Source organism: Citrobacter sp. ANG330 (assembly GCF_047467925.1).
Lineage (GTDB): Bacteria > Pseudomonadota > Gammaproteobacteria > Enterobacterales > Enterobacteriaceae > Citrobacter_A > Citrobacter_A amalonaticus_G.
Window position 1 is genome coordinate 56,155 of record NZ_JASJUI010000003.1, and the last position, 57,671, is coordinate 113,825.

The following is a 57,671-nucleotide window of genomic DNA, read 5'->3' on the forward strand; positions in this document are numbered from 1 at the left end:
GATGCTCGCTGGCGGCTTTCACAAAGCCAGCAAACAGCGGATGTCCATCACGTGGCGTGGAAGTAAATTCCGGATGGAACTGACAGGCCACGAACCACGGATGATTCGGTACCTCAATGATCTCGACTAACTGATCATCACCGGAACGGCCTGCAACGCGCAGACCCGCAGCTTCAATCTGTTTCAACAGCATGTTGTTGACTTCGTAACGATGGCGATGACGTTCGACAATGGTCGGCGTACCGTACAACTGACGAACCAGACTATCGTCGCCAAGTTGACACTGCTGCGCGCCAAGACGCATGGTGCCCCCCAGATCGCTCTTCTCGGTACGGACTTCAACGTTACCGTCTTCGTCACGCCATTCGGTAATCAGCGCCACAACCGGGTACTTACAGTCTGGCACAAATTCCGTCGAGTTGGCGTTGTCCATGCCGGCGACATTACGCGCAAACTCAATCAACGCAACCTGCATACCCAGGCAAATGCCCAGATAAGGAATATTGTTTTCGCGCGCATAGCGCGCAGTGGCGATCTTCCCTTCCACACCACGGTAGCCGAAGCCGCCGGGGATCAGGATAGCGTCCAAATCTTTCAGGATTTCGACACCACGTGTTTCAACATCCTGCGAATCGATCAGCTTGATGTTGACGGTCACGCGATTTTTCAGACCACCATGTTTCAGCGCTTCAATCACAGATTTATAGGCGTCCGGCAGTTCAATGTACTTACCGACCATCCCAATCGTGACTTCGCCTGCCGGGTTCGCTTCTTCATAAATCACCTGTTCCCATTCGGCCAGGTTAGCTTCCGGACACTCTAAGCTGAATCGTTTACAAATATAATCGTCCAGGCCCTGGGATTTCAACATGCCTGGAATTTTATAGATGGAATCGACATCTTTCAGAGAAATCACCGCTTTTTCCGGAACGTTACAGAACAATGCAATTTTTGCACGTTCGTTGGCCGGTACTGCGCGATCTGAGCGGCAGATCAGGATATCAGGCTGGATACCGATAGAGAGCAACTCTTTTACAGAGTGCTGCGTCGGTTTTGTTTTGACTTCACCCGCCGCCGCCATGTATGGAACCAGCGTCAGATGCATAAACAGAGTGTGTTCACGGCCAATTTCAACGGCCATCTGCCGAATCGCTTCAAGGAACGGCAGAGATTCAATATCACCGACAGTGCCGCCGATCTCGACCAGCACAACGTCATGGCCTTCACCGCCTTCCAGCACGCGTTCTTTGATGGCATTGGTGATGTGCGGGATAACCTGTACGGTTGCGCCCAGATAGTCGCCACGGCGCTCTTTGCGCAGAACGTCAGAGTAGATACGACCCGTGGTGAAGTTGTTGCGGCGACTCATTTTGGTGCGAATGAAACGCTCGTAGTGACCCAGGTCCAGGTCGGTTTCAGCGCCGTCTTCAGTAACGAACACTTCCCCGTGTTGGATTGGGCTCATGGTGCCAGGATCGACGTTGATATACGGATCCAGTTTCATGATGGTCACATTGAGGCCACGGGCTTCAAGAATGGCTGCGAGGGAGGCTGCGGCAATGCCTTTACCCAGAGAGGATACGACCCCGCCGGTCACAAAAATATAGTTCGTTGTCATGCTGAACCTGAGAAGTTAGGGTGAAACGATGGAATAACCAGGACGGGAAAGTAGTATACCCGAACATGACGTACGCCACAAACTTTCATTATCCCCTCTCCTTCGTTCTTCAAGCCGCACCGGTGTTGGCTTCCTTCACTTACCCCAGTCACATAGCATTTCTGTGTTCCTGGGAATTCTTTCAGTCGCCGCCTTGTTGCGACTCGAATAACTCGAAGAGGCAGTATACACGGTGTTTCATCAACATAACGGGAAGAGAAAATAGCCTCTTTGAGGTAAATGTTTTTGACGCAAATCAAGCGCTTGTTATTTAAAAAATCACACAAAACGCCCTTGACCGCTCAATTTCCTTAAAGATCAATTTCCTGCCGTTTTACCTGCTGCCAGACTTCTTCCATCGTTTCCAGATCAACACCAGTCATTTCCAGGCCCCGCGCCGCCACTATCCGCTCGACCTCACGAAAGCGCCGCTCGAACTTTTCGTTAGCTTTTTGCAAGGCGGTTTCCGCTTTAGTCCCCAAATGACGGGCCATGTTGACAGTGGCAAACAGCAAGTCGCCCATTTCCTCTTCCAGTTTAGCCTGGTCAACAACGACCTGTCGGGCCTCATGCATGACCTCGTCGATCTCTTCGTAAACCTTGTCCACCACAGGGCCCAGCGTCGTCCAGTCAAAACCGACATTCGAACAGCGCTTCTGGATTTTCTGCGCCCGCATTAACGCCGGTAAACTGCGCGGAATATCATCAAGGGCAGAATGCTGCGCCTTTTGCGCTCGTTCGCCGGTTTTGATTTGCTCCCAGCGGGCCAGCACTTCGCTGCTGTTGTGGGCCTGGGCATCAGCGAAAACGTGCGGATGGCGGCGCTCCAGTTTGTCGCTGATGGCGGCACAAATATCATTGAAATCAAAGCGCCCTTCTTCCTGCGCTATCTGCGCGTAAAACACCACCTGGAACAGCAGGTCGCCCAGTTCGCCGCGCAGATCGTCAAAATCTTCACGGGAAATCGCATCGAGCACTTCGTAGGTTTCTTCAAGGGTGTAGGGAGCAAGCGTGGCGAAAGTCTGTTCGTTATCCCACGGACAGCCGGTTTTCGGGTCGCGCAGGCGTTGCATGATGCCAAGCAGGCGGTCAATTTGAGTCATTGGAACATCCTGAAAAATACAGGCCCGATGAGCAAAGCGCCATCGGGCCTGGAAAGTTAAATTAATTGCCGTGCAAACGACGGGCGTCAATCACATCGGGTACCTGATTCAGCTTGCTGAGTACGCGTCCCAATACCTGCAGGTTATAGATTTCAATCGTCATATCGATGGTGGCAAGCTGCTGTTTGGTATCACTACGGCTGGCGACACCAAGCACATTAACCTTCTCGTTCGCCAGAATCGTCGTGATGTCACGCAATAAACCGCTGCGATCGTTAGCCTGTACACGCACCACCAGCGAGTATCCCGCCGAATAGCTTTCGCCCCAGACGGCGTCCACAAGGCGTTCCGGGGCATGCGCACGCAGTTCGACCAGTTGCTCACAGTCCGCCCGATGGACGGAAATCCCGCGGCCCTGGGTAATGAACCCAACAATCTCATCGCCCGGAATCGGCTGGCAGCAGCGGGCAATGTGGTGCATCAAATTACCTACGCCTTCCACAACGACACGCCCATCATCTTTACGCCGGTTCTGCGGCGCATGCGTTTTCTGCTGAAGCTGTTTTAGCGCGGCGGCGTCTTCTTCGGCAGCACTCGGTTTGTTGAACTGAGACTGCAGGAAGTTCACCATCTGGTTCAGACGGATATCGCCCCCGCCAATCGCCGCCAGCAGTTCCTCCAGCTCGTTGAAGTTGTAGCGCGGCAGTAGATGCTTTTCCGCTTCTTTCAGGCTGATCCCTAAATGTGACAGCTCGTCATCCAGAATCTGCCGTCCGGCAAGGATGTTCTTATCGCGGTCCTGTTTGCGGAACCAGGCGTGGATTTTCGAGCGCCCACGGCTGGTCGTCACATAGCCGAGGTTCGGATTCAGCCAGTCACGGCTCGGGTTCGGCTGTTTCTGGGTGATGATTTCGATCTGATCGCCCATCTGCAACTGGTAGGTAAACGGCACGATGCGCCCGCCGATTTTCGCCCCAATGCAACGGTGCCCCACATCACTGTGAATGTGGTACGCAAAGTCGAGCGGCGTAGAGCCAGCGGGCAGATCCACCACATCGCCTTTCGGCGTAAAGACGTAGACCCGATCGTCAAAGACCTGACTGCGCACTTCGTCGAGCATTTCGCCGGAATCCGCCATCTCTTCCTGCCAGGCGATTAGCTTACGCAGCCAGGCAATGCGGTCCTCATGTCCTGAACGCGCTCCACCTGCAATCGCGCCTTCTTTGTACTTCCAGTGTGCGGCAACGCCCAGCTCGGCGTCTTCATGCATCTGTTTGGTGCGAATCTGGATCTCGACCGTTTTACCGCCCGGCCCCAATACCACGGTGTGAATCGACTGATAGCCATTCGGTTTCGGGTTGGCGACATAGTCGTCAAACTCATCCGGCAGATGGCGATAGTGCGTGTGCACAATCCCCAGTGCAGCGTAGCAGTCCTGCAAGCGCTCGGCGACAATACGAACGGCGCGCACGTCAAACAACTCATCAAATGCCAGATGCTTTTTCTGCATTTTTCGCCAGATGCTGTAGATGTGTTTCGGGCGACCGTACACTTCCGCCTTCACGCCTTCCGTTTTCATCTCTGAGCGCAGATGCCCCACAAATTCTTCAATGTAGTGCTCACGATCGATACGCCGTTCGTGCAGCAGTTTGGCAATGCGTTTGTACTCGGCAGGATGCAGATAGCGGAAGCAATAATCTTCCAGCTCCCACTTCAACTGACCGATACCTAATCGGTTCGCCAGCGGCGCGTAGATGTTGGTGCACTCTTTCGCCGCCAGAACACGCTCATCTTCCGGCGCGTCTTTCACTTCGCGCAGATGGGCGATTCGTTCAGCAAGTTTAATCACCACACAGCGGAAATCGTCGACCATCGCCAGCAGCATGCGCCGGACGTTATCGACCTGCTCTGAGGAGACGGAATCGGTATGGGTCGCTTTCAACTGGCGAATGGCCGCCATGTCGCGCACGCCATGGATAAGCGTGACGATGGATTTGCCCACGCTCTCTTCCAGGATATCTTCGCTGACGACATTGGCATCTGCCAGAGGGAACAGCAGCGCAGCCCGCAGCGTGTCGATATCCATACTCAGCGTCGAGAGGATTTCCACCATCTCCACGCCACGCCACAGCAGCAGTTCCGCATCCGGATGCCCCTGTGTCTGTTGCAGGCAATACGCCCAGGTTTCGGCTAAGCGTTCACACGACTGCTGGCTGGCGATCCCAAGACTTTCGATCCATTTTTTCGGGTCAAATTCCCCAGCTTTGTTTAGATGTGCACTTCTTACCGCAACCATTGTCCTCTCCTTAAGGGACGTGACCTGTCGAAGTCGACAAGTCGTGATTTATTTTGAATGCTCAAACAATACCATCGATTCCAGGTGTCCCGTGTGGGGGAACATGTCGAGCATCGCCAGCCGTTGTATCTGGTATCCTGCGCGTAATAACGCCTCACTATCACGCGCCAGCGTGGCGGGGTTACAGGATACATAAACAATGCGGCCAGGCTGCAATTTTATAATATGTTGCATCACGCCCGCAGCCCCTGCACGTGCGGGGTCGAGCAAGACTTTATCAAAACCGTTTTTGGCCCACGGCTGTCGGGTGACATCCTCTTCAAGATTCTCATGAAAGAATGTCACATTGTGTAATCCATTCTGTTGTGCGTTCTCGCGCCCTTTTTCCACCAGCGCAGGCACGCCTTCCACGCCGACAACGCTTGCCGCCCGGGTCGCTAACGGGAGCGTGAAATTGCCCATCCCGCAGAAGAGATCCAGCACGCGATCGCCAGGCTGTACGTCCAGCCACGCCAGGGCACTGGCCACCATTTTCTGGTTTACGCCTTCATTGACCTGAATAAAATCACGCGGGCTAAAGTTTAAGCGTAGACCGTTTGACTCATACCAGGGCGTCTGACCAGAAACCGTTTCCAGTATCTCGCTATGCGGAGCCAGATACAGAGACAGTCCCTTAGAATGCGAAAAGCGTTCCAGTTTTTCGTTATCCGCGCGACTTAACGGCGCGGTATGGCGCAGAATCATCAGCGTGCCGCTGCCTGCCTGCACCAGTTCAACGTGCCCGAGATGGCGAATTCCCTGCAGGTTGCCAAGACATGCCCTGAGATCTGGCAGCAATGCGTCAAGTTGGGGCACCCAAATGGGGCACTGTTTAATATCGACAATCTCACTGGATGCCGTCTTGCGAAACCCCATCTGGAACTGTTGGGTTTTCGGTTGATAATTGAGGCTCAGACGTGCGCGACGGCGATAGCCCCACGGCGCATCGGCGATCACCTCAGTGACGATGTTGTTCATCAGGCGTGACAGTGCGGCGCTTTTGCTACGCTGCTGGAGTTCAATACTGGCGTGCTGTTGCTGGCAACCGCCGCAAACGCCAAAGTGCGGACAGCGCGGTGTGACGCGTTCGGCGCTATCATTCAAACGGCGCTTAACCTGGGCTTTCGCGTACTGTTTTTTATCTTTTGTGATCGCCACTTCCGCACTTTCTTGCGGCAGTAATCCGGGGATAAACAGCGTCTTTCCGTTGTGTCGCGCAACCCCCTGACCAAAAGAGTCGAGGTCACTGGCAGTAACGGTTATGATCTGGCGCGTCGTCACGCGCCGTTTTGCAGAGTAGAATTGCGCCATCGGCGAGGTTATTCTCAATTTAACAGTGTGACCCTAATTGTCCCATAACGGAACTCCATGACCAACTACAGCCTGCGCGCTCGCATGATGATTCTGATCCTGGCCCCGACCGTGCTTATCGGTTTATTGCTCAGTATCTTTTTCGTTGTGCATCGCTACCACGACTTGCAGCGTCAACTGGAAGATGCCGGTGCCAGTATCATTGAGCCTCTGGCGGTCTCTACCGAATACGGTATGAACCTGCAAAACCGAGAATCCATAGGCCAGCTCATCAGCGTTTTACATCGCCGCCACTCAGATATTGTGCGGGCGATTTCGGTCTACGACGAGGATAATCGCCTCTTTGTCACCTCGAATTTCAATCTCAATCCGTCGGAAATGCAACTGCCTCCGGGCTCACCGATCCCGCGCCGACTGAGCGTTGAGCGTCATGGTGATATTTTAATCCTGCGCACGCCGATCATTTCAGAGAGCTATTCGCTTGACGAATCCCCGGCCACTGACGCGAAAAACGCAGGGAATATGCTGGGATATGTGGCGCTTGAGCTCGATCTCAAGTCGGTCCGCTTACAACAGTATAAAGAAATCTTCATTTCTTCCGTCATGATGCTGTTTTGTATCGGCATTGCGTTGATCTTTGGCTGGCGTCTGATGCGCGATGTGACAGGGCCCATTCGCAACATGGTCAATACGGTTGACCGTATTCGCCGGGGGCAACTCGACAGCCGCGTTGAGGGCTTTATGCTTGGCGAGTTGGATATGTTGAAAAACGGCATTAACTCGATGGCGATGTCGCTCGCCGCCTATCATGAAGAGATGCAACACAATATCGATCAGGCGACCTCAGATTTGCGTGAAACGCTTGAGCAGATGGAAATCCAGAACGTTGAGCTGGACCTGGCGAAAAAACGCGCGCAGGAAGCCGCACGCATCAAATCTGAGTTTCTGGCCAATATGTCCCACGAGCTGCGCACGCCCCTGAACGGCGTGATCGGCTTTACGCGCCTGACGCTGAAAACGGAACTGAATACCACCCAGCGTGACCACCTGAATACTATCGAGCGGTCGGCAAATAACCTGCTGGCCATCATTAACGACGTCCTGGATTTCTCTAAGCTGGAAGCGGGTAAACTCATTCTCGAAAGCATTCCTTTCGCGCTGCGTAATACACTCGATGAAGTGGTGACGCTGTTGGCGCATTCATCGCACGATAAGGGACTGGAGCTGACGCTCAATATTAAGAATGACGTGCCGGATAATGTGATTGGCGATCCGCTGCGTTTACAGCAGGTCATCACCAATCTGGTCGGCAACGCGATTAAATTTACCGAGAGCGGCAACATCGACATTCTGGTGGAGAAACGCTCGCTGAGTAACACCAAAGTCCAAATAGAAGTGCAGATCCGCGATACAGGCATCGGTATTCCTGAACGCGATCAATCACGCCTGTTCCAGGCTTTCCGTCAGGCCGACGCCAGTATTTCCCGTCGCCACGGCGGCACCGGACTGGGGCTGGTGATCACCCAGAAACTGGTCAATGAGATGGGTGGCGATATCTCCTTCCACAGCCAACCGCACCGCGGATCAACCTTCTGGTTCCATATCAATCTCGATCTGAATCCGAATGTGATCAACGACGGTCCGGCCACTGCCTGTCTGGCCGGTAAACGCATTGCCTACATTGAGCCGAATGCCGCCGCCGCGCAATGTACGCTGGATATTCTCAGCGAAACGCCGCTGGAAGTGGTCTACAGCCCTACGTTTTCCGCGCTGGCCGTTGAGCATTACGACTTTATGCTGCTCGGCGTTGCCGTCACCTTCAAAGAACCACTGACGATGCAGCATGAGCGGCTGATTCAGGCGACCCAAATGGCCGAGTTCCTGATGCTGGCGCTACCGTGCCACGCTCAGGTGAACGCTGAAAAACTCAAGCAGGACGGCGTGGCCAGTTGTCTGCTAAAACCCCTGACCTCCACGCGTCTACTGCCGGCACTGGTGGATTTGTGCCACCAGAACCATCCCGAGAACCGTCTGGAATCAGACGAGAACAAAATTGCGATGACCGTCATGGCGGTCGATGATAACCCGGCGAACCTGAAGCTGATTGGCGCACTGCTGGACGATCAGGTACAGCACGTTGAGCTGTGTGATAGCGGCCAGCAGGCGGTCGATCGCGCAAAGCAAATGCAGTTTGATCTGATCCTGATGGATATTCAGATGCCGGATATGGATGGCATCCGGGCTTGCGAATTGATCCATCAGCTTCCCCATCAGCAACAAACACCGGTCATTGCCGTCACCGCACACGCGATGGCGGGTCAGAAAGAGAAATTGCTGAGCGCCGGAATGAATGACTATCTGGCAAAACCGATCGAAGAAGAGAAGCTGTGCAGCCTGCTGCAACGCTATAAACCCGGCGCGACCGTCCCGACACGCCAGAACAGCGTAGAACCTGTCGAACCCATCTTCAATCCGAATGCCACACTGGACTGGCAACTGGCGCTGCGCCAGGCCGCCGGGAAACCGGATCTGGCACGCGATATGCTGCAAATGCTGATCAATTTCCTGCCGGAAGTGCGTAATAAAATCGAAGAGCAACTGGTAGGCGAGAATCCAGAGGGCTTAATTGATCTGATTCATAAATTACATGGCAGTTGCGGTTATAGCGGCGTACCTCGCATGAAGAATTTATGTCAGTTGCTGGAAAATCAGTTACGCGAAGGGACGCCGGAAGAGGATCTGGAACCCGAGTTTCTGGAGCTGCTTGATGAGATGGATAACGTGGCGCGAGAAGCCCGCAAAGGGTTGTTATAGGCCGGGCAGGCATCCGGCCAGTGAATCATCTCAGCGTAGCGTCTGACCCATTTTGAGGGTCGCTGCGACGTTGCGCGCGGTCATGCGCACGTTTTCTGCGGCATTCTTTAACGCCTCGTCCAGTGTACAGATGGTGTAAATCACACTAAAGACGGCATCCAGTCCATGTTCATGGACGATGCCGACATCAGCCGTCAGGCTACCGGCAATACCGATCACCGGTTTGTTGTAGCGCTTCGCCACCTTCGCCACGCCTACCGGCACTTTGCCGTGGATCGTCTGGCTATCAATACGCCCTTCTCCGGTGATCACCAGATCGGCATCGGCAACGGATTCATCCAGTTGCAGCGCATCGGTAACAATCTCAATCCCACGCCGCAATTGCGCACCGCAAAACGCATACAGCGCCGCGCCCATACCGCCGGCTGCGCCGCCGCCAGCCAGTTCAAGAACATCCACACCCAGGTCGCGGGCGATAATCCGTGCATAATGCGCCAGTGCCGTATCCAGACGATCGATCGTCTCTGCCGTCGCCCCTTTCTGAGGGCCAAAAACCGCCGATGCCCCCTCTTTACCGGTCAGCGGATTCGTCACATCACACGCCACTTCGATACGGCATGCGGCAAGACGAGGATCCAACTGGCTGATATCAATCTGCGCAAGCGTATCGAGCGCCGCACCGCCCTTACCAATTTCATTGTGCCGCGCATCGAGCAATTTTGCCCCCAACGCCTGCACCATGCCCGCACCGCCGTCGTTGGTCGCACTGCCGCCGAGCCCAATAATAATATGATCAACGCCAGCATCCAGCGCATGACGAATCAACTCCCCGGTTCCCCAGGAGGTTGTCTTTAATGGATCGCGTAATGCGACAGGCACCTGCTCCAGGCCGCTGGCTGCCGCCATCTCAATGAAGGCCGTGCGCTCGTCGCCGGATAAGCCATAAAATGCAGTGACGGGTTCCCCAAGAGGGCCCGTGACGTCGACGTCAACAATGCGTCCCGTCGTCGCCGCGACCATGGCTTCGACCGTTCCTTCTCCTCCATCAGCAACCGGAAGTTTTACATACTCCGCATTGGGCCAGATTTCGCGAAAACCTTGCTCAATGGCGCTCGCCACCTCGAGGGCACTCAAACTTTCCTTATACGAGTCCGGTGCGATCACTATTTTCATAAGCCGTCCTTACGCATGTTGACTCCACTAAGCATACACCCGGTTTACCGATAAAAAATAACCGGTCCTTTTGGGACCGGCGTCTGTCTCAACGAACCATGCATGGACGCTTGTTATCGAACGTCCAGTTCGGGATCAGATACTGCATCCCCATCGCGTCATCGCGTGCGCCCAGCCCGTGTTTCTGATACAACTCGTGGGCTTTCATCACCTGGTCCATATCCAGTTCAACACCCAGACCCGGTTTCGCCGGTACCTGCACCATACCGCCTTTAATTTCAAACGGCTCTTTAGTCAGGCGCTGGTTGCCTTCCTGCCAGATCCAGTGGGTATCGATCGCTGTTATTTTGCCCGGTGCCGCCGCGGCCACATGAGTAAACATCGCCAGTGAAACGTCAAAGTGGTTGTTGGAGTGAGAACCCCAGGTCAGACCGAATTCATGGCACATCTGCGCCACACGCACGGAACCCTGCATCGTCCAGAAGTGCGGGTCCGCCAGCGGGATATCCACCGACTGCAATGACAACGTATGGCCCATCTGACGCCAGTCGGTTGCAATCATGTTTGTTGCCGTCGGCAGACCGGTAGCGCGACGGAACTCCGCCATCACCTCGCGGCCCGAGAAACCTTGTTCCGCACCGCACGGATCTTCCGCGTAGGCCAGCGTTCCTTTCAGGTACTTACCGATGTTGATCGCTTCATTCAGTGACCATGCACCGTTGGGATCCAGCGTAACGCGCGCCTGCGGGAAGCGCTTTGCCAGCGCCACAATGGATTCCGCCTCTTCTTCCCCAGCCAGCACGCCGCCTTTCAGTTTGAAGTCGTTGAAACCGTATTTTTCATACGCCGCTTCCGCCAGACGGACGACCGCATCAGGGGTCATCGCTTCTTCATGACGCAGACGATACCAGTCACATTGCTCATCCGGTTGGCTCTGATACGGCAGCGGGGTGGCCTTGCGATTCCCGACGAAGAACAGATAACCGAGCATTTCTACTTCGCTACGCTGTTGACCGTCACCCAGCAAAGACGCCACGTTAACGCCCAGATGCTGCCCCAGCAGATCCAGCAGCGCGGCTTCAATCCCGGTGACCACGTGGATGGTGGTACGCAGGTCGAACGTTTGCAGGCCGCGGCCACCAGCATCTCGATCGGCAAAGGTATTACGTACCGCATTCAGCACGTTTTTGTACTCACCAAGCGGTTTACCCACCACCAGTGGGATCGCGTCTTCCAGCGTCTTACGGATTTTTTCGCCGCCGGGGATTTCACCGACGCCGGTATGACCTGAATTATCTTTAATGATCACGATATTTCGCGTGAAGAACGGAGCGTGAGCGCCGCTCAGGTTCATCAGCATACTGTCGTGGCCCGCAACCGGGATAACCTGCATTGCCGTAACAACGGGAGTGGTAAATTGTGCGTTCATTGTTCAGTCCTTATACAAATCAGTGACGGCCGAAAACGGGACGTTTACGGTCAAAAGTCCAGCCGGGGATCAGGTACTGCATCGGACCTGCGTCATTTCGCGCGCCGCCTGGCAGTTTTTTGTAAGCTTCATGCGCTTTCTGCACGTGATCCCAGTCCAGCTCAACGCCCAACCCAGGCGCATCGGGAACGGCAATTTTTCCGTTTTTAATCTCAAGCGGATTTTTCGTCAGACGGCAGTCGCCCTCCTGCCAGATCCAGTGGGTGTCGATGGCGGTCGGATTACCTGGCGCAGCGGCGCCGACGTGGGTAAACATCGCCAGTGAAATATCAAAGTGGTTGTTAGAGTGGCAGCCCCAGGTCAGTCCCCAGTCGTCGCACAACTGTGCCACACGTACCGCACCGGAAAGCGTCCAGAAATGCGGATCGGCAAGCGGGATATCGACGGCATTCAGCATTACCGCGTGGCCCATTTCGCGCCAGTTAGTGGCAATCATGTTCGTCGCCACCGGCAAACCGGTGGCGCGGCGAAATTCCGCCATCACTTCGCGACCCGAGAATCCCTGCTCTGCGCCACACGGATCTTCTGCATAGGTGAGCACATCATTCAGGCCCTTACACAGTGCGATAGCCTCATCAAGCAACCAGGCGCCGTTGGGATCAACGGTAATACGCGCATCCGGGAAACGTTTTTTCAGCGCGCGGGCGGTTTCAATCTCTTGCTCGCCTGGCAGCACGCCGCCTTTGAGTTTGAAATCTTTAAAACCGTAGCGATCCTGCGAAGCTTCCGCCAGACGCACCACGGCATCGCTGTTGAGCGCTTCCTGATGGCGCAGGTGATACCAGTCGTGATTGCCCGGCGTGGTCTCCAGATAAGGCAGATCGGTTTTGGTCCTGTCGCCCACGTAGAAAAGATAACCAAGCACTGTGACCGCATCACGCTGCTTGCCGGGTCCTAACAGTTCGCAAACCGGCACGTTGAGCGCTTTGCCCAGCAGATCCAGCAGGGCAGCTTCCAGTGCGGCCACCGCGTTGACGCGCAGTTCGAATGTCCATGCGCCTTTGCCAAAAGTATCAAAGTCAGCGGCCTGATTGCCTTTGTGGACCAACTGGACCACTTTATTCAGCCGGGCCACTTCCTGACCGAGCACCATCGGAATAGCATCAACCAGCGTCTGGTAGATAACCTCTCCGCCTGGCGCTTCACCGACGCCGGTGTTGCCGGCGTTATCGGTCAGCACCACGATATTGCGGGTAAAGTACGCATTATGTGCGCCGCCAATGTTGAGGAGCATACTGTCATGTCCGGCGACCGGAATGACCTTCATGTCCGTGATAACGGGGCTGGATTGTGTCGTCATGATAGTTGTCCTGCGACCGGTTTCAGTTCGATACGTTTAATATCACCCACCAGCACCAGGTAGCTCAGTACCGCGATCAACGCATGCACGCCCACATAAATCAGCGCACCGTTGAAGGAGCCGGTCGTGCCAACGATGTAGCCAATGGCAATGGGTGTCACGATGCCAGAGATGTTGCCGAACATGTTGAACAGACCGCCGCTCAGACCGCTGATCTCCTTCGGCGCTGTATCAGCCATCACCGCCCAGCCCAGGGCACCGATACCCTTACCAAAGAATGCCAGCGCCATGAAACCGATAATCATCCACTCAACGTTGACGTAGTTACAGAACACCATCACCATCGACAGCAACATCCCCATCACGATAGGCGTTTTACGCGCAATGTTCAGTGAGCCGGTCCGACGCATCAGCCAGTCGGAGATAATGCCGCCCAGCACCCCACCGATAAATCCGCACACCGCAGGAACCGAGGCCACAAAGCCCGCTTTCAGGATCGACATACCGCGCGCCTGCACCAGATAAACCGGGAACCAGGTGATAAAGAAGTAGGTCAACGCGTTAATGCAGTACTGTCCGATATACACGCCAATCATCATGCGGGAGCCCAGCAACTGCTTGACCTGTCCCCATTTCACGCTGAGCGGCACTTTGGCTTTGGTGTCTTTCTGATCCATGTTGATCAGCGCACCGCCTTCTGCAATGTATTCCAGTTCTTTCTTGTTCACACCCGGATGCTGGTTGGGCTCGTGGATCACTTTCAACCAGATAAAGCTGATGACGATCCCGAGGCCGCCCATAAAGAAGAACACATGCGACCAACCCACTTCGTGCGTCAGCCAGCCCATGATTGGGGCGAAAATAACAGTGGCGAAGTACTGCGCGGAGTTAAAGATAGCCACTGCCGTTCCCCTCTCCTGCGCCGGGAACCAGGCCGCGACGATGCGGCTGTTGCCAGGGAATGACGGTGCCTCCGCCAGACCGACAAGGAAGCGCAGGGTAAACAGCGCAACGATGATGCCGAAGCCGCTGAAGATATCGACGAAGCCTTGTAACAAGGTAAACATCGACCAGATAAAGATCGACCAGAAGTAAACGCGTTTGGAACCAAAACGGTCCAGCAGCCAGCCGCCCGGGATCTGCCCGATAACGTAGGCCCATGAGAACGCAGAGAAAACGTAACCCATGCCAACCGGATCCAGACCAATGTCTTTGGCCATTTCCGAACCGGCAATGGACAAGGTGGCGCGGTCGCCATAGTTGAAGGAGGTGACGATAAACAACATCACCACTATCCAGTAGCGGGCATTGGTGCGTTTTTCCGCACCGCTCGCAGCCTGACTTAATGAACTCATTGTTGCACTCCTGAATTTTCGCGTTAGTCACGCTCACTCTGAACAGCACAACTGGTAGGGGATCAGAGGTGACGTTTCGTGTTTTTTATTGCAGCTTTTATTAGGTCGTTCGCCTTACTAACTGCATTTTTTATAACTGGCAGGAGAAGTATAAAAAGCACCCGGTTCTTGCTCACCGTGCAAGAACCCAACATTTAGGTGACGTATCACTTATGTTTATGGCAAAAGCCCAGGACGATGGAAGCGACTTCACGGAAATGAAAACCTACAACGGAAATCGCGTGGGGCTTACGTGGAAAAGGCAGGAGTGTGAAACAGGTCGCTTGACCCTATGAAAACGCCCCTAAAAACCCTTCTGTATTGAGGGTTTTTAGGGGCGTTTGCCCGAGGCTAACTCGATTCAGTATTGGGTAGAATAGCGTCAGGTTGTTCCCGTGCCTGGCACCATTTGGGAGCCCCTCCCGGTAGGGGGAGGGATAACTCTCAGGGTAAGAGTGTGCCCCAGTTTTCAACCCAGGGATTGGATTCGCTTTCGGGTTCAGGGTGCTCACTGGCATCAATCAGCAACATTTCCCCCACGCGCTGTGCACTTTGCTCCTGTAACAGGGCATCAAACTGTTTACCGCCGTTGCAGAAATTGACATAGCTGCTGTCGCCCAACGCAATCACGCCGTAACGCAGATTGGGCTGGAAACCCAGTTGGTCTTTGATCCCCTGATACAGCGGCACAATGCTGTCCGGTAAATCGCCCTGTCCGGTCGTGGAGGTAACCACCAGCACGATTTTGTCCTGATATTCCTGCCAGTCCGCCAGTTCAGGATCTTCATAAACAGTCGCTTTGTGCCCTTGCGCCGTCAGGATCGCTTCGGCTTCTTCGGCTACCAGCAGCGCGTTACCATACATTGTCCCGACAAAAATCCCAATTTCCGCCATGCTTACTTACTCCCTGGAGAAAGAACGTATCTCTTCATCCTGACCTGCTGGCTCGCTTAACTCAACCCTTTCATTCTCAGGGAGAAGTCCTTGCCAGCCAAACTGTGATAATGCCTGCATCCAGACAGCGTCCAGTCCCGCATGGATCGTCAACGGTTCACCGGTAAACGGATGCGTCAGCGAAAGCTGGCTGGCATGCAGCATCAGTCGGTTGCAGCCAAAATGTTCTGCCGCGCTGCGGTTCTGCCGCAAATCACCATGTTTGCTGTCGCCAAGAATTGGATGGCGCAGGTGCGCCAGATGGCGTCTGAGCTGATGTTTGCGCCCCGTTTGCGGATCCAGTTCCACCAGTCCGTAACGTGTCGTCGAATAACGCCCGGTCGCCACCGGCATTTCAACGGTGGCGAGGCCGCGATAATGGGTGAGTGCAGGCTGTGGGTCTTTGTTTTCACGGGCAAACTTATCGGCGATTTTATCCAGTTCTTCCACCAGCGGATAATCCAGTACCGCTTCCTCCATAAGCCATCCGCGGACAATCGCATGATAGCGTTTATGGATCTCATGTTGCTCGAACTGCTGCGCGAGGCGGCGCCCGGCTTCGCTGGATAAGCCCATCAGCAACACACCGGAGGTCGGTCTGTCGAGACGATGCGCGGTAAACACATGCTGACCGATCTGGTCACGCACGGTTTGCATCACCACCACTTTTTCGTCGCGATCCAGCCAACTGCGGTGCACCAGCCAACCGGAGGGTTTGTTGACCGCAACCAGCCATTCATCCTGATACAGAATCTCCAGCATCAGGATTTATCTTGCGCGAAAAGCGCATCCAGCGCCTGCAACGCCTCCAACAGGACTTCGCGCTGCGGATGATCGGCGGTAAGCGCCATTTCATAATAGGGTGCGACGGCGAACGCCGTCGGCAGCGGCTGGGCGCTGTCCAGTAACGCATGCATACGGGGGATCAAAACCCACTGCAGCCACTCAACTGGCTCCATCGTATCCATACAAAACGGTTGGGTACTGGTAAACAGGTGGGCTTCGGGTTCATCCATCCGCCAGTGTTGATGCTCACGTAGCAGCGCTTCAAGTGCGTGTAGCTGCTGACGCACACGGTCATGAGTCGTCATGAAAGTCACCTCAATGATGAAAAATCTGGCGCGAAGAATACCACCAGTAAAAAAAGAAACAAAAAAAGGGAGCACTGTAAAAACAGTGCTCCCGGTTCGTTTCGCAGCATTCCAGCTACTTTTAGTGCTCCCTGCTCATCCGTGACAACTTTTCCTGTGGTCTTGCGACCTGTTGTTCATCCTGAACATTTTGCATCCTGCTCACACCACCCCGATGTGATTACTTCATCCTGAAGTGTCCTGGCCATCCTGACCCACCGACTATCCTGACCGGCTCTCGTTCTCCTTCCTGGAGGTGTCCTTTAACGCACTCCTGCGTTTTCCTCTTTGCTTCATCCTGAAGCCTTTCCCTGTAACACCATCCTGGTGTGTCCTGACAAAGTGCCATCATCCTGATGTTCACTTCGTTGTGCGACTCCCTGTCGACGTACATAGAATCGCCTTTTTCACGCCGTCTTACAAGACGCTTACAGACAATGCCTTAAGGAAAATTTCATATGAAAGTTGACAGTGAATCATTAACTCGATGATTTATTAGAATATAACTTATTTATACTTCTTAATATCTTCATTAATTACCTGGCGATCTCCTACAGAGCCTGTAAGAGATCTCTCACATATTTACGGGGGAAATGGATTACAGAAGAGGCTTAAGTTGTGTGAGGAAATCCGCAAGAGAAGGGGCGAGAACAGAACGATTACGGGTTCCCAGCGTTTCTTTAATCACTTCTCCCGACAGATTGCAGAGCGAAATGACCTCAAGTTCATTGTCCTGCGTGGCAATAAAGAGTGTCGGCGACAGTTTCAAACGTTTCTGCGTCACCAGATGACCAATCAGGTTCTCCTGAACACGTCTGAAATCATCCGCGCTCCAGGTCTGCAACAGCGTCAGCGTTTCGCTGCCAAACTGCGCGTGCATATCCCCGGCAAACTGCGTGGTATAAAACGCGTGAAGTGCAGGTTGTATCACAATATCGAAGGCACGTTCAACCGCGTTTACATTCTGTTCACCTTCGAACGGCTGCGGTTGCCAGTAAACGGCATCACGGGTACTCGCAATAATACAAGGAGAAGGCACGCCATACAGCTCTTCGCTCATCGGCCAACTGTCGTTTGTTGCCTGCCATGCTTCACAGTAACGTGTCGTAAAATCCTTCAGGGCCAAAGCTGTCTGTTCGTCCACCGGTTTCTCTCTTCATAAAAGCCAGGATACACTTGGCACATAGTGTATCTGGTTTATGACGGTGAAACATGTCTTCTTATGAAAACCATCAGGCGCTCGATGGCCTGACGCTCGGTAAATCAACGGATTACCGGGATATTTATGACCCCAGCCTGCTACAGGGCGTACCCCGTAGTCTGAATCGCGACCCGCTGGGACTCAACGCAGAGAACTTACCGTTTCATGGCGCTGATATCTGGACGCTGTATGAGCTGTCATGGCTGAATGCCAAAGGATTACCCCAGGTGGCGGTCGGTCATGTGGAGCTGGATTACACCAGCGTCAATCTGATTGAATCCAAAAGCTTTAAGCTGTACCTGAACAGCTTCAACCAGACGCGGTTTGACTCCTGGGAAGCGGTACAACAGACGCTGGAAAAGGATCTTCGCGCCTGTGCAAAAGGGAATGTGACCGTTGCGCTGTACCGTCTCGACGAACTGGAAGGACAACCCGTCGCGCATTTTCACGGCACCTGCATTGATGATCAGGACATTGACATTGATAACTACCAGTTCACTACCGATTATCTGCAATCCGCCGCCAGCGCAGAAAAAGTGGTTGAAGAGACGCTGGTGAGCCATCTGTTGAAATCAAACTGCCTGATCACCCATCAGCCGGACTGGGGTTCCATACAAATTCAGTATCGGGGACGTAAAATAGACAGGGAGAAGCTGCTTCGTTATCTGGTCTCTTTTCGCCATCATAATGAGTTCCACGAGCAGTGCGTGGAGCGCATCTTCAATGACCTGCTACGCTTCTGCCAGCCTGAAAAACTGAGCGTTTACGCGCGTTACACCCGTCGCGGTGGGCTGGATATTAATCCATGGCGTAGCAATACCGACTTCACTCCGTCCACCGGCAGATTAGTTCGACAGTGAATTATTTCACCATTTTGCGGAGTGGATTCCACGCGCAAGGTTGTGAAAGGTCATAAGCCAGGGCTATTGTTAGCCACAGGGAATGACGTTTTGCGTCCCATAAGGAGTTTACTTGATTACACATATTAGCCCGCTTGGCTCTATGGACATGTTGTCGCAGCTGGAAGTCGATATGCTTAAACGCACGGCCAGCAGTGACCTGTATCAACTGTTTCGTAACTGTTCGCTTGCCGTTTTAAACTCCGGCAGTCTGACTGACAACAGCAAAGAGCTGCTGTCCCGCTTTGAAAGTTTCGATATCAACGTGTTGCGTCGCGAACGCGGCGTGAAGCTGGAACTGATCAATCCGCCAGAAGATGCATTCGTCGATGGCCGTATCATCCGCGCGCTGCAGGCGAACCTGTTTGCCGTGCTGCGCGACATTCTGTTTGTTAACGGTCAGATTCATAACGCGGGTCGTTTCCAGCATCTGGATCTCGAAAGCTCCGTGCACATTACTAACCTGGTGTTCTCTATTTTGCGTAATGCCAGAGCGCTGCACGTCGGCGAAGCGCCAAACATGGTGGTCTGCTGGGGCGGTCACTCGATTAATGAAAACGAATATCTGTATGCCCGCCGCGTCGGGACACAGTTAGGTCTGCGCGAGCTGAACATTTGCACCGGCTGTGGGCCGGGTGCGATGGAAGCGCCGATGAAAGGCGCCGCGGTAGGCCATGCGCAACAGCGTTATAAAGACAGCCGTTTTATTGGGATGACCGAGCCGTCGATCATCGCCGCTGAGCCACCGAACCCGTTGGTCAACGAACTGATCATTATGCCGGACATCGAAAAACGTCTGGAAGCTTTCGTGCGTATCGCCCACGGCATTATCATTTTCCCGGGCGGCGTGGGAACCGCAGAAGAGTTATTGTATCTGCTGGGTATTCTGATGAACCCGGCGAACAAAGATCAGGTTCTGCCGCTCATCCTCACCGGCCCGAAAGAGAGCGCCGACTACTTCCGCGTGCTGGATGAGTTCATTGTCCATACGCTGGGCGAAGCCGCGCGCCAGCATTACCGCATTATCATTGATGATGCGGCGGAAGTCGCACGCTTAATGAAAAAAGCGATGCCGCTGGTGAAAGAAAATCGTCGTGATACCGGAGACGCCTATAGCTTTAACTGGTCGATCCGCATTACGCCAGACCTGCAAATGCCGTTTGAACCGTCACACGAAAACATGGCTAACCTGAAGCTTTATCCGGATCAGCCGGTAGAAGTGCTGGCGGCCGACCTGCGTCGCGCCTTCTCTGGCATTGTGGCGGGTAACGTTAAGGAAGTGGGTATCCGCGCCATTGAAGAGTTTGGCCCATACAAAATCCACGGCGACAGTGAAATGATGCGTCGTATGGACGATCTCCTACAAGGTTTTGTCGCACAGCACCGTATGAAGCTGCCTGGCACTGCCTATATCCCCTGTTACGAAATCTGCGCCTGACGCGCAAAGCGCATAGCCCGCCGGGAGCGCCTGATGGCCTCCCGGTTTTTTTATGTATACCAACGAGATAGGGGTGACGTTTTATAAAGTTAGCTAATACATCATACAAAAAACATTTCAACGCAAACGATTACCCTTCTAATGCAACCGCGTTTTATCAGCCTAAATTTCACTTAGACATCATAAACAACTAAAAACGGTTCTTTTTACCGCGTAAGCTCCGTAACTTCCCGAGATTCCTTTCAGGCTATATGTTGTTAATGTTAGCCTTCGCGCGTGTAAATTCGCTTTGATGTTTTTTTAACAGACTAATGATCCAATTTTATCCGGTTTAAAAGTGGATTATTGCATTTGAGATCCCGATCACTGATAGATTCATTAGTTAAATGTATCTTTCCGCCCGCAAATTATTACGGTTAAAAATTATATAAAAATCGTCATTGCAAGAATTTCGTATTACGGTCAGGAATTTTTTCCTGATTTTTAGCTTCCTCCAGGAGAACCAGATGGAAACCACCCAAACCAGCACTATTGCTTCGACTGAAACACGAAGCGCATGGCGCAAGACCGATACCATGTGGATGCTGGGCCTTTATGGCACGGCTATTGGCGCAGGCGTATTATTCCTGCCAATCAACGCAGGTGTCGGCGGTATGATCCCGCTTATCATCATGGCAATTATCGCCTTCCCGATGACCTTCTTCGCCCACCGTGGTCTGACTCGCTTCGTGCTGTCCGGCAAAAACCCAGGCGAAGACATCACCGAAGTCGTTGAAGAGCATTTTGGTATCGGCGCGGGTAAACTGATTACTCTGCTGTACTTCTTCGCGATTTACCCAATTCTGTTGGTTTATAGCGTCGCGATTACCAACACGGTTGAGAGCTTCCTGACTCACCAGTTAGCCATTACCCCACCGCCGCGTGCGATCCTGTCGCTGATCCTGATTGTCGGGATGATGACTATTGTTCGCTTCGGTGAGCAGATGATCGTCAAGGCGATGAGCATCCTGGTATTCCCGTTTGTTGCCGCGCTGATGCTGCTGGCTCTGTATCTGATCCCACAGTGGAGCGGTGCAGCGCTGGAAACCTTATCCTTTGACTCTGCGGCTACGACCGGCAACGGTCTGTGGATGACTCTGTGGCTGGCGATTCCGGTGATGGTATTCTCGTTCAACCACTCTCCGATTATCTCTTCCTTCGCGGTGGCGAAGCGTGAAGAGTACGGCGATGCGGCAGAGAAAAAATGCTCGAAGATTCTGGCCTTCGCACACATCATGATGGTGCTGACGGTCATGTTCTTCGTCTTCAGCTGCGTACTGAGCCTGACGCCAGCAGATCTGGCAGCAGCGAAAGAGCAGAACATCTCGATTCTGTCTTACCTGGCAAACCACTTTAACGCGCCGATCATCGCCTGGATGGCACCGATCATCGCGATGATTGCTATCACCAAATCCTTCCTCGGCCACTATCTGGGTGCACGTGAAGGCTTTAACGGGATGGTGATTAAATCTCTGCGTGGTAAAGGCAAAAGCATCGAAATCAACAAACTGAACCGCATCACAGCGCTGTTCATGCTGGTGACGACCTGGATTGTCGCCACGCTGAACCCGAGCATCCTCGGTATGATTGAAACCCTGGGTGGTCCAATCATCGCGATGATCCTGTTCCTGATGCCGATGTACGCTATTCAGAAAGTACCGGCAATGCGTAAATACAGCGGCCATATCAGCAACGTGTTCGTTGTTGTGATGGGTCTGATTGCAATCTCCGCGATTTTCTACTCTCTGTTCAGCTAAGTTATTTAGCGCCGCTTTCGGGCGGCGCTTCCTTCCTGATTTAACCGCTATGGATGCCCTATGATTAGCGTATTCGATATTTTCAAAATCGGCATTGGCCCGTCCAGTTCACATACCGTCGGGCCGATGAAAGCCGGCAAACAATTCACGGACGATCTGATTGCCCGCCACATTCTGACCGATGTCACCCGCGTTGTCGTTGATGTGTATGGCTCGCTGTCCCTGACGGGTAAAGGCCACCACACCGATATCGCGATTATCATGGGTCTGGCAGGGAATCTGCCGGATACGGTCGACATCGATGCTATCCCCGGCTTCATCCAGGATGTAAACACCCACGGGCGCCTGCTGCTGGCAAACGGTCAGCATGAGGTCGAGTTCCCGGTAGATAAGTGCATGAATTTCCATGCCGATAACCTGTCCCTGCACGAGAACGGGATGCGCATTACCGCGCTGGCGGGCGATAAGGTCCTCTACAGCCAGACTTACTATTCCATTGGCGGCGGTTTCATCGTCGATGAAGAACATTTCGGTTTGCCGAACAGTGCGCCGGTGAACGTCCCGTATCCGTATAAATCGGCTGCTGATCTGCAAAAACATTGCCAGGAGACCGGGCTGTCCCTGTCTGGCCTGATGATGCAAAACGAGCTGGCGTTGCACAGCAAAGAAGAGCTGGAACAGCACTTTGCTAACGTCTGGGAGGTCATGCGCAGCGGCATTGAACGCGGCATCACCACCGAGGGCGTCCTGCCAGGAAAATTGCGCGTACCGCGCCGTGCGGCAGCGCTGCGTCGTATGCTGGTGAGCAGCGACAAAACCACGACCGACCCGATGGCGGTAGTTGACTGGATCAACATGTTCGCGCTGGCGGTGAACGAAGAGAACGCCGCTGGTGGACGTGTGGTCACCGCGCCGACCAACGGTGCGTGCGGTATTGTTCCGGCAGTGCTGGCCTATTACGACAAATTCATCCGCGAAGTGAACGCCAACTCGCTGGCGCGCTACATGCTGGTCGCCAGTGCGATTGGCTCGCTGTACAAGATGAACGCCTCTATTTCCGGAGCGGAAGTAGGCTGTCAGGGGGAAGTCGGTGTGGCTTGTTCAATGGCGGCGGCAGGTCTGGCGGAATTGTTGGGCGGGAGCCCGACGCAGGTTTGTATCGCGGCGGAAATCGGCATGGAGCATAACCTCGGTCTGACCTGCGACCCGGTAGCGGGCCAGGTTCAGGTGCCATGCATCGAGCGTAACGCGATAGCCTCCGTGAAGGCGGTTAACGCTGCGCGAATGGCGCTACGACGCACCAGCGAGCCACGTGTCTGCCTCGATAAAGTGATCGAAACCATGTACGAGACCGGTAAAGACATGAACGCCAAGTACCGCGAAACCTCTCGCGGTGGCCTGGCCATGAAGATTGTTACCTGCGATTAATCGTGCGCACAGAGGCCTCATTTTGCGAGGCCTCTTCTCGTTTTAGCCTCCTGCAATAGCCTCCTTTTGTTCCGAATGTTACCCTACACGCTGATTTGTAAGGGAGAACACCGTGGCTATCCATCTGCTTATCGTCGACGCGCTCAATTTAATTCGCCGGATCCACGCCGTTCAGGGTTCTCCCTGTGGGGAAACCTGCCTGCACGCGCTTGATCAGTTGATTGTCCACAGCCAGCCCACCCACGCTGTGGCGGTGTTTGATGATGAGGCGCGTAGCAGTGGCTGGCGTCATCAACGCCTTCCGGACTACAAAGCCGGTCGTCCGCCAATGCCTGATGAACTGCATCATGAGATGCCCGCCCTGCGTGCGGCCTTCGAGCAGCGAGGCGTCGCGTGTTGGGTATCGAGTGGTAATGAAGCCGATGATCTGGCCGCGACGCTGGCGGTAAAAGTCGCCCAGGCGGGCCATCAGGCGACGATCGTGTCGACAGATAAGGGCTACTGCCAGTTGCTCTCCCCGACGTTACGCATTCGTGATTACTTTCAGAAACGCTGGCTGGATGCGCCGTTCATTGAAAAAGAGTTTGGCGTACAGCCCCAGCAACTACCTGATTACTGGGGACTGGCGGGGATAAGCAGTTCGAAAGTGCCGGGCGTTGCGGGCATCGGCCCGAAGAGCGCCACTCAACTATTGGTACAGTTTCAGACGCTGGAAGGGCTTTACGCACATCTGGATGCCGTGCCGGAAAAGTGGCGCAAGAAGCTGGAAACACATCGGGAGATGGCATTCTTGTGCCGCGATATCGCGCGCTTACAAACCGATTTGCATCTTGATGGTAACTTGCAACAACTGCGCCTGACGCGTTAACGCTCGTCGCGGCGCCCGCCGACCGCAGCCCACAGGCGACGGACGTGCACCGTCACTTCTTCACGGTCGTGATACAACTGACGCGCCTGAATCTGCGCATTTACGCCGTGTTCGTCAAGCTGCGCCTGAATATAGGCAAGGTTCTGCGAGACCTCTTCGTAGCGTTTTTTCATCGGCAACTTGAGGTTAAAAATGGTTTCCCGACACCAGCCATTGACCAGCCACTGCGCCATCAGCGCCGCCACTTTCGCCGGTTTTTCGACCATATCGCACACCATCCACGAGATGTTGTTACGATTCGGACGATACTTAAAGCCATCTTCGCGCAGCCAGGTGACCTGTCCGGTATCCATCAGGCTTTGCGCCATCGGGCCGTTATCGACCGAATACACCCACATGTTGCGTTTAACCAGTTGGTAGGTCCAGCCTCCAGGGCAGGCCCCTAAATCCACCGCGTACATCCCGTTTGCCAGACGCTCGTCCCACTCATCTTGCGGAATAAACACGTGCAGCGCTTCTTCCAGCTTAAGCGTTGAGCGGCTGGGCGCGTCGGCCGGGAACTTCAGGCGCGGGATACCCATATAGTACGGCGAATTGTTACTGGCAAAGGAATAACCGGTATAACAGCAGCCAGGCGCGATAAAGAAGACGTGCACCACCGGGCGCTTCGGCGTCTCATAATTTGTCAGAATTCCAGCGTCGCGCAGCGCGGCGCGCAGCGGCACCGTAAATTTGCGGCAGAACTTCATCAGCTCTTTGCTTTCGTTCGTGTCCGCCACTTCAACGCGCAAATCGCCGCCCTTCTCCACCACGCCCTGTAACATACCCACTATCGGCGTAATGCGATCTTCTGGCGGCAAGTGCTGGAGTAACTCGCCGACCACAAACCACTGACGGGCAAAAATCAGAGAACTGAACGGCAGCTCGCTGATAATTTTTTCGGCGTCTTCGGCCTGATAGCACTCATAGATGACATAGCCCGCATTCTCTTTGACGCGAGCAAAACCGAAGCATTCACGACGCCCTGCTTTATCGGTAATTTCGGCGGCACACTCTTTTTCAAAGCCCGGGCGACACAACAACACAATCTTATTCATGAACTACGCCCTTACGCTTCAAACGGATGGCGCCGATTAGCATCAGCACCCAACCTGCCAGGAAGCTGACGCCACCGACAGGGGTAACAAACGCCCACAGGCGAAGATGAGACAACGCCAGGCAATACAGGCTGCCGCTAAACAGCACCGTGCCTAACGCGAGGAAAACGCTACTCCAGTAAAACCAGATGCTGATCCGGCGTTGCATCGCCACCGCCAGTCCGAAGATAGCCAGCGTATGGAACGCCTGATATTGCAGGCCGGTCTGGATCCAGCTCATTTCAACCACACCGAGGGTTTTGCTCAGGACATGCGCACCGAAAGCACCCAGAGCGACATAAATAAAGCCACTGATAGCGGCAAAAATCAGCATAAAACGGCTGGTCATGGTCATACCCTACGTAAGTTATTGTTCGTAACGAAAGCGGAATTTCTCTTGTTCCGTGGCCGCTTTCGCCAGTATCCATTGACGGAAGGCGGCTATTTTACCCAGTTCTGCCTGACTGTCATGACAAACCAGATAAAAAGCGTTTTTACTGACCAGAACATCATTAAACGGACAGACGAGCCGACCCGCTTCAATTTCTGACTGCGCCATCACGTTATTCGCCAGCGCAACGCCCTGCCCGTGGATAGCAGCCTGCAACACCATCGCACTATGACTAAAGATGGGCCCCTGCTGGACGTTGATATGATTTAGTCCCAGTTGTCGCGTATAGGTTTGCCAGTCACGACGCGAAGCATCGTGCAATAAGGTATGCGTGGCTAAATCTGCGGGCGACTTCAGTGCTTTATCACCTGTCAGCAACAACGGCGAGCACACCGGCAGCAGATATTCTGCGTACAATTTTTCGACGCGCAGTCCCGGCCAGTTGCCGCGACCATAAAAAATCGCCACGTCGACATCGTCCGCCAGTTTATCTTCCTGACGGTCCACCGCCTGGATCCTGACGTCAATTCCCGGATAAGCTGAGTTAAAGCTAGAGAGTCGGGGCACCAGCCAGTGAATCGCAAAACTGGGCAATAAACTGACCGTCAGCGCCCCCTTTGCACTCCGCGCCTGAAGTTTACGCGTCGCATCCGTTAATTGCGAAAAAATCTCTTTGATGTCGAGGAAGTAACTTTGTCCTTCTTCGGTCAGAAGAAGAGAACGGTTGCGTCGGCGAAACAGCTTTAGCCCTAAGAAATCCTCAAGTGACTTGATTTGGTGACTTACTGCGGCCTGCGTCACAAAAAGCTCTTCTGCTGCGCGGGTGAAGCTAAGATGCCGTGCGGCGGCATCAAAAACACGTAATGCGTTCAGAGGTGGGAGTCGTTTTGACATGGCTTTTAGACTTTGATGTTAAAAGAATTTAACAATTAGATTACAACATGTAACCTATTAGTTTTTTTTATCTGAGCCATTATAATTTGTCCGTTGAGGAACTACCAGCAAATACCTATAGTGGCGGCACTTCCTGAGCCGGAACGAAAAGTCTTATTGGAATGCGTGTTCTGGTGGGCTTTTGGCTTACGGTTGTGATGTTGTGTTGTTGTGTTTGCAATTGGTCTGCGATTCAGACCACGGTAGCAACGCTACCCTTTTTCACTTCCTGTACATTTACCCTGTCTGTCCATAGTGATTAATGTAGCACCGCCAATTTGCGGTGCTTTTTTTTACCCGTCACCTGCAGATTAGTCTTCCAGCGCGACCATCTCTTTCACATCAGTTCGGTTGATCTGCTGTTTGTTGCCGTTAGCGTCCTTATACGAAATCATCCCGGTATCATCATCCGTCTTCGGTTTACCGTCCGAAACGATGCTGCGTCCATCATTGGTGTGCATCACGTAGTTCGGACCGGAACAGGCGCTCAGGGCAAAAGTCAGCATACATGCGGAAATAATTGCGGCAGTCTTTTTCATCTTCTTCTCCTTAAAGCTGTTTATGCTATTAAAAACGTACTCCGTAACAGGCAAAAAGATTTGCCTAACATTATTCAGCATAAGACACTGGTCTGATTTCGCCAGGTTATCCAGAAGATTCTTATAGTTAAGCAATCCTTGAATCACTGCCAAAATTGCGCCACGATCGACAAACCGAACTGAGGAATGTCATGAACGCTTTCAATCCCGCGCCGTTCCGCGCGCAATTTCCCGCATTAGCCGACGCGGGCGTCTATCTCGATAGCGCCGCGACGGCCCTTAAGCCACAGGCCGTTATTGAAGCCACCCAGCAGTTTTATACCCTGAGCGCAGGAAACGTTCATCGCAGCCAGTTTGCGCAAGCCCAGCGCCTGACGGCACGCTATGAAGCCGCCAGAGAGAAAGTGGCTCACATGCTGAATGCGTCGGATGACAAAACGATCGTCTGGACCCGAGGCACCACAGAGGCCATCAATATGGTGGCGCAGAGCTATGCCCGTCCTCGTCTGCAACCGGGCGATGAGATCATCGTCAGTGTCGCGGAACACCATGCGAATCTGGTGCCGTGGCTGATGGTTGCGGAGCAGACCGGAGCGAAAGTGGTCAAGCTGCCGCTCAATGCACAGCGCCTGCCTGATGTCGAACGTCTGCCGGCGGTCATCACCCCGCGCAGCCGAATTCTCGCCCTGGGGCAGATGTCGAACGTGACCGGCGGCTGCCCGGACTTAGCCCGCGCCATAACGCTCGCCCATGCGGCAGGTATGGTAGTGATGGTGGACGGCGCGCAAGGCGCAGTGCATTTCCCCGCAGACGTGACCGCCCTCGATATCGATTTTTACGCTTTCTCTGGCCATAAGCTGTACGGCCCAACCGGCATCGGCGTGCTTTACGGCAAACCGGAGTTACTGGAGGCCATGTCCCCCTGGCTCGGTGGCGGTAAGATGATCAACGAAGTCAGTTTCGAAGGCTTTACTACCCAGGCAGTCCCGTGGAAGCTGGAAGCGGGAACTCCCAACGTCGCAGGAGTGATTGGCCTGAGTGCGGCGCTTGAATGGCTGGCCGATATTGACATCGCGCAGGCGGAAAGCTGGAGCCGCGGGCTGGCTACGCTCGCGGAAGAGGCGCTGGCTAAGCGTCCTGGGTTCCGTTCGTTTCGCTGCCAGGATTCCAGTCTGCTGGCCTTTGATTTTGCAGGCGTTCACCATAGCGATATGGTCACCCTGCTGGCGGAATATGGCATCGCGCTACGTGCCGGTCAGCACTGCGCGCAGCCGTTGCTGGCTGAACTGGGCGTCTCGGGTACGCTACGCGCCTCATTTGCGCCGTATAATACAAAGAGTGATGTGGATGCGCTGGTCAACGCCGTTGATCGTGCGCTGGAAATACTGGTGGATTAATGACTAACCCAATATTTGCCGGACACCCGTTCGGCACGACCGTAACTGAAGACACCCTGCGCACTATTTTTCTCCCGTTGAACCAGTGGGAAGACAAATATCGTCAGTTGATCCTGCTCGGAAAACAACTTCCGCCACTGCCCGACGATCTCAAAGCGCAGGCCAAAGAAATCGCCGGTTGCGAAAACCGCGTCTGGCTGGGATATACGCGCTCCAAAGCGGGAACATTGCACTTTTTCGGCGACAGCGAAGGTCGCATTGTGCGCGGTTTGCTGGCCGTCTTGCTGACTGCCGCAGAAGGCAAAACGGCGGCGGAACTGCTGGCCCACTCGCCGCTGGAATTATTTGATGAACTGGGTTTGCGCACGCAGCTCAGTGCATCACGCAGTCAGGGGCTGACGGCGCTGAATGACGCCATCATTGAGGCCGCTCACGCTGCCGGATGACGACGCGGGCGCGTCTTATCCGGCCTACGATGCATTGCATCGCGCAAGATAATCTCAGCCCTGACGCGCCGCTTTTGCCATCATCTTTTTCAACGCATGAGAAACCGCCACAAAACCGAACGTGGCGGTGACCATCGTGGCCGCGCCGAACCCCGACGCGCAGTCCATCCGTTTTGGCCCTTCTGCCGTCGCCTTCATGGCGCACACACTGCCATCAGATTGTGGATACACCAATGCTTCCGTGGAAAACACGCAGTCGACGCCCAGCTTGCCTTTGCTGTTTTTTACGACGCCAAAATCGCTTTTCAGCCGTTCACGCAGTTTCGCCGCCAGCGGATCCTGAATCGTTTTCGCCAGGTCAACGACCTGAATCTGGGTTGGATCGATCTGCCCGCCTGCACCACCGGTGGTCACCAGCGGGATCTTATTGCGTCGACAGTACGAAATCAGCGCCGCTTTGGGCCGCACGCTGTCAATGGCGTCAATCACATAGCTAAAACCCGCGCTCATATAATCTGCGACGTTATCCGGCGTCACAAAATCATCAACCACGGTCACCCGGCACTCAGGGTTGATCTGGCGAATACGCCCGGTCATCACCTCCGCCTTCGCCAGCCCGACAGTGTCGCGCAGGGCATGAATCTGGCGGTTGGTGTTGGTCACGCAAACATCATCCATATCAATAAGCGTAATCGCGCCAACTCCGGTGCGCGCCAGGGCTTCTGCCGCCCAGGAACCGACACCGCCGATCCCAACCACGCAGATATGCGCATCGGCAAAAAGCTGTAACGCTTTCTCACCATACAGACGCGCGGTGCCGCCAAAACGCTGACGCCAGGCATCACTGATAACCACAGACATAACACCTCAAATTCATTAATATCGAACGGTATGACGGCCTGATGGCGGCCGATAAGCAACGCGCCATCCGGCAACTAGCCGCTGAACACGTTACCTGCGCCCGGCGCACTCTTCAGCACCCATACGCGACCATAATGATTATACCAGCCTGCACGGTGTCCGGCGTCCGGTCCGATCCCCTGATAGATGTCAAAGTGCTGACCTTTAATCGCCCCACCGACATCCAGCGCCACCATCAGACGCAGCTCATACTGGCCGTTAAATTTCCCGTTATTGTCCAGCAGCGGCACTTCTGCCAGCAGAGTAGTGCCCGCCGGGATAATACTGCGATCGGACGCGACAGAGGCGCGGCCAATCAGCGGTACCGCACTGGCGCCTTTCACCGGGGCAAAAGATTGCGGTTTAAAGAAGACAAACGACGGGTTTTGTTCAAGCAGTTCGCGGACTTCTGCTTCGCTGTGCGTTTCACCCCAATGGCGAATCGCCTGCATCGACATATCTTCTTTCTTCACTTCGCCGCGATCGATAAGCACTTTGCCGATACTGCGATAGGCATGGCCGTTTTTCCCGGCATAGCTAAAGAAGTTCAACGGAGAGCCGTCACCAAAATCGATATAACCGCTGCCCTGCACGTCCATGATGAAGTTATCCATCAGGGAGTTGCTGTACGCCAGAATGTAGTTCTCGCTCAGTGCGCCCACGTAAATCTCCGCGCGGGATGGCAAGCGTCCCCGTTTCGGCGGCATGCGATAGATAGGGTACTGGAATTCGCCCTGACGCGTATGGCGCGCCTGGATAACCGGCGTGTAGTAACCGGTAAACTGCACGTTACCGTAGTTATCTGCACCTTCCATCTGCCAGGCGTCGAGTCCAAACTGGCGCATGGTGCGCGTATCGCCGCCAGAGCGCAGCCACTCCTGCACAGCGTTATAAACGTTGCTCTGGTTACCGTACAAGCGCGGAGAAGCGCTGCGGATCTGATTGACCTGCTCGGCAAAATCGCCGGCGTTGATCGGTGCGCCGATCGCATCCGGCTGGTTCACCAGTGAGAAAGGCTGGGTAAACTTCCCGTCTTTATACTGCTGTCCACGATCGGTTGGTTTAGAGGAACAGGCAGTCAGCATTGCAACTACCGCGCCCATGAGAAGGTAACTGACCCAACGTCCTTTCATTGTTCTCTTCTTTTAGCTGTAAATCATGCGCAATGAAGATAACAAACCCGGCCCGCTAATGAAACGAGCACCGCTGCCCTGACGCAAATTTTGCACATTATTTAAACGGAAATGCCTTGTTTTTGTTCATTTTCATCCCGAAACCGTGATCCAGGTGAAAAAAGGGTTGCATGAAAATGTTAGCAGAGTATAGTGCGCATCCACGGACGCGGGGTGGAGCAGCCTGGTAGCTCGTCGGGCTCATAACCCGAAGGTCGTCGGTTCAAATCCGGCCCCCGCAACCAATTAAAATTTGATGCAGTAAAGCTTTCGCAAAGCAGTTTAAAATGCGCAGCAGAAAGACGGACGCGGGGTGGAGCAGCCTGGTAGCTCGTCGGGCTCATAACCCGAAGGTCGTCGGTTCAAATCCGGCCCCCGCAACCAATCAAATTTTGACGCAGTGTATAATTCTGCAAAGCAGTTTGAAACGCGAAGCAGAAAGACGGACGCGGGGTGGAGCAGCCTGGTAGCTCGTCGGGCTCATAACCCGAAGGTCGTCGGTTCAAATCCGGCCCCCGCAACCAATACTAAACACCTTAACGGGTGTTTTTTTGTTTCCGCGGTCCGTAAAAAAAGCGCTTTTCAGCGCTTTTTTATTATCCTCTTCTCGCCAGCGTCGCCCCATCGGCGAAGTACGCTTTGATCCCTGCCAGTATCGACTCCGCCACTTCCTGCTGGAAGGTGGCCGTTTTCAGCTTCCGTTCTTCTTCGATGTTACTGATAAACGCCGTTTCGACGAGAATCGACGGAATATCCGGTGCTTTCAGCACTGCAAACCCCGCCTGTTCCACCTGATTTTTATGCAGATTATTAATTTTGCCGAGCTTGTTGAGCACCGCTTTACCAAACTTCAGGCTATCGGCAATGGTCAGCGACTGCACCATATCGAACATGGTGTGATCGACGTAGCGGTCACCGCTTTTACTCACGCCGCCGATCAAATCCGAGGCGTTCTGGGTTTGCGCCAGATATTTCGCCGCCGTACTGGTCGCCCCTTTGGTCGACAGCGCAAAAACGGATGAACCGCTGGGCTGGCGACTGGTGAACGCATCCGCATGAATGGAGACAAACAGGTCAGCCCGCTGCTTCTGGGCTTTCGCCACGCGCACCTTCAGCGGAATGAAAATATCTTCATTTCGCGTCATGTAGACCTTCATGTTGCCTTCTTTCTCGATTAAGGCGCGCAGTCGTCTGGCGATCTGCAACACCACATCTTTCTCACGCGTATGGTATTTCCCCACCGCGCCGGAGTCTTCACCACCGTGTCCCGGATCGAGCATGATAACAATCGGCCGATCGCGCCCGGCTTTGCCTGGCTGCGGGCCGCTCTGCGCAGGCGGAACCTGCTTATCGAGATCGCCCCGGTTGTAATCTTCCAGCAAGGCCAGCAGCGGATCCTGCATATCCTGCGCATTAGCAGGATAAAGATCCATCACCAGACGCTCTTTAAAGCCCGCCACCGGTGCCAGCGCAAACAGCTGCGGCTTCACGTTTTGCTTCAGTTCAAACACCATGCGTACAGTCTGCGGATCGAACTGCCCCACGCGTGCCGATTTGATAAAAGGATCGTCGGGACGAATCTGCGCTGCCATGCCTTTCAACACAGAATTCAGGTTCACACCTTCAATATCCACCACCACGCGTTCAGGATTGCTCAGCGCAAACTGTTTGTACTTCAGCTGTTGATTCGATTCCACCGTCACACGGGTGTAACTGGATGCAGGCCAAACACGAACCGCAACGACCTGACTGGCCGCTGCCAGTCCGACCTGACTGGCCGCTGCCAGTCCGACCTGACTGACGCTCAATAGCCACATGGCGCCTGCCCCTTGCAGTAAACGACGGCGGCTAATAGGTGGATTGGATCCCGACATGCTTCTCCCGAGCAAAATAAAACGTAATGGTGATGTGATAGTAAACATCTAAATTGACCGGGAACTTTAGCGAAAGACGCATAATCTGTCATCTATAAAAGGGTAAACATTGTTATTGTATTCACGGTATTACTGAGTAAAAACTTCGTCTGGATTAAAATTTGCACTTGCACGCGGCGATAAAACAGAATAAAAATACATTAATTACGAATAATCATGCAATGAGGATATGCCGTGGTGAAGGAACGTAGAACCGAACTGGTACAGGGATTTCGCCATTCTGTTCCCTATATCAATACCCATCGGGGAAAAACGTTTGTCATTATGCTCGGCGGCGAAGCCATTGAGCATGAAAACTTTTCCAGCATTGTCAACGACATTGGGCTTCTTCACAGCCTCGGCATACGGCTTGTGGTGGTCTATGGCGCACGTCCGCAAATCGACGCTAACCTCGTCACTCATCATCATGAACCGATGTATCACAAAAATACCCGCGTCACCGACGCCAAAACGCTGGAGCTGGTAAAGCAGGCGGCGGGAACGTTACAACTGGATATCACCGCTCGCCTGTCGATGAGCCTGAACAATACACCGCTGCAGGGCGCGCATATCAACGTGGTTAGCGGTAACTTTATCATTGCGCAGCCGCTGGGCGTTGATGACGGCGTGGATTACTGCCACAGCGGGCGTATCCGTCGTATCGATGAAGAGGCGATCCATCGTCAACTGGACAGCGGCGCCATTGTGCTGATGGGGCCCGTCGCGGTATCTGTCACAGGCGAAAGCTTTAACCTGACCTCGGAAGAGATCGCCACACAGCTGGCGATCAAGCTGAAAGCTGAAAAGATGATCGGCTTTTGCTCTTCGCAGGGAGTGACCAACGACGATGGCGATATCGTCTCCGAATTGTTCCCGAACGAAGCGCAGGCGCGTGTAGAAGCACAGGAAGAAAAAGGCGATTACAACTCGGGCACCGTGCGGTTTCTGCGTGGCGCGGTGAAAGCCTGTCGCAGCGGCGTTCGTCGCTGCCACCTGATCAGCTATCAGGAAGATGGCGCGCTGTTACAGGAGTTATTCTCCCGTGACGGCATCGGAACGCAAATTGTGATGGAGAGCGCCGAGCAGATTCGCCGCGCTACCATTAACGATATCGGCGGGATCCTGGAGCTGATCCGCCCGCTGGAACAGCAGGGTATTCTGGTGCGTCGTTCACGTGAACAACTGGAGATGGAGATCGATAAATTCACTATTATCCAGCGTGATAACATGACCATCGCCTGCGCGGCACTGTACCCCTTCCCGGAAGAAAAAATCGGCGAAATGGCCTGTGTGGCGGTGCATCCTGACTATCGCAGCTCTTCGCGCGGAGAAGTGCTACTGGAGCGGATCGCCGCCCAGGCGAAGCAGATTGGTCTCAGCAAGCTGTTCGTCCTGACGACCCGCAGCATCCACTGGTTCCAGGAACGCGGCTTCACACCGGTGGATATCGACCTGCTGCCGGAAAGCAAAAAAGAGATGTACAACTATCAGCGAAAATCGAAAGTGCTGATGGCGGATCTGGGTTAGACACTATCGCATTGCCGGATGGCGGCGAAAACGCCATCCGGCACCTGTCATTTAAACAGCGTCGACAACCCACTGCGTCGTTCGGTTCGGGTGGCAATCGCACTGCCAAGTATGCGCTCATCGGCATATAACGACAGGCGGCGTCGTGCGCGGGTAATGGCGGTGTATACCAGTTCCCTTGTCACCACTGGCGTGCGCTGCGTGGGTAATACCAGCGCCGCGTGATCGAACTCCGAACCCTGTGATTTGTGCACCGTCATCGCCCAGGTGGTTTCATGTTCAGGCAGGCGGCTGGGCTGTACAGATTTAATGCTGCCATCCGGCATCGCAAACCAGACCCTTAATCCTTGCCCACGATCGAGCGCAATCCCAATATCACCGTTAAACAGGCCCAACGCGCTGTCGTTGCGGGCAATCATCACTGGCCGACCTTCATACCAGCGCGAATGGGGCTGACGATGAATTTTACGCTTTTGCTGCATTGCCAGCTCGATACGTTCATTCAGTCCGCTCACGCCAAACGGCCCTTCGCGCAGCGCGCAAAGCAACTGGAACTCATTGAAAGCCTGAATGATTAACGCAGGCTCCGCGCGCGCCTGAAGCAACGTCAGATAGTGTTCGTAGCCCGTCAGGGCGTCTTCCAGCATGGCGGTGTAGTCTTCATTGCTCTCCAGAGTCCGTTTATCGATATCGCTGAAGCCCTGCTGGAAAATGCTGTTGATCGCGGCCTTATCGCCACGGTTAATTGCTGCAGCCAGTTGTCCAATACCGGAGTCACTGCCAAAACGGTAGCTTTTTTGCAACAGGCAGAGACAGTCCCGCAGCGTGGCTGCGTCATTGCCGGTACCTGCCGGAACGGGCGTCCCTGTCAGGCGAGCCAGTTGCTGCGCCCGTTCAGAGGTATAGCCCGCATTCACCCACGCACAAATGTCACCCAGCACCGCCCCCGCCTCGACCGAGGCTAGCTGATCGCGATCGCCGAGGAAAATAACGCGTCCGTGCGACGGCAAGGCATCGATCAGGCGCGACATCATCGGCAGATCAATCATCGACGCCTCATCCACCACCAGCACATCCAGATGTAGCGGGTTGCCCGCGTGATGACGTAAACGCTGACTACCAGGCTGAGCGCCCAGCAGCCGGTGCAGGGTGCTGGCCTCCTCCGGGATACGTTTCTTTTGTTCATTCGTCAGCGGCAGCTGGCGTAATGCCTTGCCTAACGACTCCGTCAGACGCGCGGCGGCTTTGCCCGTCGGGGCCGCCAGACGAATACGGCAACGCTCGCCTTCCGCCATCTGGATCAACGCCGCCAGCAGTCTTGCCACGGTCGTCGTCTTCCCCGTACCCGGCCCACCGGAAATCACCGATATACGGCGGGTCAGCGCGACCGCCGCGGCAACTTTTTGCCAGTTAATCTCATCCGTCGTCGGAAACAGCGCTTCCAGCGTTTGCGTCAGTAGCGCTTCATCCATCTCTACGGGCCGGTTCACCTCGCTAAAAAAGCGGGCCACCGTCCGCTCATTGCACCACATACGGTTCAGATACAACCGATCGCCGTGCAGGATCATCGGCGATGGCCGCTCCCCAAAGCTGACGGCATCCGATGCGAGCAGGCATTCTTCCCAGTTCGCGGGTTCGCCAATGTCACTGAGGCATGAAATATAGAAAGGGGGATTATCCGCGTTCAGCGCCAGTTGTGAAAGCGGTAAACAGACGTGCCCTTCTCCGGCATCCCGGCTGAGTAACGCCGCTGCCAGCGTTACGGCAGGTTCATGTTCGCCGGTCACCGCCAGCGCGAATTGCGCATCCAGAGGGCGCAGTTGCTTCTGCTCGACGACTTCCAGCAATCGCTTCTGTAGCGTCATGATGCGTCCTCCAGTTCCACACCGGCAAACATCTCGTCCATCCGGCTAATCAACTCACCCGCCGGGCGGGTGGTATAAATCCCCTGCTGCGGCTGTTTGCTGTCCACGCCGCGCAGGAACAGATAAATCACGCCGCCAAAGTGGCGTTCATAATCGTAATCCGCAATGCGATAGCGTAAATACCGGTGCAGCGCGAGGGTGTAGAGCTGATACTGCAAATCGTAGCGATGCGCCTGCATGGCTGCCGCCATCGCCTCTGGGGTATAGGCCGAGCTGTTGTCGCCCAGCCAGTTCGATTTGTAATCCAGCAGGTAATAGCGCCCGTCATGACGAAATACCAGATCGATAAAACCTTTCAGCATCCCACGCACCTGGGCGAATTCCAGCGGCGGACAGCCTGCCGATAGCGGGTCAAACTGACGGATCAGCGCATCCAGTTTCTCCGCGATAAGCGGTTGGCTAATCGGCAGATAAAACTCCATCTCAACCTGTTTTTCACGCGCAGAAAGCTGGCTCAGGCTGACGCCGGTCTCATTGAGTGGTGCATGGAGAATAGCGGTCAGCCACGCGGTGATGACGGGTTCCCAACAAGCGTCATAGCCACTAAGCTCCAGTTTCTCCTGCACCCAGTCAGCCTCGACCGGTTGGGTAAAATCGAGATCTTCAAACAGGCTGTGTAAGAAAGTACCAGGCGACGCGCCGCGCGGAAACTGGTGTGGGGTCAGTTCCGGCTCCTCAACCACCTCACCGACGCCTGTCGCATCAATGTCCAGTCGAGGCATGAGATCCTGCGCAATGCCGTGACCACGCTGTTGCAGACCGGAATAACTGGTCACCCGCCAGTTGTCGCCCGGCGTTCGTTGTACCCGTCGGGCACTCAGCGACGCCTCGCTCACGCTGGCGGTGGGCAACGGCTCGCTACGGGTCGCTTCCGGGATACGACAGACGATGTTCTCATCGCAAACCGCCTCTATCGCCGTACGTAGTCCGGCGGCATCCATTGGCTCCCCCTTTTGCAGCAGACGCCCCAGCGCGCTCTGATGCACATCGGTCGCGCCTTTTTTATCGCCACGTCGACGCACCAGAGGGGCGACGCCGAGACTGCAATGCCAGACCGAACGGGTCAGCGCGACGTACAGTAAGCGCAGATCTTCCGCCAGCCGTTCGGCTTCCGCCAGCGCCACACTTTCGTCCGCCTCGCTCAGATCCAGGACCGCGTCAAACGAGTTACGGTCGTGATAAAACGCCTGATCCTGAACGCGAAAATTCGTGATAAACGGCAGCCAGACCAGCGGATATTCCAGCCCTTTCGATTTATGAATGGTGACGATCTGCACCAGATGCTTGTCGCTTTCCAGACGCATTTGCTGGCTGGAGGCATTGCTGTCGGGCTCAAGAATATGCTGTGACAACCAGCGCACCAGCGCGTGCTCGCTTTCCAGTTGCGAAGCCGCCTCCTGCAATAGCTCGCTGATATGCAAAATATCGGTCAGGCGACGTTCGCCCCCCGCCGTCGCCAGCAGGTTTTCCGCAATCTTTCGCGCCGACATCAGCGCACGCAGCATCGGCATCACGCCCCGTTTCTGCCAAATCTGGCGGTAGCCGACAAATTCTTCGACAACCCGATCCCATGCATTTTCATTGTCGTTGAGCATTTCAATGTCACGCGCGTTGAGGCCCATCATGGAGGTCGCCAGTGCGCTGCGCAGGGTGTTTTCTTTTTCTGGATTCATTACTGCCTGCAAAACCCAGAGCATTTCCTGCGCTTCCAGCGTTTCAAACACGCTGTCGCGATTGGAAAGATAGACGGACGGAATCGCCAGCAGCGTCAGCGCGTCGCGCACCAGCGCGGCTTCCTGGCGGCTACGCACCAGCACGCTGATATCCGCCGCGCTCACCGGACGCGCCTCGCGACCACTGATAAGCATCGCCTCGCCGTTCAATCCGGCATTCAGCCAATCACGGATCTGCGCGGCGCACACTTGCGCCATATAGCTTTGATAATCCCCGACACCGCAGCTTTCCCCTTCCATCAGCCACATCGTCATTGCGGGCTGAGTTTCGCCATGAAATTCAAAACGTAGCGACTGATTTTTATCGGCGTATTTCACCGGCTGGAAGGGGATGTCGCGGAACATGAAGGCCTCGTCCATCAGGCCGAAGAGCCTGTTGACGCTGTTTACCATGCCCGGTGCGGAACGCCAGTTGGTGTCGAGGGTATAGTGCGCGCTGACCTCACTGCGAGCCTTCATATAGGTAAAGATGTCTGCGCCACGGAACGCGTAGATCGCCTGTTTCGGATCGCCAATCAATAACAGCGCGGTGTCTGGCTGATGCTGCCAGATGCGTCGAAAAATGCGGTACTGCTGCGGATCGGTATCCTGAAACTCATCGATCATTGCCACCGGGAAGCGGGTACGGATCGCCGCCGCCAGCGCGTCGCCACTTTCACTGCGCAGCGCGGCATCCAGCCGACTGAGCATGTCGTCAAATCCCAGCTCACCCCGACGACGTTTTTCTTTCGCCACCGTCTCACGGATCTCCGTCAGCGCACGCGTGATCACCAGATCTCTGAGGGTCAGCGGTTCCGCCAGCAATTCATCAATTGCAACAAACAGCGGATGCTGTGGCACTACGCCGCCTTCTTTTGTGCGCGCTTCAAGAAAACGCTGAGAAAATTTCTCCAGCGCCTCTGGCAACTGGTAGCTTAGCGTCTCTTCCTGCGCCCAGGCGCTGATCTTCTCGATCCATTTGCCCTGATTGCCACGGTTGAATTTACGCCGATCAATGTCTGAAGCTTCCATCACCCCTTCCAGCTCACCCACCGCGTCACACCACTGTTGCTTAAGCGCGTTGATTCGCTGCACGATCTGTTGATGACGGGATGCCAGCGTTTCGTCGTCCGGCGGCGGCGCTTTAATGACCGGCGCCTCCCCTTGCAGGTAACGGTTAATATCCGCCAGCAGCGCCTGCGGCCCTTTCCACGTTTCAAACACCACCTGGGCAATTTCACGCGGCAGGGGGTAACAGTGACGACGCCAGAAATCCGCGCAGGCCTGGTAGCGCAGCAGCGATTCATCTTCGATCAACTGTTGCTCAAACAACATGCCTGATTCAAAGGCGTTCAGGCTTAACATACGCTGACAAAAACCGTGAATGGTGAAAACCGCCGCCTCATCCATCTGTCTTTCGGCGAGCAGCAACCATTGCGCCGCCTGCTTTTTATCGTCGATTTCGTCCAGCAGACGGGCATAAAGGGGGTTGTCAGACGACTCGCGCAGGCAGGCGATACGCAGCTCATGAATATTACTGCGGATACGTCCGCGCAACTCTTCGGTGGCGGCCTCGGTAAAGGTCACCACCAGAAGTTCTTCAACGGTCAGGGGACGGGGAAAGGCGCAGGAACCGCCAAGCCCGAGGAGCAGACGCAGATAGAGCGCCGCAATAGTAAAGGTTTTGCCGGTGCCCGCAGAAGCTTCAATCAGGCGCTCGCCCGTGAGGGGCAAGCGCAGGGGATCAAGGGACTCGGCGACATCATTCATTCTCTTCTCTCACCAGGGGCAAAGTTTGCTGCAACGCGCTGACGTTGTCCCATACTTTCCAGCCTTGCGGGTGCACATACTGTGGTTTCCCGTTTTGACCGCCGGAAATCTGCGACAGTACCGCCATGCCTTGCGGCTCAACCACCGCCTGATGGAAAAAATCAGCAAGTTGTTGCGGCGTCAGCTGTTTTATCTGAGCCACAATTTTATCACGTGAATCGAAACGCATATTACCGCGATCGAAATCTTTGCTTAATTTCGAAGCCTCTTCGCCCAGCGTTTGCGGTGCCTGTAACATTTGCGCGACCATAGCTTGCTTAATCTGGGCAAACTCTTCCGGTTTCATCGTCCGCAGTTTCGCCTCCGCCGTGGGGAAAAACGCTTTGTAGCGATCCCAGAGATACGACGGCTGTTTATCGCTGCTTTGCAGCAGGAAGCCCATTCCCCACTGACGTCCAATGCTCATTGGGAAGGCGAAAACCGCATACCCTAACTGCTCTTCCGTTCGCAGTTGATTGTAGAACCACGGCTGGACAATCTGGCCCAGCATAGCGCTGTAGGCCGCGCTGGCATACTCATCATATCCCGTGGGCACAAAGACCGCCGCCAGCGCAGAGTCGGTGCTGCTGCCCGCTTTTTCAAAAATAACCGACTGCTGCTTATCCACCCGCACATCTTTGTTGCGACACCATTCGGCACCGTTCGCGCCCAGTTGCTTCTGGATATCCCGCGCCATCGTCGTGACCTGCGCTTCGCTCATGTTGCCAACGGCCAGAAACTCCGGACGAGCGCCCGATTTTAACGCCTCACGGTAGGCCATCACCTCTTGCAGGGTAATCGATGGCAGGAGCGCACGCCGCTCGTCGCGAGAGAAATAGGGCACCTGAGAGATCATCTGTACCGGCATTATCGCCTGCTCGTAGGCTTTCCCTTTCTCGGCGGAATCCATCATCTGGCTATACCAGGATTTCGCCTGCTCAAGCTGCTCTTCGGTTGCGGTGTAGCTGAAATAACCTTCAAGCAACGCCTGAAAAAGCTGCGGCAGACGCTGCGTATAGCCGTCGGCATTGAGCATTAACCCATTGTTGGCATTGGTTGAAAAACCGATGCCGCCCACTGCCGCCTGGTTACTTAACTGGTCGAGCGCAATCCCCGCCAGATAGTCATTCAGTGCAAACATGACCTGATTTTTAGCGCTGTCCATCGCCTGCGGATTACGCAGGATGACGCTCACGTCCGCTTTTGGCTCGCTGGCAAAATGTTGGCTCGGCGCGTACACCACGCGCAGCCCAGGCTCATCCACAATTAACGCCGGACGGTCATATTTCTTTTCCGGTTTAATCAGTGTGAAATCGTCAGGAATATAGGGGTTCAACTCCGGCAGCGTCAGCGCAATATCCTGCGCTTTTTTCTGCCAGTCACTAAAGGTCTGCTCGCTGATTTTATTGACCTGATAAGGAGCATCAACAAAATAAGCGGTCTTGTTGTGCGGCTCTTTCGGGCTGATGTACCAGATACGCGCATTTTGCGGCGTCATCATCGCCAGACGCGCGTTAATCGCTTTCGCATCGTATTGATCGGCAATGTTCACCGCGTCCAGGGTATGCGCCACCGGCACGCGGATCATGGTATCCGCCAGCCATTCGACGTAGTCCATATCACGGGTAATCGACGGATAACGGAAGTCGAGATCAAGGACATGCGACAGTTCGTCAAAGTAACGTTTATCCACGCCCTTTTCGCGTAACAAATTGAGATAGCTGAAAATAGCCGCAACCACCTCTTCGCGGTTCGCCAGGCCTTTATCGGTCAGAGTAGCAGAAATGGCTAACACACCGCTGTTACCGTTGACCACCGGATCGGAGTCTGCGCGAATGCCTTCCACCAGCCCTTGTTTTTGCAGCCAGTCAGAAAGCGTACCCGGACTACGGTTGCCTATCAGATAGGTGATCAGCTCGTCGGTTTTACTGCGAAACTGTGCGCTGTTGTTGTCGATGCGAAACTCAACGCGCAGCACTTTACGCGGCATCGCAGGCACGTAATGGATAATGACGCCCTTCTGCGCATCAGTGACAACCGGCACGGTAATTTCCGGCTTTTCGATATTCTTGTTTGACACCCGACCGAAGGTATTTGCAGCAATCTTTGCCAGTTCCGGCAACGGCTTATTGCTGTAAATAACCGCTTTCATCAGGTTGGCGGAGTAATACTTGCTATGAAAATCGCGCAACGCCTGTTGTACCGGGTTACCCGGTTTGTCGCTTAAGGTTTCCAGGTTGCCGCCGGAAAAACGTGAACCGGGGTGAGCCGGGTTGATGGTTTCCGCACTCACCTGCGCCATTCGCATCCCGTCACGGGTGCGCGCCATCGTCAGTTCAGCGTTTACCGCGTTGCGTTCACGGTCGGCATACTTTTTATCCAGCAGCGGCTCAGCAATCGCATCGGCCAGGCGATCAACGGCACCGGTAAGCGCATCGTTTTCCACTTCCAGATAAAACGCCGTACGGTAAGGCGCGGTGCTGGCATTATGACTGCCGCCGTGCAATTTGAGGTATTCCGCAAGGCTGTCGGCCTGTGGATATTTTTTTGATCCCATCAGACACATGTGTTCAAGATAATGCGCCAGTCCCTGATGCGCATCCGGATCTTCCAGCGACCCCACGGGCACCACCAGCGCAGAAAGCGATTTCACCGCCTGCGGGTCGGAGACCAGTAATACCACCATGCCATTATCCAGACGAATGGCCTGATACTGGCGGGTATCTTTATCGCTTTTACGGATGGTTTCCGCAACAGGCTGCCAACCGGTGTTTGCCTGACTTAAGGGCGCCCAAAAGGCGACCAACAACAGTAACGCTTTGAACCAGGTGCTGCTGGGCATTCAAGAACCTCATCATTAACTTTCTTTCTGCGCAAAGACACATTGGATGCTTCTCTGAACAGGGCAACGCATCATAAAGGAAGCATAAAAATTGCGCAATTTTTATACAATCATCACGACTGATTAAATCTGAAAAGCGGAAGCAGGTAACGTTGTGACTGCAAAATTATGGCCTCAAAGGTTTCTGAATCCAGCTGCCGCCACAGGCGCTGATACCAGATATCCTCACCTTCGCCACGTACGACCATGTTGCCTTCGTAAGCCTGCATAAACTTCACGCGGGCTTTTTGTCGCGTATCATCGTCATCTAACATGGCATCATTTACCGCGTCATAACAGGTTTTTATCCACGCACCACCGCTTTCCGGAAGCACCAGCAGCGGTGCGGACATCCCTTCGCGATACCCGTCAATCAGTTGCGCCAGATAACCCAATGCCAGCTCTTGCTCCAGCGGTGGGAAGCGCCACTCTCCGTCTTTTCGCAAAAACAGCCGGCTTTCACCTTTTCCGCCGCAGGCACAATAGACAAGGTGTTCGAGCCAAAGTTGCACACCTTGTGAAATGCTGATTAACGAAGGCCGCCAGCGCAAAAGACCATCTTCCTGCACCTGTGGCAGCCAGCCGGTCAACTGTACGCCGTTGCAGTGCAGATCGACCTCCAGGCTTTGGCCTGGCTGACGGCAGGCCACAATCCTGTCCGCCAGTGCCTGCATTTCCTGATGCTGAGCTTCCCAGAGGATTTCACCATAAGCCCCATACGGAAGATCCCCCGCTGCACGGAAGCGCCGGAACAGACGTTCGGCATCCTCTTGCTCAACCAGCGTATTCAGCAACTGCTGATTAAGCTGATAACGGGTCAGCCCTTCCAGCGTAAACGGTTCGGTGTCCGGGATCTCACTCTCTTCGGCGCGGAAATTTACCTGCAAGCGCTGCTGGAAAAACGCCCGCACTGGATGCGCCCAAAAGCGCTGTAGTGTTTCCAGACTCAGCGTCTCTGGCATGTCAAAGGCTAACGGCTGCACAAAATCACTGTGAGCCTCTCCGCTGCGGCTCGCCGCCGGTAGCCACTCGCTGGCGTAGCTCTGCTGTTCACCGGGCAAGAAATTTTGCGCATCGAATGGCATACGGGTATGCAGGCGGGCGATATGCGATTTCACCCGTTTCTCGCTCTCGTCGCTGCTCAATGCTTCGTCACCCGGCAAATAGTGGCTTTGTCCGATGTAATCGAGCAGTTCCTGCACCAGCACGGAAGGAAATCGTTCGCTGTTATCCTGGATTGAGCGCCCGATGTAGCTGATGTACAGCGACTGTTGGGCAGAAATGAGGGCTTCAAGGAACAGATAACGGTCATCATCACGACGGCTACGATCCCCGCGCATGGGTTTCTGGCTCATGAGATCAAAGCCGAGCGGGGCAAGCTGGCGTGGATACACGCCATCGTTCATTCCCAGCAGACAGACAACCTTAAAAGGAATAGAACGCATCGGCATCAGCGTACAGATATTCACCGGTCCGGCTAAAAAGCGCTGACTGATCCGCTCCTGATCCAACCGTTGTGCCAGTTCGTCGCGCAGAAGCGATAGCGGGACCGCGTCGTCATACTCAGCCTTTAACCCTTCATCGATTATCGCCTGCCACTGCTGCTCGATCAGCGTCATGGCCGCCTCGGTTTCTGTATCCGGCAGGAAGAAGTCGTTGAGCATCTCACGACACACCGGCAGCCACTCTTCCAGTGGACGTTCTTGTGCCAGGCCACGACGCCAGAGATTAAGCTGCATCAGTAACGACGCCAGATGCCCAACCAGTTCGGCGATGAGCCCGCTGGACTCATCGTAAGGCAGAACGGACTGCCATTCGCCCTGCGCACTTTCCATGGCGTAGCCCAGCAGCATGCGCGTCAGGCCAAACTGCCACGTATGTTGCCCCGTTGCTGGAAGTTCCAGTTCGCGCACGTTATCGTCGTCAATGCCCCAGCGAATGCCCGATTCATTGACCCACAACCGCAGGTAGCGCAGTCCTTCTTCGCTGATATTGAAGCGCGCCGCGAGCACCGGAACATCCAGCAGCGCCAGTACATCTTCAGAGACAAATCGACTGTCAGGCAGTGACAGCAGGCTGATGAACGCCTGCAATACCGGATGTGACTGACGCGCCCGACGATCGGATATCGCATAAGGGAGATAACGCTCCGCAGGGGCGCTGCCAAAGACGGCCTGAATAAACGGGCTATAGCTGTCGATATCCGCCACCATCACGATGATGTCACGTGGGGTGAGCGTTGGGTCCGCCTCCAGCATCGCCAGCAGACGATCGTGCAGGACTTCCACTTCGCGCTGCGGGCTATGACAGACGTGAAAGGTAATGCTGGTGTCGTTTGGATCAAGGCGTCGCTTATTGTCGCTGCGGGAATACTCTTCCAGATCCACACCCGCCACCGCGCGGTTTTCCAGCTCAAGGATATCGGCCTGGATGTTATGCAGCAGGTTATCCGGCGTCACGTCGACAAACGCATCCAGCTCCTGGCTGTTTTCCAGCTCTGAGAGCAGATAAATGTAGTCGCGTCCTAGTTTCCCCCACGAGGCCAGCATCGGGTTACCCACATCCTGTTCGCCATCGCCGTTAAACAAACTTTCGGCGTTCGAACTATCACGAAACAGCGGTAAATGGCGATCTTCAAAACTATGCCGCCGCTGACGCGCCAGCAGTTTTGCAAGATATGCCGGGTCTTTGATATCGCCCCAGTAGTAGCGGCAGGGATTGGTAAAGAGGAGATGAATATCGATATGTTTGCCAAGCGCCTGCAATGCCTGCAGATACACGGGCGGCAACGCAGAGATCCCACAGATAAACACACGAGAAGGAAGTCCTGGCGGACAAGAGCTGGCATTCTCCAGGGTCTGGATAAACCGCTGATAGAGATTGGCACGATGCCAGCGCGGCTGCCCCAACGCTTCGGTGTACTCCACCAACGCTTTCCATAGCGGCGCTTGCCAGCTTTGCGCGTCTCCCAGACCTTCGATCGTTTGCCCCGCTTCCCACTGGGTCAACCATTCCGGTCGGTACACCAGATACTGATCGAAAAGATCCGCTGCGCGGGACGACAACTGGAACAACTTCCGTTTATCAGTATCGTCCGTCAAATAGTGGCGTAATAACGTAAAGTCGTCATGATCCAGCAATTGCGGGAGCAGCGTCATCAACTTCCAGCTCATACTCTGTTTGTTGAAGGCGCTCTCCTTAGGGATCTCCGGCAATACGCGTACGAACATATCCCAGATAAAACTTGCCGGAAGGGGAAACGCTATGTTGGCTGCGATACCAAACTTCTGCGAAAGGGTCATCTGTAACCACTGCGCCATCCCGGTACTCTGTACCAGAATCATTTCCGGCTCAAAGGGATCGTCCAGCCGTTCGCGCTCGACGATAAACTCCATCAATGCTTCCAGCACATCCAGACGGTTTGAGTGGTAGACCCTTAACATAGAGACTCCTGACAACTAGCGGTTCGGGCAGTGCAGACGTGTCATTTTCCCCTGTCTGCCCTGAGGTGAAGATAGCGTAACGCTGATGCTGACACATCCCGCCTGCGTTGTCTGCATTCGGTTAACCTGCCAGTTAACAGGTGGCGAAAATGAACGCAGCTGTGTCTGCAACCAGCCCTGCCGCCAGAGTTGCAGGTACTGGCTCCTGATGACAAAACCGTTCATCAGCGCACGCTGATACCCGGAAAGTGCCGTCACCACCATCACCATGAGGAGCATCGCCAGTATCACTTCCGGCAAGCTAAATCCGTGCTGACGGCTCAGGGAAGCTGGCATAGTGTGGCCTCCCGCAGCGGACAGAAATCGCTCCAGCCATGAGAAGAAAAAACGATACTGTCCTCCTTTTGTTCGCCTTCTCGCCATAGAGATGTTCCCTGATAGCTGGCAATAAGCAAAACGCGACTGTTGGCGAGTCTGCGCAGACAGACAGGAACGTTGCCTTCCCCATAGTACCGGCACGGCTTATTTGCGCTTATCGCCCATTGCTGCACTCTGCCCCACTCTATGGCTGACTGCACGATAGCCTGGTGCTTCAACGCCTGGCTTTCTATTGCCACCCTTGACGCAAAACTACTTTGCTGCTGATTAACGCCCTGTAACAACAGACTACCGAGAACCAACAGCAGCAGAACCAGCGCCAGAGAAGAGACGCCCCGCTCGCGGCTCATAAATTAAAACCGGTAACGCTGTAGCGAGCGTCGGCCACGGTTTGCGGATCCCCCCGACTGACGCCCCGCAGGTGTAAGGTCAGTTCGGGCGCAAATCCCGCAATATCCTGGCGCACGACCTCGAATGCCGTAATCTGCACGACGTCAGGATCAGTAATTTTATCCCATCCTTTTCCGTTACACGTTTTCGCACCGCGCTGCGTCTCCAGTACGCTATCATTCAGGCGAAACCCGGTTTGTTCAGCCTCTTTCCCCGGCTCATTTTCCCAGACGCCATTCGCGTTGGCGTCCCACTGTACGATGATGCATCGGCCCGTATCGGAAATGTATATCCCTTCGCCACTGCAACTACCGTGACAATATCCCGCGCGTTGAAGGTGCTTCGCGACGGTATACACCCGCTGCCACATATCATCCTCCAGAGCGAGTTTGCGGGTCTGCTGAAAAATATCGCGCTGTAATGCTGGTAAAAACCGGGCGGCTCCAAGTAACAGTACGCTACTGATTGCCATCGCTATCAGCACCTCAAGCAAAGAAAAACCGCTTTCACTCACCGACAGCCCTGAGTATCGTCGCGCTCGCACAGGCGGATACGTCCCCAGGGCGAAACCACCACCCGCCATTCGCCTGCAGCGTTTTTCAGACGAATATTCCCCGGCCATGCAGTATTGCGTTGACCATAAAATGCCAGCGAGGCGGTGATCCCGACGAGGTCGACATCGCGCCAGAGCGGCACAAAAACGAGCGCTGAGCGCGGCGCACAGGTATTTCGTGAGGCTGTCGAACTGACAAGACACCATGACGCGTCCTCCCTGATGGCGGTAATGACGTGATCGCGGTTATGCCAGTTGGCATCCTCCCGTAGCAGCAACAAGAAATCGCGCAACTGACAGGCGGTCTGCCAGAGATGTTGCTGTTGCTGCCACTGCTGCCAGCCGTAGAGTCCTGTTGCACTCAGGCTGATAATAATAAGCATCGCGACCAGCGTTTCGATGAGCGTATAGCCCTGCTGTGTATTCATGGCGGCAGTATGACGCGTCGGGAAGTTAAAACGAGGCGATAATTCAGGTTTTTCGGCGCGTTACGAAAGAAATTTACTCTGTTGCAGCAGGTTGCATCATTTCAGGAACCCGCACCGAAAAAGCAAAATTTGGATAAAAAAAACCGACGCGCAAAGGCGTCGGCTATGACAGGATAATCCCAGTTTAGATTGCAACCGGCGCTTTAATCCCCGGATGCGGGTCGTAACCTTCGATTTCAAAATCTTCGAAGCGGTAATCAAAGAGGGAATCGGGTTTACGTTTGATCACCAGTTTCGGTAACGCGCGTGGTTCACGGGTCAGTTGCAGGTGCGTCTGCTCCATGTGGTTGCTGTACAGATGCGTGTCACCACCGGTCCAGACGAAATCGCCTACTTCCAGATCGCACTGCTGCGCCATCATATGCACCAGCAGCGCATAACTGGCGATGTTAAACGGCAGACCGAGGAAAACGTCACAGGAGCGCTGATACAGCTGGCAAGAAAGCTTGCCGTCCGCGACATAGAACTGGAAGAATGCGTGGCACGGAGCGAGCGCCATTTTGTCCAGTTCACCGACGTTCCACGCCGAAACGATAATGCGTCGTGAATCCGGATCATTTTTCAACTGATTCAGCACTGTCGTGATTTGGTCTATGTGGCGGCCGTCCGGCGTCGGCCAGGCACGCCACTGTTTGCCGTACACCGGGCCCAGATTGCCGTTTTCATCCGCCCATTCGTCCCAGATGGTGACGTTATTTTCGTGCAGATACGCCACGTTAGTGTCGCCTTGCAGAAACCACAGCAGTTCGTGGATGATCGAGCGCAAGTGGCAACGTTTTGTCGTCACCAGCGGGAATCCTTCCTGCAGGTTAAAACGCATCTGATGACCAAAAATGGAAAGCGTTCCGGTTCCGGTACGGTCGTTTTTCTGTGTGCCTTCATCCAGCACTTTTTGCATCAGTTCTAAATACTGTTTCATGGTTCCTCAGGAAACGTGTTGCTGTGGGCGACGACGATAAGCCCAAACCATCATGATCACACCAGCGACAATCATCGGAATCGAGAGGATCTGTCCCATGCTGATGTACTGTACCCATTCACCGGTGAACTGCTGATCCGGCTGACGGAAGAATTCAACAATGATACGAAACGCGCCGTAGCCAATTAAAAACAGACCGGAGACGGACCCCATTGGACGCGGTTTACGAATAAACAGGTTAAGAATGATAAACAGCACGACGCCTTCCAGCGCCATCTCATAAAGCTGAGACGCATGGCGCGGCAAAGAGCCGTAGGTATCGAAAATGGATTGCCACTGCGGGTGGGTTTGCAGCAGCAGAATATCTTCCGTACGCGAACCCGGGAACAACATGGCGTAAGAGAAATTCGGATCGACACGTCCCCAAAGTTCACCGTTAATGAAGTTTCCCAGACGCCCGGCACCCAGGCCAAAGGGGATCAGCGGCGCAATAAAATCCGAGACCTGAAAGAAGTTGCGCTTCGTGCGTTTGGCGAAAATAATCATCACCAGAATCACACCAATCAGGCCACCGTGGAAGGACATACCTCCGTCCCAGACGCGGAACAAGTAAAGCGGATTATCCAGAAAAAGCGGGAAGTTGTAGAACAGCACGTAGCCAATACGCCCACCGAGGAAAACCCCGAGGAAACCTGCATAGAGTAAATTTTCGACTTCATTTTTGGTCCAGCCACTGCCTGGGCGATTGGCACGGCGGGTCGCCAGCCACATCGCGAAAATGAAGCCCACCAGGTACATTAAACCGTACCAGTGAAGTGCGACGGGTCCAATTGAGAAAATGACCGGATCAAATTCCGGAAAATGCAGATAGCTACTGGTCATCTGTCACCACAAGTTCTTGTTATTCCGCTGAAAAGACTCAGCGAGCGAGATGCGCACCCACAGCTTACAGGCGCTCCAAAGGAGCGAATGATAGCATATGAGGTTCTGTGAGGCTGTCGGGAAGATGTAAAAGATCTGTATAACGCTTTTACAACCCCCCGCGAATCAGACCACCCATGCCGCGACGTTCCATAAACGCCGCTACCTGATGACGCACCTCCGTTGCCAGTTGCGCCTCGAGGCTACGCTGGGCAAGGTTTTTGGCCTCTTCGTAATCAATGTGACGCAGCAGGTATTTCACGCGCGCCACCGAGCGACCGTTCATTGAGAGATGACGGAAACCCAGCCCAATCAGGAGAGCCACGCACATCGGATCGCCTGCCATTTCACCACACAGACGCAGGTCGATACCACTACGCTCCGCTTCCTGCGCAATCATCGACAGCGCACGTAGCATCCCCGGATGCAGGCTGTCGTAGATGCTGGCCACACGCGTATTGTTGCGATCCACCGCCAGCACGTACTGGGTCAGATCGTTAGTCCCGACGGAGATAAAATCGATGCGACTTGCCAGATTCGGCAGCATAAAGACCATCGACGGCACTTCCAGCATGATGCCAATCCGTGGTTTTGGAATCGCGTAACCGATCATCTCTTCCACTTCACGCCCGGCACGTTCAATCAGGCGGCGCGCTTCATCCACCTCATCGATACTGGTTACCATCGGCAGCAGAATACTCAGGTTGCCCGTCGCCGCATTGGCGCGCAGCATCGCACGCACCTGGACCAGGAAGATCTCCGGCTGATCGAGCGTGATGCGGATCCCTCGCCAGCCCAGGCAGGGATTCTCCTCACTGATTGGCATATATGGCAACTGTTTGTCCGCGCCAACGTCCAGCGTTCGCAACGTCACCGGCTTGTCGTTAAACATCTGCAACATGCCCTGATACTGCGCCACCTGCTCCTCTTCAGAAGGGAAACCACTTTGCAGCATGAAGGGAATTTCGGTGCGATACAGACCAATGCCGTCGATACGACTGCCCAGCTTTTCTTCATGCTCCGGGCTGAGCCCCGCGTTCAGCATGACCTTCACCCGCTCACCGCTTTTAAGCTGTGCCGGTAAATTGACGTCATCTTCCGCCAGACGGCTGAGTTCATTCTCTTCGCTGATAAGCCGCTGATATTCCTGAATCAGTACCGGTTCTGGATCGACCAGCAGCTCACCGCGATAGCCATCCACCACCAGCGTACGCCGGTGCAGCACCGACGGCTGGATATCCGCGCCCATCACGGTGGGGATGCCCAGCGCACGAACCATAATCGCCGCATGGGAGTTGGCCGCCCCGTCGCGTACAACAACACCCGCCAGGCGGTCCTGCGGCAGCTCCGCCAGCGTCGTGGCAGAGAGCTCGTCAGCCACCAGCACGAAGCGTTCTGGCCAGGCATTGGGTCCTTGTACAGAATCATCGAGATGAAACAGCAGGCGCTGACCCAGAGCACGCAGGTCACCCGCACGCTCTTTAAGATAGTTGTCACTCAGCGAAGCAAACTGTTCGGCAAACTTTTCGATAATGGTTTTGACCGCCCATTCGGCCACAGACCCTTTATCCACTTCGGCAAACAGCTCGCGTCGCAGGCGGGCATCGGAAAGCAGGTGCGAGTAGAGATCAAATATCGCGGCCGTCTCTTTCTGCGCCCCAGCGGCAAACCGCTTGCTGTAACGGCGAAATTCATTTGCCGCCTCTTCCAGCGCGCCGGTCAGGCGCTCACGCTCCAGAGCGGGATCCAGCGTAGACGCCTGATACACCTGCTCCATCAACGGCAGCGTCGCATCCTGCCAGCCTTCAGCGATCGCAACACCCGGCGCCGCTGGCAGTGCACGAATGCGCGTCTGCCGATACTGGCCGAACAGGGCGGTAAGCTGAGATTGTGACAGGATCGCCGCCATCTGCGTGGCGAGCGTCACCAGGAAAGATTCTTCGCTTTCATCGTACTGGCGCAGTTCGCGCTGCTGCACAACGAGAACGCCCAGCAGCTGACGGCGCTGAATGATCGGCACCCCGAGGAAGGCACGGAAGCGCTCTTCTTTTACCGAGGGAATGTATTTAAAGCTGGGATGTTTTTGCGCATCAGCAAGGTTGATAGGTTCCGCCAGCCTGCCAACCAGGCCGACGATACCTTCATCAAATGCGAGTGCGACAGTGCGACCGCGCGGTTTTTTAAGTCCCCGCGTCGCCATGAGGTAATAACAACGCCGGTCATGATCGGCCAGATAAACCGAACAGACCTCTGTATCCATCGCAAGACAGATGTCAGTAACCAGAATATTCAGCGCTTCATTCAGACGCGGAGCACTGGCCACCTTTTCGACTATTTCGCGCAGGCGGGTGAGCATAATTTGCGTGGCTTAACCTCTTTTACGTCGATAAGCAGATGTACTTTGCGGCTTCGGCGTCACTTCCTGAAGCGCCATCACAACACTTGCGAACTCTTTCATCACCCTGCGATAGACATCGCGTTTAAATGAAACCACTTGCCGGACCGGGTACCAGTAACTTACCCAACGCCAGCCGTCGAACTCAGGCGTGCTGCTGGTTTGCATATTGATTTCCGCGTCCCCGCTCATCAACTGCAAAAGAAACCACTTTTGTTTCTGGCCGATACACACCGGCTTTGTATCCCAACGCACCAAACGTTTTGGTAACTTGTAACGCAACCAGTTGCGTGTAGAGGCAAGGATCCGCACATCTTTACGGCTTAACCCTACTTCTTCAAACAGTTCCCGGTACATCGCCTGTTCTGCTGATTCTCCTGGGTTTATCCCACCTTGCGGGAACTGCCAGGAGTGCTGACCAAACCGCCGGGCCCACATCACCTGCCCCTGACGATTACAAATTACGATACCTACATTTGGGCGGTAGCCATCGTCATCAATCACCGGACTACCTCAACATAAACCTTATATGAGAATGATTGTTTCACACTCCTGACAGACGGTAAACCACTGAGTTACGGCGGTGTGCATCTAATAACAATTGAATAACTCACAGTTAAAGACAAAGTTATAAACAGATACTCACCCATCCGGGCGATTTTATTCACCTTTTCTGTGGATAGAGTTGTGAAGAAGTACGGAATTACTCCGGGAAAACCCGGAACAGTCTGAATAAGCGGCGAACAGAGGGGAAAAAATATTTTCATTTATTCATGAGGTTACTGGACCATTCCATCAGGTATTCGGCAGAAAAGTGATAGCCGTCACACTGACGATCCTCAGGCTGATGAAAGATCGAACAGCGCCGACTTTATCCACAGATTGTGCCAATAAGTTAGACACAAATTGTGTGAAAATTCGATTTTCGTCGCACGTCAAGGCTGTAAATGGAAACAGTAGTTGGGGTTTTTCACAGTTATCCCATCTTTCTGTGGATAACATGGTGTAAGATCCTGTTTAAACTCAGTGACCAGAAATGGAAAACCCGTTATGACGTTGCGCAACATGTGTCGTCATAAACTAAAAACCAATATAAATCATGGCATTGAATATCACATGTGGAAAACGATAAACTTCATTCCCACGGTATAAAATCTTTGTTCATTTTTTCATCTAAGGTGTAACGCCATGTCCGGACTCCATCCTTTACGCTTTCCTCCGGAATCAGAAGCCCTTCTGCTCCAGCAGGCGCAGCAGCTTTCGGGCTATTCGTTAGGCGAACTGGCGGCGCTGGCGGGTATCGTTGCGCCGAAAGATCTCAAGCGGGACAAAGGCTGGATCGGCGTATTACTGGAACTCTGGTTGGGTGCCAGCGCCGGAAGTAAACCTGAGCAGGATTTCGCCGCGCTCGGCGTCGAGTTGAAAACCATTCCCGTGGATAGTCTTGGGCGACCGCTTGAAACCACCTTTGTCTGCGTCGCGCCGCTGACCGGAAACAGTGGTGTGACGTGGGAAACCAGTCACGTACGGCACAAACTGAAGCGAGTATTGTGGATCCCGGTGGAAGGCGAACGCAGCATTCCCCTCGCACAGCGGCGGGTCGGCTCGCCCGTTCTCTGGAGTCCCAATGAAGAAGAAGACCGTCAGCTACGGTTCGACTGGGAAGAATTAATGGACATGATTGTGCTCGGCCAGGTTGAACGGATCACTGCCCGCCATGGCGAATTTTTACAATTGCGTCCAAAGGCCGCAAACGCCAAAGCGCTCACCGAGGCGATCGGCGCGCAGGGCGAGCCAATACTGACGTTGCCGCGTGGTTTTTATCTCAAAAAGAACTTCACCCGCGCCCTGCTGGAACGCCACTTTTTGTTACAACCGCGTTAGACTTTCACCTGCCGTCCGGTAAGCATATAATTAGCGTTTATTTATTTGGCAGGACTTTGTTCAATGTTATTTGCATGGATAACCGATCCTAACGCCTGGCTTGCGCTCGGTACGCTGACGCTGCTGGAGATCGTGCTTGGGATCGATAATATTATTTTTCTCTCTCTGGTCGTTGCAAAACTCCCCACCGCACAGCGTGCGCACGCCCGGCGCCTCGGTCTGGCAGCGGCGATGATTATGCGCCTGGCGCTGCTGGCGTCTATTGCCTGGGTGACCCGTCTGACCAATCCGCTGTTTGAGATTTTCGGTGAGGACATTTCCGCCCGCGATCTGATCCTTCTGCTTGGCGGTCTGTTCTTGATCTGGAAAGCAAGTAAAGAGATTCACGAATCCATTGAAGGTGAAGAAGAAGGGATGAATATGCGCGTCACCTCCTTCCTCGGGGCGATCGTGCAGATTATGCTGCTCGACATTATCTTCAGTCTGGACTCAGTGATCACAGCGGTCGGCTTGTCCGATCACCTGTTCATTATGATGGCGGCAGTGGTGATTGCCGTTGGCGTGATGATGTTTGCGGCGCGTCCGATTGGCGAATTTGTCGACAGACACCCGTCCGTGAAGATGCTGGCACTGTCGTTTCTGATTCTGGTGGGCTTCACCCTGATCCTGGAAAGCTTCGACGTGCATGTACCGAAGGGCTACATCTATTTCGCCATGTTCTTCTCGATCTCGGTTGAGAGCCTGAACCTGTTACGAAACAAGAAAAACCCACTGTAATTGCACTTTTTCGCTCCCTGCGGGGAGCGACTATCTCCCCTTTTCGCCTCTCAGATTAAGATTTTCCTGCTTTTCCTGCCCACAACTTCAGGTTATTACTAGACTATTATCAGACGCAGGCCACGTGAGGATAAATGGATGAAAAAATGGGCAGTGATAATTTCCGCAGTAGGACTGGCTTTTGCTGTTTCCGGTTGTAGCAGCGACTATGTCATGGCGACCAAAGACGGTCGTATGATCCTGACCGACGGGAAACCTGAGATTGATGATGATACCGGTCTGGTGAGCTACCACGACCAGCAGGGCAACGCCATGCAGATTAACCGCGACGACGTTTCTCAAATCATTGAACGTTGAAGATTGAGGTCAGCAATGCTGCTGGCCTTAACAATTTTTCTTCCCTTTTTCCTTTCCCTCAGCCATTTTTATAATCCTATGTCGCGATTATAAAAAGGAAACGGCTATGCAATATCACCGTATACCCCACAGCTCGCTTGAAGTTAGTACACTGGGGCTGGGCACAATGACGTTTGGTGAACAAAATAGCGAAGCCGACGCACATGCACAGCTCGACTATGCCGTCGCCAACGGCATTAACCTGATCGACGTGGCCGAAATGTACCCGGTACCGCCACGCCCGGAAACCCAGGGACTCACCGAAACGTATGTCGGAAACTGGCTGGCTAAACATGGCAATCGTGAAAAGCTGATTGTCGCCTCCAAGGTCAGCGGCCCGTCACGCAATAATGACAGCGGCATTCGTCCCAATCAGGCGCTGGATCGCAAAAATATCCGCGAAGCGCTGCACGACAGCCTGAAGCGTCTGCAAACCGATTATCTGGACCTTTACCAGGTGCACTGGCCTCAGCGCCCCACCAACTGTTTCGGCAAACTCGGCTACAGCTGGAGCGACGCCGCGCCGGTGGTCTCGCTGCTGGATACGCTGGACGCGCTCACCGAATTCCAGCGCGCAGGCAAAATCCGCTACATTGGCGTATCGAATGAAACCGCCTTTGGCGTGATGCGCTATCTGCATCTGGCGGACAAGCATGATCTGCCGCGCATTGTCACCATCCAGAACCCTTACAGCCTGGTCAACCGTAGTTTTGAAGTTGGGCTGGCGGAAGTGAGCCAGTATGAAGGCGTCGAACTGCTGGCCTATTCCTGCCTGGGATTTGGCACGCTGACCGGCAAATACCTGAACGGCGCGAAGCCTGCCGGGGCGCGTAATACGCTGTTTAGCCGCTTTACCCGCTACAGCGGCGAGCAGACGCAAAAAGCCGTGGCAGCGTATGTGGATATTGCGAAGCGTCATAATCTCGATCCGGCGCAGATGGCGCTGGCCTTCGTTCGTCGTCAACCCTTTGTTGCCAGTACGCTGCTGGGCGCTACTACCATGGAACAGCTGAAAACCAACGTCGAGAGTCTGCATCTCGAATTAAGCGAAGAGGTGTTGGCAGAGATTGAAGCGGTGCATCAGGTTTACACCTATCCTGCACCATAAGGAAAGCGCGCCGGTGAGTGCCGGCGCGTTGATTACGCCTGGCGGCGCTGCCAGATCCACAGCGCCGCTATCGCCAGCGCAAACAGACCGCCAAAACCGATACCCACGGCGATGACCGGGATCCCTACCCATACCGCCAGCGAATAGAGCCCCAGCATCAACAGCATTGCGCTGTTTTCTCCGAGGTTCTGTACCGCGATCGCATTACCCGCACCGACGCTCTTTTTACCGCGCTCCTGCAACAGCGCATTCAGCGGTACGACAAAGAAACCGCCCAGTACACCAATCAGCATCAGCAGCGCGTAGGCAGGCAACAGCGCGTGTTGCAGAGAGAAAATCAGCACCACGACGCCAATCAGGATCCCCGCTGGCATACAACGCACTACGGTATCCAGCGTCACCAGCCTGGCTGCGGCACCCGCACCGGCCACAATACCGATCGCGACCATCGCGTTCAGGTAGGTTGGCGTGGCGTTATCGGTAATGCCTAACGCTATCGGTACCCACAGCACCAGCAGGAAACGCAGCGTCACCCCTGCGCCCCAGAACAGGCTGGTCCCCACTAGCGAGAAGCGCGTTTCGCCGTTACGCCACAGTGAAACACAGGCGCAGAAAAAGCTGCGGGTCATTTTTGCCAGATGCCAGGACTGCCCCGGACGGGCGGCGGCCAGTTTTGGAATAGACAGGTTCGCCACCACTGCACCGGCGTAGGCAAGCGCACAGGCCACCAGCGCAGCAATAACATGCCAGTCGGCCAGCACGCCGCCCGCCACCGAGCCGAGCAGAATCGCCGCAATAGTGGACGCTTCCATCAGGCCGTTGGCTTTCACCAGCTTATCGCCAGTGGTCAGTTCGCCCAGAATGCCATATTTCGCCGGTGAGTAGGCTGCAGCGCCAATGCCCACCAGCGTATAGCCGAGAAACGGATTGAAGCCAAAGCAGATACTTGCCGCCCCCAGCAGCTTGAGTCCGTTGGCGAACATCATTACCCGGCCTTTGGCAAAGCTGTCAGCGACCTGACCGACAAACGGCGCAAAAAGGATGTAAGCGCCCACAAACACCATTTGCA

The 57,671-nt window shown here is 54.4% G+C and carries 45 protein-coding genes and 3 tRNA genes (2 of these 48 only partly in view); 16 read left to right on the top strand and 32 right to left on the bottom strand.

The window, feature by feature from the left end:
- The 4 genes from pyrG to rlmD all read right to left on the bottom strand — a co-directional run.
- Positions 1-1,618: the 5' portion of a glutamine hydrolyzing CTP synthase gene (pyrG, locus tag QNN88_RS08630; protein ID WP_042999517.1), read on the bottom strand. 20 nt of this gene lie to the left of the window's left edge; the window shows 1,618 of its 1,638 coding nt (coding positions 1-1,618); its start codon is at positions 1,616-1,618; its stop codon lies beyond the left edge, outside the window.
- A gap of 350 nt (positions 1,619-1,968) precedes the next feature.
- Positions 1,969-2,760: a nucleoside triphosphate pyrophosphohydrolase gene (mazG, locus tag QNN88_RS08635; RefSeq protein ID WP_414239859.1), complete on the bottom strand. Its 792-nt coding sequence runs from the start codon at positions 2,758-2,760 to the stop codon at positions 1,969-1,971.
- A 61-nt stretch (positions 2,761-2,821) separates the two neighbouring features.
- Positions 2,822-5,056, bottom strand: a complete 2,235-nt coding sequence (relA, locus tag QNN88_RS08640) for a GTP diphosphokinase (RefSeq protein WP_414239860.1) — start codon at positions 5,054-5,056, stop codon at positions 2,822-2,824.
- Positions 5,057-5,104: 48 nt separating this feature from the next.
- A complete protein-coding gene (rlmD, locus tag QNN88_RS08645) occupies positions 5,105-6,406 on the bottom strand; it encodes a 23S rRNA (uracil(1939)-C(5))-methyltransferase RlmD (protein WP_414239861.1) in 1,302 nt (433 codons plus the stop codon).
- Positions 6,407-6,463: 57 nt separating this feature from the next.
- Here rlmD and barA point away from each other — a divergent pair, with 57 nt between their 5' ends.
- Positions 6,464-9,220: a two-component sensor histidine kinase BarA gene (gene barA / locus QNN88_RS08650; RefSeq protein ID WP_414239862.1), complete on the top strand. Its 2,757-nt coding sequence runs from the start codon at positions 6,464-6,466 to the stop codon at positions 9,218-9,220.
- Between the two features lie 30 nt (positions 9,221-9,250).
- On the opposite strand, the gene QNN88_RS08655 is transcribed toward barA, so the two are convergent.
- From QNN88_RS08655 to syd, 8 genes are all read right to left on the bottom strand, one after another.
- Positions 9,251-10,393, bottom strand: a complete 1,143-nt coding sequence (locus QNN88_RS08655; RefSeq protein WP_414239863.1) for a glycerate kinase — start codon at positions 10,391-10,393, stop codon at positions 9,251-9,253.
- An 88-nt stretch (positions 10,394-10,481) separates the two neighbouring features.
- Positions 10,482-11,822: a glucarate dehydratase gene (gene gudD, locus QNN88_RS08660; protein WP_414239864.1), complete on the bottom strand. Its 1,341-nt coding sequence runs from the start codon at positions 11,820-11,822 to the stop codon at positions 10,482-10,484.
- A gap of 19 nt (positions 11,823-11,841) precedes the next feature.
- A complete protein-coding gene (locus tag QNN88_RS08665; protein WP_414239865.1) occupies positions 11,842-13,182 on the bottom strand; it encodes an enolase C-terminal domain-like protein in 1,341 nt (446 codons plus the stop codon).
- Positions 13,179-14,537, bottom strand: coding sequence for a galactarate/glucarate/glycerate transporter GudP (gene gudP, locus QNN88_RS08670; protein WP_042999509.1), 1,359 nt, complete (start codon positions 14,535-14,537; stop codon positions 13,179-13,181). The genes QNN88_RS08665 and gudP overlap by 4 nt, the downstream gene beginning before the upstream one ends.
- Positions 14,538-15,020: 483 nt before the next feature.
- On the bottom strand, positions 15,021-15,470 hold the full coding sequence (locus QNN88_RS08675; RefSeq protein ID WP_414239866.1) for a flavodoxin: 450 nt from the start codon (positions 15,468-15,470) through the stop codon (positions 15,021-15,023).
- Between the two features lie 6 nt (positions 15,471-15,476).
- The gene (gene truC, locus QNN88_RS08680) at positions 15,477-16,271 is read right to left on the bottom strand and encodes a tRNA pseudouridine(65) synthase TruC (protein ID WP_414239867.1); all 795 of its coding nucleotides are present in this window, start codon (positions 16,269-16,271) and stop codon (positions 15,477-15,479) included.
- Positions 16,271-16,600 (bottom strand): YqcC family protein, encoded by a 330-nt coding sequence (locus QNN88_RS08685; RefSeq protein WP_414239868.1) that lies wholly within the window; start codon positions 16,598-16,600, stop codon positions 16,271-16,273. Before QNN88_RS08685 ends, truC begins: the two co-directional genes overlap by 1 nt.
- A gap of 637 nt (positions 16,601-17,237) precedes the next feature.
- Positions 17,238-17,783, bottom strand: coding sequence for a SecY-interacting protein (gene syd / locus QNN88_RS08690; RefSeq protein WP_414239869.1), 546 nt, complete (start codon positions 17,781-17,783; stop codon positions 17,238-17,240).
- Positions 17,784-17,851: 68 nt separating this feature from the next.
- Between syd and queF the strand changes: the two genes are divergently transcribed.
- The 5 genes from queF to xni all read left to right on the top strand — a co-directional run bounded on the left by queF (position 17,852) and on the right by xni (position 24,269).
- A complete protein-coding gene (queF, locus tag QNN88_RS08695; RefSeq protein WP_414239870.1) occupies positions 17,852-18,700 on the top strand; it encodes an NADPH-dependent 7-cyano-7-deazaguanine reductase QueF in 849 nt (282 codons plus the stop codon).
- Between the two features lie 112 nt (positions 18,701-18,812).
- Entirely contained in the window at positions 18,813-20,177 is a 1,365-nt protein-coding gene (gene ppnN, locus QNN88_RS08700) for a nucleotide 5'-monophosphate nucleosidase PpnN (RefSeq protein WP_414239871.1), read from the top strand.
- Between the two features lie 506 nt (positions 20,178-20,683).
- Positions 20,684-21,973 carry an HAAAP family serine/threonine permease SdaC gene (gene sdaC / locus QNN88_RS08705; protein ID WP_414239872.1) on the top strand — a complete coding sequence of 430 codons (1,290 nt, stop codon included), beginning with the start codon at positions 20,684-20,686 and terminating at the stop codon, positions 21,971-21,973.
- A gap of 60 nt (positions 21,974-22,033) precedes the next feature.
- Positions 22,034-23,401 carry an L-serine ammonia-lyase II gene (gene sdaB, locus QNN88_RS08710; protein WP_414239873.1) on the top strand — a complete coding sequence of 456 codons (1,368 nt, stop codon included), beginning with the start codon at positions 22,034-22,036 and terminating at the stop codon, positions 23,399-23,401.
- 112 nt (positions 23,402-23,513) lie between these two features.
- Positions 23,514-24,269: a flap endonuclease Xni gene (gene xni, locus QNN88_RS08715; protein WP_414239874.1), complete on the top strand. Its 756-nt coding sequence runs from the start codon at positions 23,514-23,516 to the stop codon at positions 24,267-24,269.
- Here the strand turns inward: xni and rlmM are convergent.
- The 4 genes from rlmM to QNN88_RS08735 all read right to left on the bottom strand — a co-directional run bounded on the left by rlmM (position 24,266) and on the right by QNN88_RS08735 (position 27,268).
- Positions 24,266-25,366, bottom strand: coding sequence for a 23S rRNA (cytidine(2498)-2'-O)-methyltransferase RlmM (gene rlmM, locus QNN88_RS08720; protein ID WP_414239875.1), 1,101 nt, complete (start codon positions 25,364-25,366; stop codon positions 24,266-24,268). The genes xni and rlmM overlap by 4 nt on opposite strands.
- Positions 25,359-25,754 carry a DUF423 domain-containing protein gene (locus QNN88_RS08725; RefSeq protein ID WP_042322457.1) on the bottom strand — a complete coding sequence of 132 codons (396 nt, stop codon included), beginning with the start codon at positions 25,752-25,754 and terminating at the stop codon, positions 25,359-25,361. The genes rlmM and QNN88_RS08725 overlap by 8 nt, the downstream gene beginning before the upstream one ends.
- Positions 25,755-25,772: 18 nt before the next feature.
- The gene (gene gcvA / locus QNN88_RS08730) at positions 25,773-26,690 is read right to left on the bottom strand and encodes a glycine cleavage system transcriptional regulator GcvA (protein WP_414239876.1); all 918 of its coding nucleotides are present in this window, start codon (positions 26,688-26,690) and stop codon (positions 25,773-25,775) included.
- Positions 26,691-27,040: 350 nt separating this feature from the next.
- Positions 27,041-27,268: a YgdI/YgdR family lipoprotein gene (locus tag QNN88_RS08735; RefSeq protein ID WP_414239877.1), complete on the bottom strand. Its 228-nt coding sequence runs from the start codon at positions 27,266-27,268 to the stop codon at positions 27,041-27,043.
- Between the two features lie 191 nt (positions 27,269-27,459).
- Between QNN88_RS08735 and csdA the strand changes: the two genes are divergently transcribed.
- Together csdA and csdE are read left to right on the top strand one after the other, a co-directional pair.
- The gene (csdA, locus tag QNN88_RS08740; RefSeq protein ID WP_414239878.1) at positions 27,460-28,665 is read left to right on the top strand and encodes a cysteine desulfurase CsdA; all 1,206 of its coding nucleotides are present in this window, start codon (positions 27,460-27,462) and stop codon (positions 28,663-28,665) included.
- Entirely contained in the window at positions 28,665-29,111 is a 447-nt protein-coding gene (csdE, locus tag QNN88_RS08745; RefSeq protein WP_414239879.1) for a cysteine desulfurase sulfur acceptor subunit CsdE, read from the top strand. The genes csdA and csdE overlap by 1 nt, the downstream gene beginning before the upstream one ends.
- Positions 29,112-29,165: 54 nt before the next feature.
- Here csdE and tcdA read toward each other — a convergent pair whose 3' ends face one another.
- Positions 29,166-29,972, bottom strand: a complete 807-nt coding sequence (tcdA, locus tag QNN88_RS08750; RefSeq protein WP_414239880.1) for a tRNA cyclic N6-threonylcarbamoyladenosine(37) synthase TcdA — start codon at positions 29,970-29,972, stop codon at positions 29,166-29,168.
- Positions 29,973-30,046: 74 nt separating this feature from the next.
- Complete coding sequence (mltA, locus tag QNN88_RS08755; protein WP_414239881.1) at positions 30,047-31,144, bottom strand: murein transglycosylase A; 1,098 nt, start codon at positions 31,142-31,144, stop codon at positions 30,047-30,049.
- A gap of 207 nt (positions 31,145-31,351) precedes the next feature.
- On the opposite strand from mltA, the gene QNN88_RS08760 reads away from it, so the two are divergent.
- From QNN88_RS08760 to QNN88_RS08770, 3 genes are all read left to right on the top strand, one after another.
- Positions 31,352-31,428, top strand: a tRNA-Met gene (locus QNN88_RS08760).
- 62 nt (positions 31,429-31,490) lie between these two features.
- Positions 31,491-31,567, top strand: a tRNA-Met gene (locus QNN88_RS08765).
- 63 nt (positions 31,568-31,630) lie between these two features.
- Positions 31,631-31,707, top strand: a tRNA-Met gene (locus QNN88_RS08770).
- 72 nt (positions 31,708-31,779) lie between these two features.
- Here QNN88_RS08770 and amiC read toward each other — a convergent pair.
- Entirely contained in the window at positions 31,780-33,057 is a 1,278-nt protein-coding gene (gene amiC, locus QNN88_RS08775; RefSeq protein ID WP_414239882.1) for an N-acetylmuramoyl-L-alanine amidase AmiC, read from the bottom strand.
- A gap of 234 nt (positions 33,058-33,291) precedes the next feature.
- On the opposite strand from amiC, the gene argA reads away from it, so the two are divergent.
- The gene (gene argA, locus QNN88_RS08780; protein WP_042322440.1) at positions 33,292-34,623 is read left to right on the top strand and encodes an amino-acid N-acetyltransferase; all 1,332 of its coding nucleotides are present in this window, start codon (positions 33,292-33,294) and stop codon (positions 34,621-34,623) included.
- A gap of 47 nt (positions 34,624-34,670) precedes the next feature.
- On the opposite strand, the gene recD is transcribed toward argA, so the two are convergent.
- The 12 genes from recD to rppH all read right to left on the bottom strand — a co-directional run bounded on the left by recD (position 34,671) and on the right by rppH (position 52,941).
- Positions 34,671-36,488: an exodeoxyribonuclease V subunit alpha gene (gene recD / locus QNN88_RS08785; protein WP_414239883.1), complete on the bottom strand. Its 1,818-nt coding sequence runs from the start codon at positions 36,486-36,488 to the stop codon at positions 34,671-34,673.
- Complete coding sequence (gene recB / locus QNN88_RS08790) at positions 36,485-40,030, bottom strand: exodeoxyribonuclease V subunit beta (protein WP_414239884.1); 3,546 nt, start codon at positions 40,028-40,030, stop codon at positions 36,485-36,487. The genes recD and recB overlap by 4 nt, the downstream gene beginning before the upstream one ends.
- Positions 40,023-42,911, bottom strand: a complete 2,889-nt coding sequence (ptrA, locus tag QNN88_RS08795) for a pitrilysin (RefSeq protein ID WP_414239885.1) — start codon at positions 42,909-42,911, stop codon at positions 40,023-40,025. Before ptrA ends, recB begins: the two co-directional genes overlap by 8 nt.
- A 113-nt stretch (positions 42,912-43,024) precedes the next feature.
- Positions 43,025-46,393, bottom strand: a complete 3,369-nt coding sequence (gene recC / locus QNN88_RS08800; RefSeq protein WP_414239886.1) for an exodeoxyribonuclease V subunit gamma — start codon at positions 46,391-46,393, stop codon at positions 43,025-43,027.
- A gap of 15 nt (positions 46,394-46,408) precedes the next feature.
- A complete protein-coding gene (locus QNN88_RS08805; RefSeq protein ID WP_414239887.1) occupies positions 46,409-46,729 on the bottom strand; it encodes a prepilin-type N-terminal cleavage/methylation domain-containing protein in 321 nt (106 codons plus the stop codon).
- Positions 46,714-47,121, bottom strand: coding sequence for a DUF2509 family protein (locus QNN88_RS08810; protein ID WP_414239888.1), 408 nt, complete (start codon positions 47,119-47,121; stop codon positions 46,714-46,716). The genes QNN88_RS08805 and QNN88_RS08810 overlap by 16 nt, the downstream gene beginning before the upstream one ends.
- Positions 47,118-47,681 carry a prepilin peptidase-dependent protein gene (locus QNN88_RS08815; RefSeq protein WP_414240224.1) on the bottom strand — a complete coding sequence of 188 codons (564 nt, stop codon included), beginning with the start codon at positions 47,679-47,681 and terminating at the stop codon, positions 47,118-47,120. Before QNN88_RS08815 ends, QNN88_RS08810 begins: the two co-directional genes overlap by 4 nt.
- Entirely contained in the window at positions 47,672-48,142 is a 471-nt protein-coding gene (locus QNN88_RS08820; RefSeq protein WP_414239889.1) for a prepilin peptidase-dependent protein, read from the bottom strand. The genes QNN88_RS08815 and QNN88_RS08820 overlap by 10 nt, the downstream gene beginning before the upstream one ends.
- Before the next feature lie 184 nt (positions 48,143-48,326).
- Positions 48,327-49,121, bottom strand: a complete 795-nt coding sequence (gene thyA / locus QNN88_RS08825) for a thymidylate synthase (RefSeq protein ID WP_061075182.1) — start codon at positions 49,119-49,121, stop codon at positions 48,327-48,329.
- Positions 49,122-49,127: 6 nt separating this feature from the next.
- The gene (lgt, locus tag QNN88_RS08830) at positions 49,128-50,003 is read right to left on the bottom strand and encodes a prolipoprotein diacylglyceryl transferase (protein WP_414239890.1); all 876 of its coding nucleotides are present in this window, start codon (positions 50,001-50,003) and stop codon (positions 49,128-49,130) included.
- Positions 50,004-50,151: 148 nt separating this feature from the next.
- Positions 50,152-52,398, bottom strand: a complete 2,247-nt coding sequence (ptsP, locus tag QNN88_RS08835) for a phosphoenolpyruvate--protein phosphotransferase (RefSeq protein WP_414239891.1) — start codon at positions 52,396-52,398, stop codon at positions 50,152-50,154.
- A gap of 12 nt (positions 52,399-52,410) precedes the next feature.
- Positions 52,411-52,941, bottom strand: a complete 531-nt coding sequence (gene rppH / locus QNN88_RS08840) for an RNA pyrophosphohydrolase (RefSeq protein WP_414239892.1) — start codon at positions 52,939-52,941, stop codon at positions 52,411-52,413.
- Positions 52,942-53,625: 684 nt separating this feature from the next.
- Between rppH and mutH the strand changes: the two genes are divergently transcribed.
- The 4 genes from mutH to QNN88_RS08860 all read left to right on the top strand — a co-directional run bounded on the left by mutH (position 53,626) and on the right by QNN88_RS08860 (position 56,602).
- Positions 53,626-54,321: a DNA mismatch repair endonuclease MutH gene (mutH, locus tag QNN88_RS08845; protein ID WP_414239893.1), complete on the top strand. Its 696-nt coding sequence runs from the start codon at positions 53,626-53,628 to the stop codon at positions 54,319-54,321.
- 63 nt (positions 54,322-54,384) lie between these two features.
- Positions 54,385-55,098 (top strand): TerC family protein, encoded by a 714-nt coding sequence (locus tag QNN88_RS08850; protein WP_414239894.1) that lies wholly within the window; start codon positions 54,385-54,387, stop codon positions 55,096-55,098.
- A 138-nt stretch (positions 55,099-55,236) separates the two neighbouring features.
- Entirely contained in the window at positions 55,237-55,455 is a 219-nt protein-coding gene (gene ygdR, locus QNN88_RS08855; RefSeq protein ID WP_000758655.1) for a lipoprotein YgdR, read from the top strand.
- 106 nt (positions 55,456-55,561) lie between these two features.
- The gene (locus QNN88_RS08860; RefSeq protein ID WP_414239895.1) at positions 55,562-56,602 is read left to right on the top strand and encodes an NADP(H)-dependent aldo-keto reductase; all 1,041 of its coding nucleotides are present in this window, start codon (positions 55,562-55,564) and stop codon (positions 56,600-56,602) included.
- Between the two features lie 32 nt (positions 56,603-56,634).
- Here QNN88_RS08860 and lplT read toward each other — a convergent pair whose 3' ends face one another.
- Positions 56,635-57,671, bottom strand: the 3' portion of a protein-coding gene (gene lplT / locus QNN88_RS08865; protein ID WP_414239896.1) for a lysophospholipid transporter LplT. It continues 160 nt past the right edge of the window; only the last 1,037 of its 1,197 coding nucleotides appear in the window; its start codon lies beyond the right edge, outside the window; the stop codon is at positions 56,635-56,637.

Coding starts and splice junctions, on each gene's coding strand:
- mazG (WP_414239859.1), bottom strand. CDS start 2,760: ATGACTCAAATTGACCGCCTGCTTGGCATCATGCAACGCCTGCGCGAC.
- relA (WP_414239860.1), bottom strand. CDS start 5,056: ATGGTTGCGGTAAGAAGTGCACATCTAAACAAAGCTGGGGAATTTGAC.
- rlmD (WP_414239861.1), bottom strand. CDS start 6,406: ATGGCGCAATTCTACTCTGCAAAACGGCGCGTGACGACGCGCCAGATC.
- barA (WP_414239862.1), top strand. CDS start 6,464: ATGACCAACTACAGCCTGCGCGCTCGCATGATGATTCTGATCCTGGCC.
- QNN88_RS08655 (WP_414239863.1), bottom strand. CDS start 10,393: ATGAAAATAGTGATCGCACCGGACTCGTATAAGGAAAGTTTGAGTGCC.
- gudD (WP_414239864.1), bottom strand. CDS start 11,822: ATGAACGCACAATTTACCACTCCCGTTGTTACGGCAATGCAGGTTATC.
- QNN88_RS08665 (WP_414239865.1), bottom strand. CDS start 13,182: ATGACGACACAATCCAGCCCCGTTATCACGGACATGAAGGTCATTCCG.
- gudP (WP_042999509.1), bottom strand. CDS start 14,537: ATGAGTTCATTAAGTCAGGCTGCGAGCGGTGCGGAAAAACGCACCAAT.
- QNN88_RS08675 (WP_414239866.1), bottom strand. CDS start 15,470: ATGGCGGAAATTGGGATTTTTGTCGGGACAATGTATGGTAACGCGCTG.
- truC (WP_414239867.1), bottom strand. CDS start 16,271: ATGCTGGAGATTCTGTATCAGGATGAATGGCTGGTTGCGGTCAACAAA.
- QNN88_RS08685 (WP_414239868.1), bottom strand. CDS start 16,600: ATGACGACTCATGACCGTGTGCGTCAGCAGCTACACGCACTTGAAGCG.
- queF (WP_414239870.1), top strand. CDS start 17,852: ATGTCTTCTTATGAAAACCATCAGGCGCTCGATGGCCTGACGCTCGGT.
- sdaC (WP_414239872.1), top strand. CDS start 20,684: ATGGAAACCACCCAAACCAGCACTATTGCTTCGACTGAAACACGAAGC.
- sdaB (WP_414239873.1), top strand. CDS start 22,034: ATGATTAGCGTATTCGATATTTTCAAAATCGGCATTGGCCCGTCCAGT.
- rlmM (WP_414239875.1), bottom strand. CDS start 25,366: ATGAATAAGATTGTGTTGTTGTGTCGCCCGGGCTTTGAAAAAGAGTGT.
- QNN88_RS08725 (WP_042322457.1), bottom strand. CDS start 25,754: ATGACCAGCCGTTTTATGCTGATTTTTGCCGCTATCAGTGGCTTTATT.
- gcvA (WP_414239876.1), bottom strand. CDS start 26,690: ATGTCAAAACGACTCCCACCTCTGAACGCATTACGTGTTTTTGATGCC.
- QNN88_RS08735 (WP_414239877.1), bottom strand. CDS start 27,268: ATGAAAAAGACTGCCGCAATTATTTCCGCATGTATGCTGACTTTTGCC.
- csdA (WP_414239878.1), top strand. CDS start 27,460: ATGAACGCTTTCAATCCCGCGCCGTTCCGCGCGCAATTTCCCGCATTA.
- csdE (WP_414239879.1), top strand. CDS start 28,665: ATGACTAACCCAATATTTGCCGGACACCCGTTCGGCACGACCGTAACT.
- tcdA (WP_414239880.1), bottom strand. CDS start 29,972: ATGTCTGTGGTTATCAGTGATGCCTGGCGTCAGCGTTTTGGCGGCACC.
- mltA (WP_414239881.1), bottom strand. CDS start 31,144: ATGAAAGGACGTTGGGTCAGTTACCTTCTCATGGGCGCGGTAGTTGCA.
- amiC (WP_414239882.1), bottom strand. CDS start 33,057: ATGTCGGGATCCAATCCACCTATTAGCCGCCGTCGTTTACTGCAAGGG.
- recD (WP_414239883.1), bottom strand. CDS start 36,488: ATGACGCTACAGAAGCGATTGCTGGAAGTCGTCGAGCAGAAGCAACTG.
- recB (WP_414239884.1), bottom strand. CDS start 40,030: ATGAATGATGTCGCCGAGTCCCTTGATCCCCTGCGCTTGCCCCTCACG.
- ptrA (WP_414239885.1), bottom strand. CDS start 42,911: ATGCCCAGCAGCACCTGGTTCAAAGCGTTACTGTTGTTGGTCGCCTTT.
- recC (WP_414239886.1), bottom strand. CDS start 46,393: ATGTTAAGGGTCTACCACTCAAACCGTCTGGATGTGCTGGAAGCATTG.
- QNN88_RS08805 (WP_414239887.1), bottom strand. CDS start 46,729: ATGCCAGCTTCCCTGAGCCGTCAGCACGGATTTAGCTTGCCGGAAGTG.
- QNN88_RS08810 (WP_414239888.1), bottom strand. CDS start 47,121: ATGAGCCGCGAGCGGGGCGTCTCTTCTCTGGCGCTGGTTCTGCTGCTG.
- QNN88_RS08820 (WP_414239889.1), bottom strand. CDS start 48,142: ATGAATACACAGCAGGGCTATACGCTCATCGAAACGCTGGTCGCGATG.
- thyA (WP_061075182.1), bottom strand. CDS start 49,121: ATGAAACAGTATTTAGAACTGATGCAAAAAGTGCTGGATGAAGGCACA.
- lgt (WP_414239890.1), bottom strand. CDS start 50,003: ATGACCAGTAGCTATCTGCATTTTCCGGAATTTGATCCGGTCATTTTC.
- ptsP (WP_414239891.1), bottom strand. CDS start 52,398: ATGCTCACCCGCCTGCGCGAAATAGTCGAAAAGGTGGCCAGTGCTCCG.
- mutH (WP_414239893.1), top strand. CDS start 53,626: ATGTCCGGACTCCATCCTTTACGCTTTCCTCCGGAATCAGAAGCCCTT.
- QNN88_RS08850 (WP_414239894.1), top strand. CDS start 54,385: ATGTTATTTGCATGGATAACCGATCCTAACGCCTGGCTTGCGCTCGGT.
- ygdR (WP_000758655.1), top strand. CDS start 55,237: ATGAAAAAATGGGCAGTGATAATTTCCGCAGTAGGACTGGCTTTTGCT.
- QNN88_RS08860 (WP_414239895.1), top strand. CDS start 55,562: ATGCAATATCACCGTATACCCCACAGCTCGCTTGAAGTTAGTACACTG.